The following is a 44,755-nucleotide window of genomic DNA, read 5'->3' as shown; positions in this document are numbered from 1 at the left end:
AGTAGCTTGCAAAGATGCGGCAAATCGGAACCGTATACTCTGCTCCAGTGCGTGGGAACGAAGCTCCCCTTATACAGCTCGAACATTTCTTCGAGCTTCGGACGAGTGATGGGCGGGTCGGTTGGAGCGCACCAAAGCGACCTTGCCGGCGGACAACAAAGCAGGACAGCGACCTCGTGTGTCCGCGTAAGGCCGCTCTCTTCAGAAGTGTCGGCGCTTGGAGCTGGACCTGCGACCCCGCGTCAGATGGGAAAACTCTGCTGAAACATACCACACGCGTCTAGAGTTTAGCATGCAAATTACCTAAGCGCTCCAGCCCCTGCTCAATGAGAGATATTGGAAGATAGCTGAAACACAGGCGCACGTGACGGCCACTTCGTGGGCCATAGTTCCGACCATTTATAAGGTGCACGTCGTGCTCGCGGCTTGCAGCTTCAATAAACCTCTCCGGATCCGTACCCGCGGCAAGCTGTACCCAGAACGAGAAGCCCCCGCTTGGTACACTATATTCCGGCTCGCAAATCCGGCTGCGCTGCAATAACCTATGTACGCCGTCCCGCTTCGCTCGGTAGTGCTCGCGCAAGCGTGTTATGTGCGAGTCAAGAGCGCTCGATTGCAATAATCCCAAAACGACATTGCTTAGAACCGGACTTACGCCGCCGTCGCGTTTGAGGTGCGCAAGCCTGTTGATAATGTCCGACTCCGCAAGCACCCAGCCTACCCGTAGTCCCGGTCCGGCAACTTTTGAGATGCTATGGACATTGATCACGTTGTCGCCCGGCGCCAACCAATGCACTGGACCGTTATAGGGCAACTCAGCATAGACAAGATCCTGCACCAAGAGAGCGCCACTGCGGGCTAGCAGTGCCGCCAATTTGGCCACGTGGTCGCACGACATCTGGTGCCCGGTTGGATTATGAAATGCTGGCATCGTGTAGAAGAGCTTCACCCGGGCACTGGTCTGCAGCACTGCCTCCACTTCGTTCAGATCCACTCCCTCTGCAGCCAGACCTAGCTGGACCACGGTTGCACCCGCGATCGAAAACGTACGCAGTGCACCCAAGTAGGAGGGGTCCTCCGTCAGGACCACGTCACCGGGGTCAATCCAGCCATCGGCAAGCAACTGTAAGGCCTGTGAAGCTCCACTCGTAAGCATAATTTGGTCATGCCGCACACCGTACCTCAGTGCAAGCTTGGTACGAAGTTCGGGCAAACCCGCGGCATCCGTATACTGCGGCAGATCGGCGGGAGCCACACCTGTACGTCCGTCAAACGCGTCTGGCCACGGCAGTTCTGCAAACATCACCGGGTCGGCCAGCCCATAGCCGAAATTGATCCCATGCGTCGCACTTGAGGAGTTGAACGGCGCGAAACCCTGAGCGACAGCGCTGCGTTTTGAGATGCGCGTATTCATAGCTTCGTCATTCGGATCTTCATGATTGCCAAATCTGTTCTCTGCGAAAGCGCTTATTGTACTCCGAGGCAAAGCTTGCAGGTATTGGCGCGCTGAAACGGGGAAAGTCCAGTGACGCCTTTGGCTGGGCTGCTACGGCTGATGTCTCGAGGGACGGCCGCCACGCACCGCCAAAGTAGTGCTGGCCGTAGCCCATCGCTAGCTCAGGTACTACGGGATAGAGTAGGCTCAGGAACAGCGAGATCTGCGCAGCATTCCATGTCCAATCGTCTGCATGTGCAAAGCCAGCTAGCTCGAAGTACCTGTCGATGATATCAAGCGCATCCCAGAAACGCAGTGCGGTGACCGCATCGGCGTAATCTTCAGCGAAGCGGCGGAAATTCGGGGAGAGTTCGGTGCTCTCTACCGTGAGTGCGCTTTCTGCACACCGCCGTAACGCATCTTCCCAGACCCGAATGCGTGAGGCTGCCGAGATGAGCCCGTCGAGATCAAAATCGTTTGCGTCGGTTCCAAACGGCTTGGCCACTCGCGCCAGTGCATAACGGAGTACGTTTGGCCCCACCTCGCGCGCCACTTCATCAGCCCAAAGAGCATGATCACGACTGGTGGAAAACTTCTCGCCTTCCAGCTTGTAGAAATCCTGGACGGAGTGATTTTTTGGAATTGGGTAGCCGCGCGCGAGCAGAGCGCCGGCGACACCTAGCGTGTAGTAGAAGCGATTATCTTGCCCCATGAAGAAGAGAAGCTCGCTGTTCTGGTCGTGCAACGTCGTGTTTGCGTCCAGACCTAAGCGGGCGCATTGCTCGCGAATTCCGGTGTCGAAGCACCAGAGGCCCTCAAACCATGTAAGCAGCGTTTGGCCGATCAGAGAGTCAGGCTGTTGTACCTCAACTCCGTGCCTAAAATGGCGGGTCATCGGCAAGCCGCGCACCTCTCGGTGTAGCCAAGCGCGCGCCCTGGCGCGTATCGGCTCGGGCCACGCGCTTTCACCAATGGCTTCGTGCAGTTGGCGAGCGAGACGCGGCATGTCGAACACGGCCTGCTTGATGGCTCTTAGCACAAGATTGCGGCCGCAGGTGACGTGTCGTGCGTCACGGATTGTGTCGTGCTGAACAGCCAGCCCGCAGTTCTCACACAGATTGCTGTCGCAGGGCGATGAGCAGGCCGGGCAACGGCCAGTTGCGAGCGAGTCCGCAACGAGCTCATCGCAATGTTCGCAATACAGTTGCACGCCCTGCCTTACGTGGACGTAGCCGGCCACTTGCAGCTCGCGGAATATCGCTAGCGCATTTTCCTTGTGAATCTCGCTAGATGTGCGCACGAACACATCAGGCGTAATTTGCACGGCACGCAAACACTCTAAGATCTGGTGAACGTATTGTTCTGCGACCTCGCTAAAGGATCGGCCGAGCTTTCGTGCCGTTTCGAGCGTATGTGTGCCGTGCTCGTCTGAGCCGGTGATGTAGTAGGCCCGATGGCCGGTCATGCGCTGGAAGCGGACGAAGATATCAGCAAGTAAATACACGCCGCCGATGTGGCCCAGATGTAGTTTGCCGTTAGGGCAAGGCGGCGCAGGACAGACAAAATAAGTGCGCACGTCAATCCCACCAGATCGAGATAAACTTGAGAGTGCTGTCTTGGCTGATATTGCGGATAGTGTGCGTCTGATGTGGCGACATGTAACACAAGGTCGCTTCGCTAACATTACGGACCTGGCCGTCGACTTCGAACTCTCCGCGACCAGAGATCAGCAGCCACAGCTCGTGCTCCTGATGATCGTGCGGGTCGACCGCATCGCCTGGAGCGAGCTCCACGACTGAAGCGCCAAATGCTGGGCTGAGACCCTCCGGGAGATGCTCCAAAAGGCGCCAGACCAGAACTCCGTATTCGGATCTCATCAGAGAATGATCAAGCTGCGCCGTGTACACGATGGTCTTCCTCAGACGTTGGCTATCAGTCGCGATAGAATATGCCATTGGGAAGCTTTAGGTTTTCAAGATCGGCCACCGCTTCCTCTGGAGGGTTGTAGGCGCGCTTCATGCAGTTGTATTCGGTGCGTGTCGGACCCCCAGTGGATGCGCGCTGGAATACCAGGTGAATCGCACGACGCGACCGATCGCTCTTGTTTGGCAAGGAGTAATGGGGCGCATAATCGTCGAAAATGAAAACATCACCAGCTTTCAATTGCACCGGCTCCCATGTGAAGGTCTCGGCGATCTCCGGGTGAATCACGCCGCCGGCATCCATCGGAAACATTCCTTCCTTATGGCGAGCTGGCGTGAAGAAGAGCCCACCGTTACCCGGGTCGGAGTCGTCCACGGCGATGGATGCAATTGCGTGCACCATGCGGTCGGGTATCTTGTGCGGCACATGGTAGATGTCCTGATGAGGGCGGTATCCGCCGCTGTCCGGATACTTGAAGATCAGAAGTTCCTTCAACATCCGTGTCTTCTCATTCAAGAGTGTCTCGACCGCTATACGAATGCGGCCATCGGCCAGGAGCCCCTCCCGTAGAGGGGCATGGTAGTCTAGGAAGTTCTCGGCCTTCGAGATAATCTTCCGGCTGTCACTCGTCTTCTCGAACCACAACATCCACTTATCGGAGCTTACATCCCAACGTGCAACTTCCTCAACGTAACGAGAAATCTTGTCGCGCGTGGCTGGATCGAAGAACCTTTCCAATCGAAGGTATCCATCCTTATGCCATTTCGATTGTTGTGCCTCAGTCAGCATGTGTGAGCTCCTTCCTAAGATGAGGCGGATCAGTTGTGCTTTGCCCGAGGCGGGTTGCTAGCACCGCATTCAGAGCGGTCGCGCTCAATAGGCTCAGCAACATCACGTCAAGGCCGAATCCACGGACCAACTGCCCTCCGACCATGGGAAAGCCGAAGATCCCGAAGAAGTATGCGAGGGTAAAGATCTGCGAGGTAGTGGGCACGGAGACGCCGTGCTCGCCGGCGAGATTGACGGCTATCGTGTTTAAGGTTGAATAATTTAACCCATAGCCGGCGGCAAAGAGCACTGTGGCCGCAATATAGAGTGAGGTGCTGCCACCGTTGAGAAGGAACAGCACCAGAGACGCAGCGATCAGTAGGATGAGCGTGAGCGCCAGTCGGCGTAACGGCAGGCTGCCCATGAAGTGAGCGACTGAGAAGCGTAGTGCCACGCTCGTAGCAGTAAAAACGAGAAAGAACAGATCGGAATTCAAGTGACGTGATGCGGAATACGCGCTCTGATATGTGGACAGCCCCGCGAACGTGCAGCCTGAAATCGCAATCATGGCGATCGGGAGCGCTGTGCACTTCTGAAGCAGTGTCATAGTCGCGGCAAGTGTAATCGCGATATCCGGCATAGCCAGTGCCGATAGCCTCGACATCGCGCGTCTTGTAAGGTCCACGCAGGCGGCGGCGGTCACGCACGCAATCGCAAGCACCGCATAAATCGTGGCCAGCGAACCAGTGTATTTTGCGAGCAAGTGACCAAGTGGAGCCGCTAGGCCGAGCCCAGCCATTTGTGATCCGGATAAGACCGTCAAATACTGAATACGTGCTGAGGGCCGTAGATGTCGAATGATCTGCAGCGGTGCCAGAATGTAGAACACTGACCAAGCAGCGCCCACCATTAGTCCTCCAACGTACGCCGCTCGCGTATCGAGGGCAGCGCCGGCAAAGGTCAGCATGGCTACCGCCATAAACAGCGATGCGGCAGTCAACGTGGGTAATAGGCCTATCCGCTTTGCCAGCCACCCAGCCAAGCAACAGGAAACGAGAGTAGTAGCCATGCCGCCGGAAATAATAAGACCCGCGGCTCGACTATCCGTTTCGAGCGCATGCATGTAGTCCGGCAATAGAAAGCTAGTGCCGTAAGCTGCGGCAATGACGATGGAGGCAATCAAAAATGGTACAAAGGCGCGGTAGTCGAGCGTGCCTGAAAGCTGGTCGGCAGCGTTGGCCGTTCCATGCGCAATCCGGCCCCGCAGCGGTGAGGTCGAGCCGCCGTTCATGTGCTACCCAATACTTGTCGGGTCGATCGCATCGCAACCACACCGTCGTCTCGTTCAGACGTGTCTGAACAAACCTCAATCATCTGCCTGTCGGATGTATTCAAATAGAACGGTCGGCCGAGAAGGCTGTTAATAATTTGGCTGTTGCGGTACGCCACCAAAGATAGATTGGCACTCTGCAATCCGTGCTGCACGCGGCTTTGATTTTGTAGATAAATTGGTCCTGGCATGTGCCGACCGAAGCGGACTGCGTAGTCCGGGCCGAGTACGGGCAGGCCATCTTCCATACACGCACCCTCGAGGAGGGCCTCCAAGAAGGGCGGCGTACGTGGCTGGAAACCTGTAGCAAGCACTATACGATCGACGAGGATGCAGCTATTTCGCTGCGTTGCGATCTCATCTAGATCGACTCGCCAGCGCTTTTTGTGGGACGCGATGTCTTTCACGACTACGCTGGACAACACACGAAAACGGTCGGCCAGCGTGCCATCCACGCTGCGTTCGTACAGCATTTCATATAGGCGATTGCACAAATCGACAGAAATACCATCGCTCGTAAGCACCTCACCCTCGACTATGTCCCGGCGCTGCTGAAGCGGTAGAGCGTGAAAGCGACGGCTATAGGAGGGTGTGTAAGCCTCATTCACAAAGCTGTTGTCGTCGATGGAAAACAAGTTTGAACGCGACGTTGCCCACGTGATTTGGGTGGGCACAGAACGAGTAAGCATGTCCTCAATAATCTCAGCCCCGCTCTGACCACCTCCCACAACGAGCACATGCTCGGCTGCATGCGGAAGCTGCCGCTCGAGATAGTCGGCTGCATGGTAGACAGTGTCACATAGCAAAGATCTGGCGCAGGGAGGAATCTTGGGCTCTACGCCAACGCCCACAACAACAGCGCGCGCCAAGTATGTGGTTGTATTCGTGCTGATGCGGTAGCCGTCCCTAAACGGAACAACATCCGTGACGTCCTCCGAGAAGCGGAGCGTATTGAGTCGCCCTGCGACCCACCGGTAATACTCAATGAACTCCTGCCGGGACGTTGAAGCATTTCGCTTGTTGACAAAGCTGTAGAGCCGACCATGCAGTGCCAAATAGTTGAGGAATGAGTATGGGCTAGTAGGATCGACTAGGGTCACGCAATCCTTGAGCGGCGACACCTGAAGGCGACTGTTCGGCAGTGCAAGGCCTGGATGCCAGAAAAGTGCGTCTCGCTTCTCCAGGAAAAGTGCGCGGAGCGGAGTAGGTTCAATAAGCGCTGCAAGACTGAGGTTAAATGGGCCGATCCCAATTCCGATGACATCCAGCATTTCCACAGAAGTCTCTTTGAGCTCGTGTAGGTTCTTGTCCTTGGCGCTCGTGTAAGTTCTGTCCGGGTCCTTCGCTTCATTACCGAAGCACGTTTGTGTGACTTGGGATGGGGCAGCGGCTTGGCCTGTAGCCGCGGGAGGCGTGGTGAATGACGCATCCGCAATAGCCGCGTCTTGCAAGACGTCTGTTGAAACCGGCAACAGTCTCATCCGTGTGAACCCTAAAATCCGCCTGCGACCATCTTCACCCACCTCATCCGGTGATCTCTCTGCTCATTAGCAACCGCCGTGCCACCCACAAAATCTCGACCGCGCCTTGTTGGACGAGAAGAACATGCCCACGTACAGCGTTTCGTGCGGAGTTGCTCCGGCAGCCCCTGTCGGATTTACGACATTAAGGCGGCAATCTGACATACCCATATGGAATATGAAGCGTGCGGATCCATGGCTGAGAAACCAACACACCGTGAATGCTCATCTATGCCGACAATGCTCAAATCACCACGATCTTCCTCACATCGTCAGCGTTACAAGAAGGGTCGGACGATCTACATCGAGAGTGAACCCGCGGAATGCGTCTATCATGTCATGAAAGGAGCGGTACCGGCCTACAAACTGCTGTCCGATGGGCGACGCCAGATTGGCGCGTTTCACTTACCAGGTGACATTTTCGGATTCGAGAACAGTGGGGCACACCGATTTTGCTACGGAAGCCGTTACGCAGAGCACTGTTCGGCTGATCAAGAGGCACACTCTTGATGCAATCGCCCACACTGACGCAGTTGTCTGACGCACCTTGCTCAGCATGACCATGGCTAAATTGCAGCACGCGGAAAACCAAATGCTGCTGCTTGGACGCAATACTGCTCTGGAGCGCGTTGCCGCTTTCCTTGCATGAGATGGATGCGCGGCTGACGACTGCTGATGTTATGTCACTGCCAATGTCTCGCCGAGACATCGCGGATCACCTAGGCTTGACCATCGAGACCGTCTCACGCAGTGTCGAAATTACATAATGATGGCGTTTTTGCTTTCGTCGGCAATACTCAACGCGAGCACATGATTCTAGACCGGCAGCGGCTCGCTAGTTTCGACCTGCAAAGTTGAGCGCCGGCCGAGCGCTTGCAATCCGTAACTCGGGACGAGCATAAGGGGACGCGGCAACGGGCTTGTCAGGCAGCCGTTCGGCGAGCGCGCCGATATCAGAATGAACGAGCTCGTGGTTGCGTTCGACTCCCTTCAATTGATGGATGATCCGTATCCTAGGCCCCTTCAGAACGTGTTCGCAATCCTTGGCTCCCACACCCAAAGCCGTTGCCAATCGCTCGATGACAGCGTTCTCCAATCCCTCCTTTTGCGCTCGCGTGCGAATGTCCGCCACCAGGTCATGGATCTGCCCGGCCATGGAGATCAGCGTAGCGATGAGCACGTCAGCATCAACACGCAGCTCGCGTGAAAATTTTTGCCACTGACGCAAGCCAATTTGGTCGAGCTTGTATTCACCCCCGACTTTCATGGCGAGTTTGATCTTGCGCTGATCGACGTTGTCGTAAGGAAGAATGCTGGCGATGTCGTAAAGGGGGACGAGACGCACGAGAGGACCGCTGGCCAGAAGCAATGAATAGTTCTTGGCGTGAGCATCAGAGCCTCCAATGAGCCAGTTGAAGACCAAAGCGCTGACGAACGTCTCAGGTCAGCCTCGCGGTCTGTCGAGTAGGTACGCAAGAGCTCGACCACATCGGCAGGCGTTGGTCCGCCCTCGTTCTGGTATTTCTTGGTCGGCGGGATGCCCATGGCCTGACAGATATCTTCCTGATGAACGCGGATAATGTCGTTCCCGCTGACCTGCCGATCGTAGCGTTCAAACCACGATCGCTATTTCCTGTTCGAAGCGCATCACCTTGGTTTCAGCGGGTGGCAGCCCGAGTTCGCGTGCGAGCTGCAGGCAGATATGCTCATTCTCGGCGTGACCATCGAAATGGCCCGTCGGTGGTTTCAAAATGTAGGTGGTTGGTATGCGCCCGGATGGAATGCCCCATTTGTTGTCTTTGAGGACAAGCGCGGTTTTCGGCTGGGCGCCTAAAGACTGAATTGACCCGTGTCGCGGGGCAGACGCCAGGCAGCGTGATCCTCGCGCAAGACTCGAGGCCGATTTGCTATTTCCGGCTTATCCAGCCATTCGATCTCGTCATCTTTGCCTGTTTTCAGAGCCTCCAATCGATCAGGCGTGACGAACTGGATGGCCCCGGCGCAATCCTCACCGATGTTAGAGATGAGGGCAAACACGTTGCGCGCCTATACCTGAAATTTCTTGGCCCAGCGCTCGAGCACCTGCTCGTTGTCAGGAAGCAGCCCCCACAAGAAGGACTGAACAGTGGCTGGACCGTGCTCCTCGGCGGCGAAAGCGACAGGGGATAGGCCCCTTCCGCGTTGCGCCATGCATTGTCATAAACGAAGGTCAGCCGGCCGCGCGAGTCGCTGCGGACGCGACCGACTTCGGTGCCACCCAAGAGTGCAATGAGCTCGGCCATTATGTCTTGCCTTTCTTGGCTTTGTTGACGATGGCGTTGATATCAACTGCGGAGGTAGACCCGCGGCTGGTCGGCCCTCCACTGTTGGCGTCCACCGGGATGCCGAGAACGTCGAGAGCACGGAGTACAAGAGCCAGCTCTGCGCGGGGATGACCATGCTCGACGTTAATCACCCATTGACGGCTGACGCCGACCGGTTGCGGTCTACGTCGGTTGGAAAGGACTTGAAGTCATCGGGCTCGGCCTCGAGCCATTCGCACACAAGCCGGACTCGCAACCCATGGTGGGGGGTACGAGCGTCGCGCAGCATCTACGGACTTCGTGGTATGCAAGGCGTGAGCAGGGTCGTTGAGCTCGCACGGTCGGTACGGTCGCCGCGATTGAGACCGGACCTCGCGCTTCAAACCCATGCATCCTCAATCAAAATGCTTGCAGCCGCAGCGAATTATCTATCTGAACCCGTGCGAAAAATCCGCTCCGCTGTAAGTAGGATGACGCCCAGTCAACAACTTCGTCCAGAGTCCGTTGGAGACCCAAGCTATTTGGAGCAAAAATGACGAGGTCCAGATTGATGATTGCCGCCGCGGCTCAGGCCGCGGCGGAATTTTTGGCCTGAAACCCATGTAGGAAGTCCGCCGTCCGTTGGGCATTGGACGAGGTCGAGAAGATCGCGCGTCCGTTCTTCAGCACCTTTATTCAAGAGGCGATATAGGAGGCGTGATCCTCCCTCACCTCCGGTGTTAGGCCGAGATCGGCGGACAGGAAGGCCGCGCCAAGCTCCGCGACCAACTCTTCCATGGCATAGCCTTCAACGCCGAAGCGCCAGCGGCCGAACTCGCGGTTCCAGGCGGCTCTCGCGGCGGCATGTAGTGTCCAACGCCACTCATTGCGCGGGCTGCGGCAGAAATGGAAGTACGTGGCCCTCACCTTTTCAGGTGGTGTACCGACCTTCGCCAGAGTACCTGCGAAGCTTGTCGAGATAGCTAGCGGGATTGGTCGGGGCAAGATGTAAAACAGTGCGGGCGCGGCTCGGTGCTAACCGACCCGGGGGCTGAAACCAGGCCAACTAGTCCCTACCACATCCGCACTGCCGTTGAGACTAGCGGAAGAGTGACTCGGCGCTGATCGGTCTGGAGCGATAACGCTGTCCCTGTCACATCCCGTTAATCCCAAGGGCTCTGTATCTGTGATAGCTTACCGCAAGCTGACAGGCCTTTGCGCAGTCGGTCAATAATGTGTGGGCTATCAACACTCGCTCAATCCGCCACGAAAACTCCTGCAACCACTCAGACATGCTCTCTGTGCTGTCAGTCGTCACGACTTCAGGATCACCCGGACGGCTCAGGCGCTGATCAGTGAGACATTGTCGGTTGCGGACCATACCATCGTAGATACTTCGCCCCGCTAGAGGGCAGGTCTCCTGTGGCGTCAAATTGCGAATTCGGTGCTGTGCGCCCCGCCCATCCCTCTGCCGTGCATATTGTACTGCCATGTTCGTCGCACTGCGCGTATCGGTCGGGGTGCATTTGTGGCATTCCAGTAAGCCTTCAACCGGGGAATCCTGCGGATTATAGCGCGACAATCTGGCTGGGAAGCGCATTTCCTCGCCCTAATTGTTACCGGATGCTGAGCCGTTGCCTCACGTAAATTGCTCCCTTGGATCGGGAACGAGCGGGGGCGAAGATGGGGTGGGGAACATCATCCGCCGATCAATTTCAGCTTGTGATGTTAAGCGCGAGCGCAAGTTCGCTCTTCGCGGAATGCTGGTCGCGTTTGCGGGCACCTTAGTACCGCCCCCCGCTCAGGTCGCCGGGACTCGATGTGATTGCGGCGTTGTTGGCTGGGGCAGACTTGAGGCGATTGGCGTTGGGCCACGCTTTTGTGCAAACGAGTAACCTGCGGCAGATTGCTGGCCGAGCCCGGTATGCGCTCGACGCCACGATTCCTAAATTCCGCAGCGGGATCTCTCCTGGGCAACCGTGACCGCGGCGAGCCCCAACATCACGTCGCCGGTGAATCCGAAATGGAGACGATAGAGCCACCAGATTGCGCAGCACCGGTCGAGATCGTACATGGCGAGCGCGCGCCTTGTTGCTGCGACCATCCGCGACATCGGCTTCATTCCGCGTGTCATCTGGAAACCTCGACGTCTCGGGGCCAGCGCTCTCCATTTGATGACTTTTAGGGCGATGATGGCTCGCTGTCCGGCACGTGCACCTGCAATGGATCGGGAGCTGAGATTGATGTTCGACATGCCGTTCTTTTCCGCGTTTCGAAGCTGTTTGCGCACACCTATATGCATGCGGTCTTTGCCGTAATCCTACGGCGAAGGTACTGCTTGCAAAACGCCCAGATCTGGTAGTGCCAATTGATAGGATTCCCATCCGATCAATACGCTCACGCGATCGCACTGCTATGCAAAGCCATTTGCGACCCTCGTGGCGGCTACGCGACCTTTGCTGCCAGCTCCTTGAGAATACCTCGTGCGTCCGCCAAGACTATCTAGGCTCGCATCGGCAGGTCCTACGCCGTTTCCGAGTAACCCCTCCAGGTCACCGGTTTCGCTACCCAAATTTGCGCGGACCCAGCCGACATCGAGCGCTGGCCTGCGGCCGAGCCCCGTCTGACCGCGCATGCAATTCTCGGTCGCCTCGCTAAGCAACGCCCCGAACAGTTCGGCCCGCACCACACCATCGTGCAGAGCTACTCAGAGGCAAAGCAGCCGAGACGATCATCCCACACGGCTAAAGCTGCGGCGCTGGCCGCGTGTCATGGGCATTCCGCGACGTCTCCAGTTCCTTCCGATCCTGCGCGCTATGGTGCAATCTCGGACTGGCCGATCGCCGGAGCTACATCGATCAAGCGAAAGTAACATCCTCAGATGAGGCAATACGGGGGCAATATGGCATGCCGGATGACAGGCCGGCGCCACGCAGACGAAATGGCCAGGATGATCGTGCTTCTCGTGGGCTGCCAGTGGGTCCGAGGATGCGTACCCACTGCGGCGCGAACAATCCACTGTTAGGTGGCGAATGTCTCTCCAGGTAAGGCCACCCGAAGTGATCGCAGGCCTCCAGCCCGGTGCGATCGGTTCACAGCCGGGTTGGCTCCCGTGTAAGCCTAACGAACCCTCCTTCGGCTAATTCGGCTTTGTAGGCCCGTCCGTTAAGTAGGATTGTGGTGGAGTTATCTGCGGTCGGCATGAAACCTTCTTCGCGCAGCTTGTCCATTAGGGCAAATGTAGCCCATTGCTGTGCTAGCGGCGTTCCGAAGCGCCGGTTCTCCGAGAAGAACGCTCCGAAGTCCGGTACCCCCGCCCGGCCGGCCCCAACCACTTGGTCCTCCGCAGGGTTATGAACAAGACGAACGCGATTGAACGGATCCAAACCGGCCGTGTAGCGGTGACCTAGGATTTCATAAGTCATCGTCGGCTGGTCCGAGTCCGGCAAGAGACCGCGGTGGAACAGCCTCTCAACCATCTCGTCAGGGGCGCTTTGCGAACCGTGGGAAAATCTTTGGGGAACGGCAAATGAGACATCTATCGCTTCCTCAGGTGCGGCAGGTGATGATGGTCCAGCTTCATTCATGATCTGACTGAACAAATCATGATCTTCCTGTGTCCAGACGTGCGCCGTTGGCGATTCTGGTGAACGGGCATTGTCAATCGGGTTCGGATCCATAAAGCTCTCCTTTGTGTTATGAGAACAAAGGCCTCTTGAAGATCTCCCGCAGGGAATGAGCTGAAGTTCGTCACGAATTCAGACATGGGCGGCTTCGTCATCGAGAGGCCAAGTTCGAGTGTTAAAGAGGCTGGCTTTCGAGAAGCTGACAAAGGTCGAAAAAGAAGACAAACCGCGGCCGCATCTGCCACGTCTGATCCGATCATCTTCGAGCCAAGTTTCATTCCGCCTGACCTCGCGCAGGCCTGCGTCGTGGATTGCGTTCACCTGGCGGTAAAGCTGGTTTGGAGGTCCAGGCGGACCGCGGTCAGACCCAGTCTTGCACCGAACATGTGCATTTCGATCTCTGCCCGCGATCAGTCGTCAGGCTTACGCTTCGAGCTTACGCTCGGGGCCGCTAACCAGAATGGCCGCCATAGCCGCGCCCCTGCACGCGGCGCGCGGCCGGGGATCAGGATGCTTACTCGCTGTCGTAAAATTTGCTCTGCAATATCTTGAGTTGCGTCGGATGTAACGCCTCTTCAATGCAGCCGAAAAACATCTGGCTTCTTGCATTGACACGCTGCCTATCGGTTGGGCCATGCTCCATGTCGGTTTGCAACGCGCGTACGGCGATCCAGTCCTTCGAGGATCCTTGAGCAACTCAAACAGGGTTCGGTTCTGATAGGGATGAAGCCGAAAGTGAGCGAAAGCGACCTTGGCTGAGATCTTCGCATCGCGCAGTGCGTCGGGAAGCGTGAGGAGATCCAGCCCCGCCAGTTCTCCGATCTCTTGCATTTGATTCTGCACTTCCTGATATTGCTCGCGCGCCGAGGTGTAAGGCCGAGGTAGGCACCGACTGTCAACGCCGATCGGAAGCGCAATGGGTCATCGATCGTATGGCGGAAGGTCAAGGCGATCACTACGCCGACACCGGGAACGGTCATCAGGCGGCGCGTCGTCTCATCCGCCCTCGCCAACTGGCGAACTTCGTCGTCGAACTTGTTCTGCTGCTGACAAATATGCTCATGGATCAACAGGAGCGGCGATATCACGCAAAGGAGTGGATGACTATCGTCCAATAGCTCGCTGACCTGGTTGCGGAACTGCTGGCCGATCGCGCGTGGGAACAGCAAGCCGTATTCTTTGATCAAACTCCGGACCTGATTCTCGATGTCTCGGCGCATGGACACGAGCCGGGATCTCGCGACGAGTATCGCGCGGATCTTCTGACTTTCCTCGCTCTTGACCTTGACTTCTCGATACCAACCAACCCGCACCAGTTCGGCCAGACCTCGAGCATCATTCTGATCGCTCTTGTTCATGCGTACGGACAAAGCCGCGTGGGCATGCCGCGCGTCGATGCAAACCACTGGGAGATCGACCCTACGAAGTTCATGCCATAGCCAGCTCGCCATCGCCCCAGTCTCAAATCCGATGCGCTCCGCTTGTGGCGCCCGCTTGCGAAGCAATGCCGCGAGTGCCCCGGGGTCGGACTTTGCCTTTCCTTCGAACAAGATCTGACCCACTTCGTCGACCACACATACTGACGTTTCTTTTTGCGAGACATCCAGCCCAACATATTGCTTCATGGCCCCCTCCGATTCGTAAGATTGCGGGAAGGCTTGAAGATAGCGGACCTTTTTGAGCCGCGGGCGCCGACCGCAATTACGTGATCGTCTGCAAGATATTGCCCCCGTATTGCCTTATCTGAGGTAAGGCCGTTCCGCTCCCACCTTCTCGCGGCACATGGGGTATGCGAGTTTCACGATCTCTTTAAAGGGATCGGCTTGTGTCTATGCTTGACCATATGCTTAAGGCGGACGTGACGGCGCGCCGGCTGGAAGTGATCACGGAGACGGGACGCCGTAGTTGGTTCTCGAAAGACGACAAGGCCCGGATCGTCGAGGAGACGCTGGTATCAGGCGCGGTCGTTTCCGAGATTGCCCGGCGACACGGGCTGACCCCACAACAAGTGTTCACCTGCCGCCGGCAAGCACGCCGATTGCCGACGCCGATAGCAGACGATCCGCCGTTTGTACCGGCGGATCGTCGAATTTTCGACGGGCGGTGGTGAACCGGTCGCCAGCCACGCGTCTATGCCGTTTACCACCATTTGGCCGATTTCCGCGAATTGCAGGATGTCATCACCGACAAGCGGCACGGTCTCGCCAAGGCGAGCATCAGCGGCGTGCTCAGCGAAAGCTGCATCCGCGACGCGAAGATTATGCCCGATGACGTGGCGCATCTGGATATTCGGCGTCAAAACCGCAAGCGCTTCCGGTGAAAGCGCCACATGCCCTACGGAGGCCGCCCGCGCCACGTTGACACGCAGGTTCCATGACACACTTCCAACGCTGTCATTCCGCGCCGCCGCCCCGCCGCTGCCGCGCATGCTCCGCACTGGCACTGCTCTTGCTGATGAAACGGTAAACCGACCATTAGCATTGAAAGGTGTGCCGCAATGAGATCCATGGTGTTTCAAAAAAGTGCGGCCGGCATCGCTGTCAGGTACGCACCTCCGTTCTTACTGGGCCGTCTGCTGACACGGCGAAAAACCCTACGGCTGCGCCGAAAGCTGCCGTCCTGGACGGGCCTTGCGCTACTGGTGCTTGTCGTGGACATCCTGATGGCGGTGTTCGCTTGGGTCGCCGTCGGCTTCGTCCTGAACTGAGATGTCTCCCTTATGCAGGCAGAACGCTGCCAGCAGGTAGCCGATCTGGCCGACGAAGAGGCATCCGATGACGACGGACACGCCAGCGAAGAAGCCAAAGCCGGAGGCCTGAAATACGATCGCGGCGAGGACCGCGATTGCCGGAGACACTAGCACGATGGCCCAGACCCGAAAGAACAGGCCCGTCCCCAGTCCGATGATTGCGCTCCCTAGCAGGGCCAGGATAATCGTCACATTTCACTTCCAGTTTGAGTGCGAGCCGCACTGCAATCCATCATCTGGATCGCTCTAACAAGAATGGCGTTGTCCGCCGCGCCGACAATGCGGAGTTAGTGTTAACCTCGACGATGTCCTTAAAGTTGATCCCAACGCGGGCCAGACCTCTGAGGGCCTGGTCTCGAAACACCGTGATCGGCCTTACCGCGGCGGACGGCAATCGGCGTTCAGTGTCCGTGCTGCTGGGCTTGCTATCCGCCAAGCACTTAGCTTGGTCAAGGTGCGAAACGCAGCGAGCGCGTTCGCTTTAAGTGAACGCAAAGGCGAGCAGGCTCGAGCAGAGCACCACCAGACCGACCGCGGTCAGTGCCAGGAAGCTGTCGGAGCCAAGGTCACGATTGCGCATGAAACACCCACGATTGCTACGTAGGAGCGAGGGCAGCAGTCCCGCCTTGGCTCGACGAGAGAACAACCGGCCACCGCCTCAAGCGCCTTCTGCCGCCAGGGCTCGTACTAGGTCTCGGGAAGGGGACACCGGCTGGAGGGATGCGGAGATCGTCGTGCCCACACATCACCTCTATTGGCCTGGGCGACATTAGACCTGGCCTTGCGTTCGCATCGCGCGTTTCTTGAGGTGAGCCCGCAGCATTGCTTCGTTCTATCGGATATGGCGCAGGAAAGCGGCGAGATGTCGGGCGTCCACGATCGGCACAAGCTACGTCATCCTACCGATCTCATCGATAGAGAAAGTCGTCGGCGCAGGCGGCCGTAGCTTACGATGCGTTCGCGTGTCTCATCTTCTGTCGATCTCATACCGCCCCACCGTTTAATTCAGGTTAGCGCACAAGCTGTCATCATGGCAGGTTAGCCGAATTCGGCGATCGATTACAGGCATAGGTCAGTACGCAATGTACAGAACTGTGCCCCGCGTTTGCGGTAAGGACACGGGAGGTCAGCCCAGCGCCCGGCCCTGCCTTAGCCACCGCTAAACAATGAGCTCGGTCACCCCATGCCGCGCCGGACGTGGCGAACTTCAAGAATTTATCTTTTCTCAAATGTTTGCCGCGACCTTCCAGCACTGGCCGCAACGTTAGAGCCAGTCCTGCGGGGGTCCCAGATGAGGACATATCTGAGCTCGTATGTCTCGAAGCTATTCGCGGGGGACCTGGCGGCTTTCGGCGGCCCTGCGACAGATGAAGCGGTCGCAGGGCACATTCGCGCGGAGCAGATCTCCCTCGTGCTCGGTTACTCCCTGGGCATAATGCTGGCCAACGCCTGCAATGCGACGGTGCTTGCAATTGCCCTCTGGCACTCGCCCAACAGAAACTATGCCCTGATCTGGGCAGCTGCCGTGGTTTGCGGCGCGTTATCGATAGGCTTGAAGGCGCGTTTATCACGACGGATTACGAAGCCGCAGTTCGTCTCCCGACAGGCCATGCATCGGCTGGTGCGAAATGCGCTCGTTCTTGGAACCGCCTGGGCGGTCGTTCCGGTAGCTTTCTTCGCCGACGCCTCGAATGGCGGCCAACTCGTGATCACATGTCTTTGCTCCGGGATGCTCGCGGGCGGAGCATTCGCCTTCGCTACGATTCCGGTGGCGGCGGTTGCATTCACGGCTCCGATTTTTGTGGGTACGGCAATCTGCCTCGGCAGAAATGGCGATTTCGTCTATCTGCTCGTCGCTATCCTTGTTGTGGCGTATGGCTTCGTACTTCTGCGCGGCGTTTTCGCCCATTCTTTCGAATTCACGAAACGCACCATTGCTCAATTGGAAGCCGAACGGAGGGTCCGGCGGGATCCCCTGACCCACTTGCCGAACCGTTTCGCCTTCAACGAAAGCCTCGAAGCTGCCATCAACCGGTCGGCTCGCTCGGGCGAGGAATTCGCGGTTTTTCTCCTTGATCTCGATCGCTTTAAGGAAGTGAACGACAAATTCGGCCACCCCGCAGGAGATGAGTTCCTCGTTCAGGCCGCGGCGAGACTGCAACGATGCGCGCGTGAGACCGATACCGTCGCGCGGATCGGCGGGGACGAATTTGCGCTGATCGTGACCAATCTGGCCAAAGTAGAAGACGCGTTGGAAATCGCCGAGCGCTTCGTTGGCGCTTTCGGCGAACCATTCCTGATCGAAAGACGCGAGATCGCGGGCGCGACGAGCGTCGGAATCGTGTTGGCCCCGCGCGACGGCAATACGCCTAATGAGCTCCTAAAAAATGTCGACCTTGCGCTCTATCGCGCCAAAAAAGCGGGGCCCGGAACGGTTCGCTTCTTTGAGGCCAGCGACGACAAATCAGCGCGCGATCGCAGGGCGCTGCAACGGGATCTGGAGGAGGCGATCGGGAAAGACGAGCTTTTTCTCGTCTACCAACCGTTCTTTGATATTCGCGAGAACCGAGTAACCGGATTTGAGGCCTTGCTGCGCTGGCAACATCCTGTCCGTGGAGTCATTTCGCCGGCTGAGTTCATTCCAATTGCCGAAGAAACCGGCTTGATCCACCCGATCGGTGAGTGGGTGGTCCGACGCGCCTGCTCGACGCTGTCGAACTGGCCCTCTGATCTCAGGGTCGCCGTGAATTTCTCTGCAGCTCAATTCCATAACACCAGCATCCTGCAAACAATCGTGCAGGCCCTGGCGGAGGCCGGAGTTGCCCCTAGCCGCCTTGAAATCGAAATAACGGAGTCGATGCTGATTTCAAAGTACGGGCCGGCATCATCGATCTTGAATTCACTCCTGCAACTGGGGGTGACGGTGGCGCTCGACGATTTCGGAACAGGATTTTCGTCGCTGACCTATTTGCTAAAATTGCCTTACACCCGCATCAAAATCGATCAGTCCTTTATACGCGACATGCTGACACGGCCGGATAGCGCGGCGATCGTAAAATCAATAATCACGCTGGCGCAGGATCTGCACATTGGCGTGGTCGCGGAAGGCGTCGAGACCACCGAGCAGCTCGGGTGTTTGCGCCAAACCAGCTGTGATGAAGTCCAAGGATATCTCATCGGTCGGCCGGTATCAGCCGACCGCATCTTCGCCCTGCTCGAAAATAAGCAATGGTCGACGCCTGCCGCTTGAAACGCCTTGTGCAAACCGACCGACCATCATGCCGCGCGACGCCGCGTGAGGCGCTGGCATCGCTAGCGGAATCAATGACAAGATAGGTATGTGACCGACTTGCGATATCACCCTACGGCATCCAAGTCCGCGCCGTGGCGCTTGCGCTATGGAAAGGGGCGCGCTACTGATCGGATTGGATATTCACCAGTATCTCGCCGGCGACGATTTCGGGGTCTCCAAGATGGAGATCATGCAGACTCGCTTGAACGAACTCCATGACCTTGTTGTTCGCTTCATTGGCGCTTTCGCGATCCTCGAATATCATCACTGCAACACCGACGCCTTCACCTCCGTCCAGGACATAGTACGACTTGAATCCATGCGATTCCCTTAGGATTTGACCGACGCCGCTTTTCGCGCGGCGGGCGGCATCCGCAACCGAACGAACATTGGTGTACTTGCGAATGACCACGTACATTGAAGCACCACGCGTCTCATTTCCATCCTACGTATCAAAGCATATTAGGTCGGCGCCGGACTAGGTCCTAGTTCCAAGGCCGGGCATGTTGCGACTTGGCTATATCAAAACCGAGCATGAAGGATCCCGCATCCAAACCAGATAGACGTCGCTGCGGCTGGCGCGACGCGCGATCGCTTCGGAGGCAACAGACGTAGATGGTGCTTTTTGAGTATCACGTGATACCAAATCTGGGACTAGACACGACACAGCGCCAAATGGATGACCGAGGAGGACTATAAGTATCTTCTGCGAGGCGATATCCTGGGTCTTCATTAGGACGGACCGTCGAATCTTCGTTCACCTTTCGCGAAAGACTTTTTGTTTCGCGGAAGACCTTTTGCCCGATAGATAGAAATGCCTGCCTACCGCTCAACGAACAGTAATTCATCGCGAAACGAGACCGCATCGCAGAATTTTAGCCTGCCTCGCAAGACCGACCCGTTACCATCGACGGTTGGCGGCGGATGATCCGCGCCGACGTTCAACTACGGACGCCGCGAAGGTCTCATTTTATTCAAGAACCTTATGCTAACTGGTACCTGATCGTCGCGGCCGGATGTACGCCGTGGCATCACGAGCGGCGGCTTTCGTGCCGGGGTTTTTCGAGTGGAGAGGCTCCACAATCAGCCGCGTCATCATTGCTTGGGTGAGGCATCTGAACAGTGGGCTCGTCTCAGACGCTATTCATGGAGAAACCGCTCGTTAGAGTGAATTTCTTGAATGCTGAGACAGTCTTCTACGATCAAAAACTTTCATTTGGTCACATCTGAACGACGGCATCCTCTCCGACAGGATCGCGCTCGAGCCAAAATCGAGGTCCCTCAAACCAGACTTTTTCTGCATCGCCAGAACTGGGATCACCGACGTGCAGCGCACGAATCGGAGCTTTGCCGGGCGGCAGGCCTTCGAGCCGCCACGTCTTCTCCAGCAGGAAACACGGATGTGCTTGACTGTGCATGTCAGGAGACTTGTCCCCGGACCCCGGCTTGCTGCAACAGCGGTAGCACAGCTTCGCCGAAAAATTCGAGATCTTCGCGAAATCATAGAACGAAATCTGCATCCCGTCGCAACCCGCCTTGTTCAGGGCGATGAACCAGTCCGCAACCTGCTCTGGGCTGCCAATCAGGTGCACGTTTCCGCCGAGTATGCGCTCGAGCGGCACATGATTGTTCCAAGCCTTGCTGTCGCCACTCTTGAAGTGGTTGGCGTACCCGGCGGCGGCTTCCGTGTCCGCCACGCGGATGATCTCGTCGTAGTAAGCCCTCGCCTCTGCTTCCGTCTCCCGGCAAACGATCATCGGATTGATAATGGTGCGAATGTTGCGGCCCAAACTTAGCGCCTCAGCCTTGAGTTTGGCCGTATGAGCTGGCAGCGCCTCGACTGCACGCTCGACGTTGGCGCCGGCAGGACTGGTGATGAAAGCGAGATCCGAGTGCCGCGCTGCATAGGAAAATCCTGCTGGTGATCCGGTTGCGCTCACAAGAATGGGCCGCCCGTAGCGGGGCTTGGGACGCACGAACGCGTCCTCAAGACGCCAGAATTGACCTTCATATGTGAAGTTATGCTCCGATTGCCAAAGCCGCTTCGCAATGGACATGAACTCATCCGCCATCTCGTAGCGAAGGTCATGCTCCTGGCGGCGCATGCCGAACATGAGCGGCTCTGCTGGAGAGAACCCGGTCACGACATTTATGCCGAAGCGTCCCTTCGAGATGTGATCGGCGGTGGCCGCGAAACGTGCCAGATGCATCGGGTGCCACGGGCCGTAGAGGATGTGGATGGTCGAGAGCAACAGCAATCGTTTGGTGAGGGCCGCGAGCGCCGTGACGGTCATGAACGGGTCGATCGAATCTTCTCGAAACCGGATCTTGCCGCCATAGCCGCCTGCACGAACCCATTCCGACAAGCCGAATACCAGATCGAAGCCCAGTTCCTCGGCTCGAAGCGCGAGCGCTGCGTTGTAGTCGAACTCCCACGATGTCGAGCATGCCTTCAAATGGCAGAGCGCCCACGAAGGACGTTTCGATGGCGGCCTTTCGGTCGGTCGAATAAGCGAAGGCTTGGCGGACAAGCACGTCATCGAATGGCGGGCGCGCCGTATACAACGCCAGGCGCAAGGGGGTGCCGCCGGTAATGTGGCGCAACACATCGAATCGGGAATTGGCGTCCCTCCAGGCGACAGCCGGAATGTCGTAAGCGGCATCTGTCTCACCCGTGAGCAGCGAGCCATATCGGACCGTCTGATCGGGAAGAAACTTCCAGTCGATCCCATCAACGTAAGCCGGACCCTGATGCTTCGCCGTGGCCGGCGCCGAATTGTAGTTGGGGTTGCGGCGGAGTATGACCTCTCGCCCGTGATACCACTTCTCAACGATGAACGGTCCCGATCCGACCGGGTTTTCGCAATTCGCAGCAAGGCCACGCTTGAGTGCTGTTGGCGACAAGGTGCCTTGCGAGGATTGGGCGAGGACATTGAGCAGCGGCTGAAACGGAGTCTTCAGCGTTATGCGCAGCGTCCGCGGGGCTATAGCTGCTGCTACTCAAAGCTACCGCTGAGGTAAGGAGCGGCAGTGGGATTACGAAGATCTGGGTTATTGCTGAGCCACCCGTTGATCTTATCGGCGATGGCCAGCGCATCAAGGGTTGTGCAGTCGGTAAATTTCACATTTGGTTTGATCTCGAAGGTGTAGACTTTCTTGTCGTCCGAGATTGTCCATGATGTGGCGAGCCAGGGGAGGATTTTTCCGTCACTGCTGCGTGCAACCAGATTATCGCTGAATTGCCGCTGAAGGTACCATTGCTGCAGCCACCCGCCGTACAGGCAGGGGGGTCCTGGAAATGTCCGTATCGAATGATGCCTCCCCGCTTCACATTGTCAGGCGAAGCGTCTTGTGCAGAAGCGCCAGTCGACCCAGCGATCAGCGACAGGCTTGAAGCCGCGAGCAGGACGGCGATCGCCTTTTGCATACTGTGACTTTTCAGCCGAGTGGTGGGAAGTTCCAACGAGTGTGCGTTCGAAAGAGTCATATCCAAGCTCCAGATGCTGAATTTGACAATCAAGGCATCAAACCGATCAGGCGGTCGCGATTCTTTTCTGCTGGCTCGTTCGTGATCGGGATCCCAAGATGCTCGCGCAGCGTCTCGCCGCGATATTCGGTGCGGAACAGCCCCCGCCGCTGCAGGATCGGAACGACATGTTCGACAAAGGCAGGGACGCCATCTTCCAGCACGTCTGGCATGATGTTGAAGCCATCGACCGCGCCTGTGCGGAACCATTCTTCGATCGAATCGGCGATCTGTTCCGGTGCGCCTGCGAGCACGCGATGACCAACGCCTTGAACGCTAGCGATGATCTCGCGAACCGTGCGGCCTTCACGCGCCAGAGTTTCGATGGTGCGGTGATGACCGACCGAAAACGGCACGGTCTGAGGATCCGGTAGCAGCTCCTCGGGAATGGACTTGTCGAGGTCGAGCTTTTCGACCGGCGCGTTCATCCGCTGCGCCAAGGTGACCATCGCGGTTTTCAAATCGACCAGCGCATCGATCTGTTTCTTGCGGCGCTGAGCCGCCTCTTCCGTACCCCCGATGAAGGTAACAAGCCCAGGCAGTACGAGCGGAGCCGCGCGTCGGCCGAATTGATGCGAGAGGGCTCGCAGGCGCTCCGTTTCGCGCCGTGCCGTCGCGAGGTCGCCGGCGGCGGCAAAGACCACGTCGGCGCTACGGGCAGCAAGGCGCAAACCGGGGTCCGAGCCTCCGGCCTGAAAGATAACCGGATGGCCCTGCGGAGAGCCCGGGTGCGTGAGTGGACCACGAATTGCGAAGGCATTTTTGCTGGGATCAAGCAACCTGAAATGGGCGGGATTCGCGTAGATGCCAGATGCCTGATCGGCGACGACGGTCCCGTCTCCCCAGCTGAGCCACAGCGCCCGAACGGCTTCAACGAAATCCTCGGCACGCCTGTAGCGTTCCTCGCGCCCGAGCTGCGGGCCGCCAAAGTTAGCAACCGTCGCCGGGCTCGATGTCGTGACCGCATTCCAACCAGCCCGGCCGCCGCTGATGACATCGAGCGATTGAAAACGGCGCGCCAGATTGTACGGCTCATTGTAGGTTGTCGAGGCGCTTCCGATCACGCCGATATGCCTTGTTTCGCGCGCGATCACGGTCAGGATCAGCGTAGGCTCCAGCCCATGGACTGGCGGCTGGCGCGCAATATCTAGCGAAATCGCGGGCACGTCCGCGAGAAATACGGCGTCCAGCAGGCCGCGCTCAGCAACTTTTGCGGCGCGAACGTAATGCTCTATATCGAAGAAGGCGCTCGGATTGGTGCCCGGCCAACGCCATGAAGCGGCGTGACCGCCCGCGCCGAGAAGATTGAGGCCAAGATGGAGCGTGCGGGTTGTGGGAGACATGAAATTTCCCAATGCGGCGAGGAACGCGGAGCGAAGGCGTCCTCGCTTCAGTATCGAAGTGAGTTACGAGGGAGCGAATACAAAGCTAGCTGTGAGCAGCACACAATCGCAAGAGTTGCGTATTTCAAAGTCATCGCGCGACTTGGTATTGCCTTCTACGAAGATCGCTTCACGCTCTCGTTCACGCAGCGATTGCGCAAGGCTCGATGCCCTTGCGCAGGATTCCGTTAGTCGATTTGGCAATCGCCTGTGAGTTCAACGTTCGCTTTTGGATCGGCCGCTGCCCTTAAAGGGAAGGGGACATGAAGACCCTTTCGCTGGACGATCAACACTCTTAGAGTGGTCGACTGTCGCGCTCGTGCTTCCAGCGCAAGCACGTACGCATCAAGAAGCCCAACGACTGATAGGCTGAAGCGGTCGCTCGGCTAGATCAACGTAAAGAACGTCTGCTCTTTACACATCGTCCCTCTCGCAATGAAGGCGCCCTATTCGTTGTCAGGTGCATTCACGAAAAACACTACGGGCCGGAGCGCCGCAGGTCCCTATCGAGAGCCCCGTGTCCTACTTGGTCTCTCGGATCGCTTCGAGCGTCTTCTCGCCGAACTGCTGCGAAAACTTGACATAAGCGGGCTTGAGCACCTCGAGGAATCTCGGCTTATCGACGTCGTTGACGACCATGCCTGCTTTCGTCAGCTCTTTCACGCCATCGCTCTCCAATTCCTCGACCTTCTGCCTTTGGGCAACGATGGCCTTGGCGGCTGCGTCCTTTATGATCTTCTTGTCGGGGGCGCTCAGCTTGCTCCAGGTCGACGGAGCGATCGTAATCACCGTCGGGGCATAGACGTGGCCGGTTAAGCTGAGATATTTCTGCACCTGAAACAGCTTCGCGGTGAGAATATTCGATAGCGGGTTTTCTTCTCCGTCCACAACGCCGCCTTGAAGTGCGGTGTAGAGCTCTGCCCATGGAATCGGCGTGGGGCGTGCACCGAGCTGGCTGAATGCGGCGAGATGGATGGGATTTTCCATCGTCCTGATGGTGAGGCCTGCGATTTGAGACGGCTCTCTGACTTCACGCTTGTTATTCGTCAAATGGCGGAAGCCGTTCTCACCATAGCCGAGTCCCAGGAGACCTCTTGCCGGGAACTTTGCGAGGATTTGTTGTCCGATTGGACCGTCGACCACGTGCCTCGCGTGAGAGGCGTCCCGAAACAGGAAGGGGACGTCAAACACCAAGAGCTCTGGAACGAAATTGCCTACAACCGAGGTGCTCGTCATGGCGAGGTCGACCGTGCCGAGCTGAAGGCTTTCGACAATTTCGCGCTCGCCACCGAGTGTTCCGCCGGGAAAAATATCAATCTTGATCCGGCGCTGGGAGTCAGCTTCGACGCTTTCCTTGAAGGCCGTCGCAGCCGCGCCGAAATGGCTGTTCATCGGATTGACGAAAGCATATTTCAGCGTCGTCTGCGCTAAGGCAGGTCCCGCCAACGAGAAGACCTGCACGCTAACCAGCAGATATTTCGTCAACCACGACTTCATCATGCACTCCCGATCGTACGCTCATTCCTTAGGTGAAACTGCTTGTCAGCCGACACGATAGCGATCGATCACATCGGGGTCGGGTTCAAAACCAAGACCAGGCGTGCGCGGGACGGCAAGCTTGCCGGCGACCGGTGATGTGGCTCCGCGATAGAGGTCCGCGTCAAACTGACAGTAAAGCCGTTCGAGTAGTGGTACGGGTTGCCGGGACGCATTGATGTGAATGGTGGCAAGCAGCCCAGGCCCGAACAAGGCGCAGTGGGGCACAAATTGGATCGCGCTCGCCTCGCAGAAGGCCGCAATTTTCAACAGCTCGGTGACGCCACCGGTCTTGGCGACGTCGGGCTGCGCGATGTCAATGGCACCCGCGTCTACCATGGCGACAAAACCGTGTAGCGAGCCTGCGTTCTCACCTGCCGCGATCCGATGGCGCTTCTCGGCTCGTATGCGAGCAAGGCCGCGAAAGTTTTCGGGCGGCCAGACGGGCTCCTCGAACCAGAACAGATTGAGTGGGGCAAGCCGTGCATCCATTTCCAGCGCCTCCGTGACCGACCAGGGACAGTTCACGTCAAGCATGACGGCGGCTTGGCCTGCCGCCGCCGCGCACGCGGCCGCAATCTCCGGATAGGTCGTCTCGTGCAGCTTGATATAGCGATAGCCTTCGGCAACGGCGGCCCGGACGGCGGCGGCGACGCCCTCCTCGCTGTCGTAGCGCAGGAGGCTGGCATAGACCTCGACTTCACCCGCCACAGGGCCCCCAAGCAGATCGACCAAAGGCAGGCCGGCGGCTTTTGCAGCAATGTCCCACAAGGCGATATCGACCGCCGAGATCCCATACATCGTGGGCCCGACGCGCCCAAAATTGTGCAGACCAAATTCAAGCTTATGCTTGATGGCTGCGATCTGACGGGCATCCTCCCCGATCACCAGCGGAAGGATCCGCGTCTCGATCAGGCTTTTGAGCGAGAGATCCTCCGTGCGCGAGAAGGCCTCGCCCCAGCCGACAAGCCCGGTATCCGTCTCGAGCCTCACGAACAAGGTATCGAAAGTGTTCTTGGGCGCGCTGCTGAACGCCCATACTGGCTTGGCGTCGGCCTGAAGCGGCAGTGCAACCAATATGCACTCCGCCTTTACAATTCGACCCGCTCGAGATGTCGGTTCAGCGTTGATTTCAGGCTTTTGAATAACGGTCAAGGAACCCGCTCCATTCATGATTGCCCTCACCTCGTCCCGAGTGCGTCGGGCAAAGAGAGGCTGATTGCTGGAATGAGAGTGATTACAGCGAGAACGGCGAGTTGAAGAACGATGATCGGGTAGATCTCGCGATTGATCTGCGACGTCGGCACTTTCGCCACCAGACTGGTCACGCCGAGAAGGCTGGCAACTGGCGGCGTAATCGTGCCGAGGTTCAGATTCACGATCATCACCATGGCAAAATGGGTGGGATCGATGCCGAGCGAGGCTGCCATAGGTGCGAGAATTGGGGCCAGAACCAGAATGCCTGGCAAGGGCTCGATGAAGATGCCAAAGGCGACAAGAAATACGTTGATGGCAAGCAAGAAGCCGAGTGGCGAAAGATTCAGAGAGCCGATCCAGTGGATCAGGGTTTGCGGTGCCTGAGCGAAAGTCAGGAGCCAGGAGACCGCTATTGAAGCCGAAATGATGAGAAGCGCCGCAGCGGTCATGAAAGATGAGCGCGCGAGAATGCCGGGAAGCATGGACCAGGTGAGCGTGCGATAGACGAACATTCCACAGACGAGTCCATAGAACACTGCAATGATCGAGGCCTCCGTGGGCGTGAACGCGCCTGAATTGATTCCGACCACGATGAGGGCTGGCATGAGCAGCGCGGGGATCGCGCGCACGATGATATGCAGCGTCTGCCTCAAAGAGGGCCTCGCGTCCTCAGCACGAAAGTTGCGCTCTCGGCTCACATAGGCATTGTATCCGATGAGGGCGCCTGCAATGAGCAAGCCCGGAAGCACGCCCGCAGCGAACAACCTTGAGACCGACACGGTATCGACCTGCAGCGCATAGATGATCATCAAGATCGAAGGAGGAATGATCGGGCCCAACAGAGAAGCCGAAGCAGTTATTGCCGCAGCATAGGGGCTTGGGTAACCGGAGCGCACCATCATGCGAATGAGCAATGCCCCTGGACCGGCGGCATCGGCCACTGCTGAACCGCTTATGCCCGAGAACAGACCGAGCGTGATGATCGTCGTGTGCGCCAGACCGCCCCGCTTGTGCCCGACCAACAGTGAAGCAAATCGGAAAAGAACGTCTGCAAGCGAACCCGCCGTCATGAGTTCCGCCGCCAGCAGAAAGAACGGGATCGCCATGAGCGGAAACGAATCGAGGCCGGCCACCATCTTCTGCACAACGATGATCGGTGTCAGATGCGCCGAGGTGGCGGCGGTCAAGGCCGCAGCCGCAAGGGCTATGCCGATCGGAACCCCAAGCACAATGAACGCGATCAAGGACGCAAAGAGTATGACTGTGATCATGAGGTCGGTGTGTCTTGCGCCGAGAGATCACTCCTCTCCTCAAACGTTCCGTGCGCGATAAAACGCGCAGCGAGCATCGAAAGGTGCCAGAGGGTCAGCGTGAACGACACGGGAGCCGCGAGCGCAACATAGGCGAAGGGAACGCCTAGCACCGGCGTGACCTGAAGCCAGGAGCGCCCGACATAGTCCCATCCCGCAAGGGTAAGCCAGACCGAGGACACGAAGGTCACAAGGACAACGACGAGCCGGAGCACACGCTGGATTGACGGCGCAGCATCGGCCATGAGCGTATCCGTTGCCACATGCCCACCGACACGCAGCAGCGGGCCGATGCCCAGGAAGGCCAGCCACACCATCAGATAGCGACTAAGCTCATCAGCCCAGACCAACGTGCCGCTGGTCAAATATCGCAGCAGGACCCCGACGAAGACGAGAACCGCCATGCTCGCGAGAGCAAGGATCATCAACCAACGATTGATGGACCAGATTGCCGCATCGATCGCCAGAAGCGCCCGCCTGACACCAAAGGCGTCCCATTTGGTCAAGATCCACTCCTCAAGCCGTTTGCGGCCAGGATCCGGCTCTCAAGCTGGCTCTCGGGGCGAGAATGGCCGGAAAGGCCGCCGGACCCTTGCAACGTCCGCAATGATGAAGAGCGGTCATACGACCGTCGCGACCGTCGACTTCCAGATAACCGGCTGAAAATACGAACAAAATAGACCGACCAGCTCAATCGCAGCATTCCAGTTGATTGTTGACAATTTATCATTGATCATTGTCTATAAACAGTGGAGCTTGTCTATTTCAAAGAATCCAGCGGTAGGGGATGAAAATGCTGCCCGGCATCGCCGAGCTAGAGCCCGCCAAAAAGCAAAGTCTCGACCGGATAGCGGCAGACAGCCTGCGCGAAGCCGTGATTTCCGGCCGGATCCCGGCAGGCGCACGTCTCACCGAAGTTCAGCTCGCCGAGCAGTTCGCTCTCTCCCGCGGCACGGTGCGAACAGCCCTGCAACGACTTGTCGCTGAGGGGCTGGTGGTGCAGCAGCCCTACGCGCGTTGGGAGGTCACCACGTTGACCGCCCACGATGTGTGGGAGCTTGCAACGCTGCGGTCCAGCCTCGAAGGCCTGGCCGGGCGCCTTGCCGCCGAACGAATTGACGATGCTGGACGCGAAATCCTGCTAGCCGCTTTTCACGCTCTTGAAGATGCGGCGCGCCAAGAGCAGAAAGATTTGGCGTCCGTCGACCTCGAACTGCATCGGACGGTCGTGAGTCTGTCTGGCAATCGGCGTCTCATCCACCACTACAGCCTGATCACCAACCAGTTGAGGCTCTATATCGCATCGTCGAATCAGATTGTTGGAGCGGAAGGAGGCCTGCTCGACCGGCACTTGCGATTGGTGGAGCCGATCCTGGCCGGAGACGGTGACGCGGCCGAGCAAGCCTTCAAGGATCTATTCTCCCGCAGTGCCAGGGAGCTTGTCGACTTTCTCAAATCTGCACGGCAGGAAGAGGCAGGCCATCAACAGCCGCGAGATCATTGACGCGGGCGCGCGGCGACTGCCCTCATTCGGCTTATGTCAGGTGGCGAGAGCGCGGATTGTGCCGGAGCGAGTCGCTCGGCCACGAGCGCTGCAACATGGAGTTCTTGCCTCGTTCAGCTCGCTTTAGATGGACCACAGACGATAAAAAACAGGAACAAGATTCTGGGAGCCTGCCCAAAGAAAAAACATTTACGCCGGGCAAACCGGAGTCTCGCTGCATTGGGCTCAGCAAAGTGGCCCCTTGCTTCGAAATGATCATTATGTCGGTGATCGACCCAACAGGGCTGGACGCTACGCAAGCGCTTCGGGAGTGAGCCGCCGATATCCTACCACCTTTTGCTGTGCCCGACCTCCGTGTGCGCCGTGCTTGATGATCCGGCGAGAAGTGCTGGTCCGTGAAATAGCCACAACGCGCACCTAAATTCGCTTGGCGAATTGCCACGATATCGATGGAGTCCCGGGTTGAGCGTAGCTTTTACGAAGGAAGAGAGTGCGGAGACCGCATCCGAGACGCTCCTTCCGGATCGTCCCATTTCATCTCACCCCAACTTCGTGACTGAAGTGGGACTGAAAGCCCTGGAGCGTCAGCTTCGCGAGGCACGTGAGGCATATGAGCTGGCGTAGCAGATCGAAGACGTCAACGAACGACGACGGCAGACGGCGGTCCCTTTGCGAGATGCTCGCTATTTTGCCGAAAGGATCCGGACGGCCCAGCTTGTTCCCGATCCTGCTTCAACCTATGCAGTCGCATTTGGAAGCACAGTGACTTTTCGTCGCGGCGACGGCCGTGTGCAGCAATATCGTATCGTTGGAGAGGACGAGGCAGATCCTAAGACCGGTTCTATTTCGTTTGTATCGCCTGTAGCTCAGTCCTGAGGGGGAAGGCCGTGGGAGATGTCGTAGGTTCGGGTAGTCAAGAGCTTTCTCACAATAGCCTAAACACCACCTGTCGTATCCTGCATCACCGCTTCCATCCCTTCGGCCACGGGACGCATCATCGTTCGCTTTCCGCGAGCCCAACGACGGGTTTCGCCGGCTGGCGGCCGGAGGCGGTAGCGGCCGCGAGGAGCTGTCGGCGTCGCCTCAAGGAATGTGCGGACAGCCGGCGAACGAGATAGCGCTACAGGCCCTGTCCGCCGATTACCCCGAGACGCACGATCTACGAGCTCGAGTGTCACTCGTCTTCGTTCCGAAGCGGGTCGATCAGGTCCCGGGAAAATTGGCCCCAGCATTCGTTGGCCGGTCGCAAGTGCTCAAAGCTGCGGCGACCAACATGGCAGAGTTCATGTCGAGAACGCACCTATCTTCCATTGCCAGCTCTCGGGCGCGAATTCGGATCGAAGCGTGACGCCAAGTCCTGTCGCATCGGGCACGCGGATCGTCATACCGTCCTCATCCCAGTCTTCTCGTATCAGATCAGAAGAATGTTTGTGGCCTCCGACAAAGATATCCGTCGCATAGGTCGCGTTCTGCAACACAGCGGCGACGTGACATGAGGCGGCGATGCCGGGTCCCAATTCAAGGTTTCCGCTCATGACGATGGGCAGCCCGGCGGCGTCCGCGATCGCCGCGATGCGGCGGGCCTTGCAGATGCCGCCTACCTTGCCAACTTTGATGTTGATGATATCCGCCGCACGCTCCGCCACAATCCGCATCGCATCCTCGGGGGACATGACCGATTCGTCGGCCAGGATCGGCGTTCGCAATGCCTGGCGGAGCTTCGCCATGCCACCGATATCGGTCTGCCGGCACGGCTGTTCGATCAGCTCGAGACCAAATTGCTCCATTCTGCCGAGAACTCTCAATCCACGGTCGAAAGTATAGGCACAATTGGCGTCCGCCCGAATGATCACCTCGTCGCCGAGCTCGTGGCGAATCAGGCGGATTTTCTCGCGATCATCGGCATCGTCGTGCCCGATCTTGATCTTAAGAACCTTGAATCCCATCCGGTACCTTGCAACGGCTTCCTCGACGGTCTCACTGACACCCTTTAATCCAATGATCCAGGCAACAGGAACGCGCGTACGATAGGCCCCCCCCAGAAGCCGGTGCAGCGGCAGGCCCGCGATCTTCCCCATGGCATCATGGCAGGCGAGATCGATCGCAGCCTTGGCGGAGTTGTTGCCGGGCAGCTCCTTGTCGAGATGCTGAATGAGTTTGTCGACTTCAAAGGGACTCGCGCCGACCACCATCGGAAGCAAATGGTCGAGGGCGGCCGCGATCGTGGCGCCCGTCTCGCCCATGAACGCTGGGATAGTCGCAACCGAGCCGATGCCGTTCACGCCGACATCCGTCTCAACGCAGCACAGCACGTGCTCGCAATTGACGATGGCTTGCGAGGCAATGACGAACGGCTCTTTAAGGGGCATTTGCGTTCGATGGGCATACGCTCGCGTGATCTTCGCTCCGGGAGATGTCATGCGCTGGCAATCCTTGCGAAATGGCCGTCAAAATAGATGAGCGGTGTTGCCTGCCGCACCGCAGTATTCACCACCCGGCCGACGAAGATGGTGTGGCTGCCGCAGTCAAAGGCAGATTCGACGATGCATTCTATCGAAGCCGCACAGCTCTTCAGCACGGGGCATCCTGTGACGCCGGAAACATGCCAAAGATCGTCGAAGGTCTTATCGCCCTGGCGCGCGAAGTAGTCGGCGATATCGGCCTGGTCGTCGCGTAAGATGTTCAGCGCAAAGCTACCGCCGCCACGAATGAGCGGATAGGAATGGTTCGCCCTGTTGGCAACCGCCAGCACCAATGGTGGTTCGGCGCTGACGCTGCTCACGGCCGTTGCAGTCATTCCATTCAGAGTCCCGGCATGCCGGCTGGTCACAATGGTGACGCTGGAAGCAAGTCGTCTCATGACGGCTTTGAATGTCGCTGCGTCAACGCTTTCCTGCTGCAGTGACGTCCCGGCCATTATTGTATGCCCTCGTTCGATCGGTGACACTCGCGCCTAAGCGGCCGCAATACCAAGATGCTGGCGCAGCGTGGCGCCCTCGTAATCACGCCGAAACACACCCTTCTGCTGCAGAATCGGTACGACCTCCTTGACGAAATCCTCAAACGTGTCCGGCAGGAATGCAGGAGAGACGACAAATCCGTCTGCCGCGCCAGACGCCACGATATCGGCCATCTGCTCGGCGACATCCGTGGCCGTCCCGACAAACCGCGGGCACATCACGCCTCGCCCGTAGATCCGACCCGCATCCGCGATGGTGATGGATTGCCCCGCCGCAATGCTCTTAAGAGCTGCAAGATTGCCCTGGCTGCCAGACGATGATCGGACCTTATCAACGCTCGCATCCAGCGGCAGCTCAGAGAAATCGCTGTTGGCATGCGCGGCGAGCGTCGAGAGGCCGACCAGCGGATCAATCAGCGCGTCATGACTGTCGCGCTTCTCTTCCGCCTCAAGGCGGCTTTCGCCGATAAACGGCATCATCGCCATGAGAACTTTGCTGGAGTCGGCTGGCCGGCTTGCGGACGCGAGCGCCTCCGTCACGTCCTTCTTGAATGCTCGCATGCGCTCAAGCGTCGGCTGCAAGGCGAAGATCACGTCCGACCAGCGCGCAGCGAAGGCCTTGCCGCGCCCCGACGATCCGGCCTGAATGATGACCGGCCGCCCTTGCGGACTGCGCGGAATGTTCAGTGGGCCACGGGACTGAAACCAGCGGCCGTGGTAGTTGAGATAGTGAACCTTATCCGGATCGGCATAGATTCCATTCTCTCGATCGAGCACAAGCGCATCCGCATCCCAGCTATCCCAAAGGCCTAAGGCGACCTCCATGAATTCATCGGCTCGATCATAGCGCTCGTCGTGACCGAGATGAAGAACGTTGCCGAAATTCAGGGCTTCGCCATCATTCATCGAGGTCACAACATTCCAGGCAACTCGGCCCGCCGAGATATGGTCGAGCGTCGAGAACTCGCGCGCAATGTTGTAGGGCGCGTCATAGGTGGTCGAGCGCGTTGCGCCGAGACCGAGGTGCGTGGTGACGGCCGAGAGCGCACCCAGGAGCGGGATCGGATCCATCCGAGTCGCATCCTGATCGCCGTGGCGGATGCCGGTACGGTGGCTCGCTCCATAACGATCCGCGATCGCGAGCCGGTCGGCAAAGAACAGGAAGTCGAACTTGCCTCGTTCCAGCAGCTTCGCAATCTCGGCATAGTGGGCGAGATTGAGGAAATTGGTCAGATGCTTCGGATTTCTCCAGACCGCGTGGCTGTGAACGACCGGGCCTGCGATCAGGATGCCGCAAAGGTGCATGGTGCGCATTTTTGACATACGAGTTCCTCCGTCGAAGCGCGATCTTCGCTCCGATTTGGTTTAAGTCTGGCCGACTGGTTCAGCTTACGATGTCAACGATCTGGTTCCTGCCGTTGCGAATAACTTGATGGACAAAGGATCGATTGAGCTGATCGCCACGTTCATTGAAGTCCACGGTTGCGCCAGCGCCGACAAAGTTGATCTTCTTGCCTGCACGCACCATCTCCAGCGCGCGGACGATGTCATCGACTTCCTCGCCTGGCGGGTTGCAGACTTCAGGAATCGATTTGGCCCAGACCTCGGCGCGCGACGATTTGGCATGCTCCATCGCGAGGGCTGTGACGCAGACCTGGTCATGCGTATTGCCCGCGAACAGGAACACGGTTCCGTCGGGGGCGCCCATCTCCTTCACGAACTTCTTGTAGGCCACGGAATCTAGCGGCGGTCCTGGCTGGAGATGGTGGATGCCTTCTGCCACTTCCGGAGGAACGCTTCTGAGAAAAGCGCCATCAGCGTCTGCACCCGTGCCGAGACCAACGATCTTTGCCTGATATCCTCCGCGATAGACTTCCTTTGCGATCGCGACGAAATCCGTAAGTAACGAGGCGCAAAACACGCCATCGGGCTCGGAGCCGAAGGCCTTCTCGACTTCGGCGCGATATGAGGCCTGGTTGGGGTTGTACATGATGACGTCGGTGACGGTGCCGCCACGCCGCGCCATTTCGCCCTTGAAGGAATCGATCATCGCGACGACGAACGGATTCTGCTGCGCCATGATGGTGACCTTCTTGAGGTTGAGGCCTGTCATCACTTTCGCGCCGGCCGGTCCCCATTGCGAGCTCTTGGCCTGGAAGCGGTAGACGAGGCCCTTGTTGTCGCCGTCGGTGATGGCATCCGCCGCTGACGACACCATCTCGACCTTGTTGGCGGCGAGAATCAGCGGTTTTGCCGCCAGCGCTTCCGGACTTCCCCAGAGCCCACCTACGAGCTCAACCTTGTTGACATCGAGCAGCTTGTGGGTGGCGGTGACGCTCGCCGTAGCGCTGCTCTCGGAGTCCTCGATATAGAGGTGAAACTTGCGGCCGCCGAGAACTCCGCCGGCATCATTGATCGTCTTGACGATGAGATCGGCCGCCTTCTTCATGTCCGGTCCATAGGGCCCAGTCGCGCCCGTGAACGGCAGGACCATTCCGATCGGGATCTCTGCGGCTCCCTCTGCGAACAAAGGCCGGATGCCCAGACCCGCTAGTGAAAGACCCAGTAAGCCCGTCACCTGACGGCGGGTGAACGGCGTTGCCGAAATTGTCATCATCATTGCTCCCCACTCGAAATTTCGGATTCATGCGTTTTGCGTCTTGGGATCGCGCGAGCGCTGATGGGCGGCGGCTTGAGCGGTTGCAGCGATCGTGCAGAAATGGCGAGGTGAGATTCATCAGCAGACGCATCGCGGTCCGGAAATAGATCCCTGACGCGCCGGCGCGGTTCAGCGAACAGCCCTTGCGGCCTCAAGATCAAGAGCAGAATGATTCCGAGGCCGACCAGACCGAGACGCAGTGCCGCGAGCTGAGCGCCATCAATGACCGCGAAGAGATCCTTCAAAAAACGTGTCGCCTCAAGCAGCGTCATGATGGTTCCCGCTCCCACCACGAGCCCGATATTCGAGCCGCGTCCGCCGAGGATCACCGCCATAAAAGCATAGGCGGTGATGATCGAGGTGAACTGGCTGGGGTCGATGTAGGTCAGGTAAAACGCGTGCAGCGCGCCTGCCATACCCATGATCGCGCCGCCGATCGCAAAAGCCTTGATCCGCAATAGCAATACCGGTTTGCCGAGCGCGCTGGCAACGACCGGATCGTCGCGGACGGCCCGCAGCGCACGGCCGAACGGCGAGCGGACGAGAATTTCGAGACCTATGAAGATCAGGGCGACCAGCGCGAGCGCAAAACACAGCAGGACGCCATCATATTGGGCGGCCGGCACCAGCGAGGAGAGTGGCCGGGGAATATTTGCGATCCCGAGCGCTCCGCCGGTCAGCCAATCCTCGTTGAGCAAGAGAATTCCAACGACCTCGCCAAATCCGAGGGTGACGACGGCAAGATAATCGTCGGCCAAGCGGACCGACAAGAAGGCCAGGACCGTGCTCGCTGTGGCGCTCAGAAGCCCGCCGCAGATCATCGCCCCCAGCCATCCGATGTGCGGGGCGAGCAAGGCTGTGGCGTAGGCGCCGAGCGCAACGAAACCGACCACCCCGAAATTGACGAGGCCCGACACACCCCACTGAAAGTTGAGCGCTAGCCCTACGAGCACGCCGATGGAAACGAGTACGACGAGTGTGGAGAGATAAGCGATCATTTCGCAGCTGCCCGCCTGCCGAACAGGCCTTGCGTGCGGATCAACAGCAGCACGAGAATGATGGCGAAGCTCACCACCTGCCGGTCGTTCACAGGCAGCACAAGTGTGGAAAGTTCTTCGGCAAGCCCAATCAACAGCGCCCCGACCACGGCGCCTAGCGGACTTCCGAGCCCACCCAGGATCGCCGCGGCAAACACCGGAATCTGGTAATTCCAGCCAAGCAGCGGATCTACTGTGCTATCAAGGCCTGCAAGAACGCCCGAAACGGCAAGCAGCGCGCCAGACAAGGCCCAGGTGATGCGGATGATCGTTTCGCGCTCAATGCCGCGGACCGCCGCAAGCGTAGGGTTGTCGGCCGTAGCGCGCATGGCGCGGCCAAGCGGGGAGGCATAGAGCAGAAGTTGTGTAAGCGCGACGCAGACGAGCACGGTTGCTGCGGTGACGAGCTGCTCGTGATTGATGCGCAGGCCGTGCCATCGGATGGGCCGGGCAATCTCGACGGCAAAGTTATGGGGTGTATTTCCGAAGGTGAACCTGCAGATGTTTTCGAGCACGAGCGAAATCCCCATCGAAGCGACCAGGAGAGCGATCGCGCCGCGGTCGCGCAGATGCTTGAAGACGAGCACGTCGCACAGCACCGAGACACCGGCTACGATCAGAGCAGCGGCAGCGCCCGCGGCAACCAGAGGCAGATGGAAAAGAGTGTTGCCAACCCATGCAGCATAGGCGCCCAGCGTCAATGTCGCGCCAACCGCAAAATTTGGACACTTCAGGATGCCGAACACGAGCGTAAGGGCAAGCGAAGGCAATGCCAGCAACAGGCCCGTGGCCAAACCGTTGACGACCAACTGGCCGATCATGAGTCTACCTGCTCTTTCCGAAGAAAAGATCGGCAAGATCAGCGCCGGATACGACGGAGGACGACGCCTTGTAGCTGTTGCGACCGGCGACAAGCACCATGACCTCGTCCGCGATGCGCAGTGCCGCCGCAACGTTCTGCTCGACAAGCAGAATGGTCACGCCAGCTTCGCGCACACGCGCGACCGCCTGCATCGTCTCGGCAACGAATTTGGGCGAAAGGCCGGCCGTCGGCTCATCGAGCAGCAGAACTTCGGGATTGGACAGAAGCGCGCAAGCAAATGCGAGCATCTGCCGTTGACCGCCGGACAGGTTTCCCGCCAAAAGCTTCGGCCTTTGTGCGATCTCCGGAAACAATGACAGAACTTGCTCTTCCTGTGCCGGCCCCACACCGTTGCGGCCGCGCAGGAATTCCGTGGCGAGCTTCAGGTTTTCGCGGATCGTCAGGTTTCGGAATACATTTCCCTCCTGCGGCACATAGGCAAGGCCGGCCTTCACGCGCTTGGCCGGCGAGAGGTCGGTCACTGCGCGTCCCCTCACCTCGATCGAACCATCGCGCGAGCGGAGCAGGCCGGCGAGCGTCTTCACGAACGACGACTTGCCGGAGCCGTTCGGACCGATCACGGCAACGATGGTCTGCGGGTAAAGATCCAAGCTGATGCCTCGGACGATGTCGCCGCCACCCTCATAGCCCGAGTGAAGCGAACGGACCGACAGAGCAGCGATGGGAAGCTGTCCATTCACAGCGGCACCCCCAAATAGGCGTCAATCACGCGCTTGTCCAACGTGACCTCAGCAAACGATCCGGACAACAGTGTTGCGCCTTCGGCCAGCACGTGAACGTCGTGGCAGAGCTCGCCTATGAGGTGCATGTCGTGCTCAACGATGCCGAATGAGATGCCATCCTCGTTCAGGTCGCGGATGACGCCGATGATTACCTTGAGCAGAGGCGGCGCGACGCCTGCGGCCGGCTCGTCAAGCAGGATGAGCTTCGGGTCGAGCAGAAGCACCCGCGCGAGCTCCAGGAGCTTCTTTTGGCCCCCTGATAAGGCCGAGGCCGATTGATCGGCAAGATGCCACAGGCTGAGGCGCTCAAGGATCCTGCGCGCCTTGGCCGCGACGTCCCGCTCCTGCCGCTTGACGGCACCTGGCATGAACAGCGCCGCGGTGGCGCCTTCGCCTTTTTGATGCGGGGCTGACAGCAATAGATTCTCAAGCACGGTCAGGCCGTCGAGCTCTCGGGCGATCTGGAAAGTTCTGACCAGTCCGATCGCGGCGATCTGGTGCATGGCGAGTGACGAGATGTCGCGTCCGTCGAAATCGATCGAGCCGCGATCGGACCTCACTAGTCCGCTGACGATATTCAGCAGCGTCGTCTTGCCCGCACCGTTCGGCCCGATGATGCCCGTCACTCGTCCTGCCGCAAACGAGAGCGAGCAGTCATTGAGCGCCGCGACGCCGCCGAAGTGCTTGCTGACGTGGCTGATGCTGAGCAGGTCCTGCATCGGCCTAACAGCTTCCACAAAACCGGCCTTTGGCGGCCAGGTTAGTAGGTTCGATGCGCTGCTCAAAACTTAAGCACATTTGCTTTTGCCGGGTGAGGCCATAAATTTCGCTCTTCTGGGAAACGCTATTTTGGTCCATCCCGCCAAGCAAATTTATTGTGCTTTGCGAGAAGCAAAGTTTTATTTATCCTTCGCCCATGACTGGGGTGCTCGAGATCAACCTGCTGCGGACGTTCGTCATGCTGCTCGAAGAGCAGAGCGTGACGCGCGTCGCGCGGCGACTCAACAGGACCCAACCGGCGATCAGTCTCCAACTCAACCGGTTGAGCGATGCCGTCGGCCATCCCTTGTTCGAGAGCGGTCTGCGCCATCTGCGTCTGACGCGTCATGGCGAGATGTTGCTGCCGTACGCGCGGCAGATGTTGAAGATGCATGACGACGCACGTTCGCGGCTGGCGAGCGAAGAAATCGCGGGCCGCGTTACGCTCGGATGTCCGGACCTGTATGCAGCCTCCCTGCTTCCGCAGACCCTCGCAAGCTTCAAGGGCGCCTATCCTGGAATCGAGGTTACGGTCCGCTGCGCGCTCAGTGCGCAATTGGCCGAGGAGATTTCGGCCGGACGAATCGACATCGCGCTCGCAACGCGCATGCCTAACGTGCATCCCAGCGTCGCGTCCATCACGCTCTTGCGAACTGAACCGCTGGTCTGGCTCGGGTCGAGTTCGGGAACCGCCTTTAGGGAGAAAACCGTGCCGCTGGCGCTCCTGCCCGAAGGAAACCTCTACAGGGACTACGCACTCGATGCGCTCAACAATGCCGGCCGCGCCTGGCGCATTGCATGCGTATCTGAAAGCATCGCGGGCATGGAAGCCATGGCGCTCGCAGACGCGGCGGTCACCGTGTTCGCGGAATCGGTCAAGGTAACTGGGCTGCGTCGATTGAGCGAGCGCGACGGCATGCCGCCCCTTCCATCGGTCGATCTCGTTCTCTGGCGGCGCCAGGTCGGCGCGTTTCCGGCTGCGGACCATCTGGCCACGCACATCGAGCGATATGTCGGGGGCTTGGCTCCGACGTCGCAAGACGTCGTGAGGATCGCGCCGGCCGAAGCTTAGGTTGCGAGCGCATGAGCTGCTTTTCGCCGCAGCGCCCTCCGCGAGCTCGCGATGCCGCTTGGCAGTCTCTTCGCTCGACCGAGCCCTGATGGGTCGCAAATATCCTCTGGAATTGTAGTCTCTGAGCCGATACGCCGACGATAGCTTCACGATCAAGTTGCCTTGCGGGCACTGAACGGTTCGCAGGTCATACGACCGCTCAGGTCCAGAGAGTTGGTTCCGATGCAGCAGCTACATCCTCAAGTGCAAAGAATGAATGCGATCGCGCCCGTAACGGGATCAGCTCACGACGCGCGTTTTCCACGCTTCTGCCTATGGACGAAAGAAATGTCCCGCCGCTCCTGAGGCTATTGGGACGATTTGTTTTACACGCTGCGGGAGAGATGAGATCGACCTGAATTGAGGCACCGAAGTTCAAGGCAAAGGCATCCGGTCTCCTTGTCAGGAGAAGAAGCAATGCACAGACGAATATGAACCCGGCAATTACAGATAGAGTGTTTGAAATGCTGAAAACTGATCTCGCGAGCCGGATCAGGCGAGTAGAGGGGAGAGCTACAGAGCGAATGGTTATAGATCGTCTCTTTTTTGCCCTACGCTGTGAAACGCATCTCTGATAGGAGGTGCTCGCTCAGAATGATGCTCCACACCTCCTCCTGCAGTCCAGCAACCACTTCGAGAAGCTGCGCGGCAAGCTGCAGAGATTTCACTCGATCCGCATCAACAGCCAATGGCGGCTCATCTCTCGATGGGATGGCAGCCGCGGTGACGCATCGGAAGTCAATCTCGATAATCACAACTATCGCTGAGGTTTTCCATGTTGATGACGAAGCGCAAGTCGGCAACCGTCGGAGAACTTCTGATTCAGGAATTCATGGAGCCGATGGGCCTTACGCAGACGGCGTTGGCAAAGGCCATGGGCGTGCAGCGCGCAAGCAGATCAACGAATTGGACAACGACCGCAGGGGCAGTCACGGCCCCGACCGCTTATCCTTGCCCGCATGTTTGGCAACAGTCCAGTTTTCCGGCTTAAGTTCAACGTCGAAGCGATATCTGGGACGCAATATACTCCGTTCGTAACCGCGAACGTATCTGGCGCGTCAGCCCTATTGGTTCGGCTGCGTGACGTAGCCGCACTGCAGTCAGTTCAATGGCGCGAGAAAAGGCACCAAAGGCCCCCATCGCGTGAGCTGGCGTAGTATGGCGTACCCAATACGATTCGAACGTGTGGCCTCCACGTTCGAAGGATAAGCGCAGGCGAGATTGAAGGTGGTATGAATGTAGCTGGGCGGCTTGTCGAGCAGTCAACCTGTCTCAGACGTTTGGTTCGGGCGGCACACCGCTATTGCCCCGACTTTCTTGAAGAATGTCCAGCGTGAAAGACTCACGCACGTTCAAAACCTTTCGCGATCATTTCAGAGCGACGGCATCCGCTTCGACGGGTTCGCGTTCCAGCCAAACTTCTGGCACCTGAAACCAGACTTTTCCGCGTCGTCACCACGGCATCAACCGATTGCCGGAGGTCGAAGGCGACAAACCTTCGAAAAAGACGTTCAAGGTCTATCCGATCGGCTATTTCCACATCATCGACATCGCTGAGCTCCACACCGCTGAAGGCAAGCTCTACCTCTACGTCGCAATCAATCGCACCAGCAAGTTTGCCTTCGTGCAACTGGTCAAGAAGGCCGGAAGGACCTCAGCCTCGGCCTTCCTCGAAGCTCTGGTGGCGGTTGTCCCTTACACGCTCCACACGGTGCTCACTGATAATGGGATCCAGTTCACCTTCCCGCCGCGCTATGCGGACGGCCCGACGGCAAGGTACGTGACGCATATGTTCGATATGCGATGCCAAGAGAACGGGATCGAACATTGGCTGACCACGATCAAGCATCCCTGGATCAATGGACAGGTCGTGCGCATTGAACCGCACGATCACGGAAGCGACCCTCGAACGCTACCATCGCAATTGCGCCCGAGCGCTTGACGTTAGCCTTTGCCAGCAAGACGACGCGCGCGGCGGGATTCTTCCGCTTGGCCTTGTACGCCGCCATCGGCCCGGCCGTCCCCCGCCGATCACCAGGACGTCGCAAGCAACTTCCATCAGGTCGCGATTGATTCCGTCCATCTCGCGACCTCAGGCTGGCTGCTGTTCTGCGAGTTCACGCAGATAGGACCAGGGATAGATGCCGCGGTCGTGCCCGTCGGAGAATAACAGCCTCAATGCGTAATTCCCGATCGGCTCGAAGCCCGCGACATGAAAGCCCGGCGCAATCATCAACTCGATGCCGTCGACCTGCCGGCGGATTTCGCTGGCCGCACGGCTCGCGCGGCGCAGCGTCTCCGCGCCGAGCACCAGGGTTCCGCAGTCCGACCAGGTCAAGGCCAGCGCCGTTGAATTGTCGCCCAGTTCGACCTGGATTGGTTGCACGTTCACCTCCCATTCTCGTTGCTCGAGCTCTTACGCCGGCCTGGGCGGCTGCCGCCCGCAATGAATTGCTTTCGCCTTGCGTCAGTGCGCGATCGACCGGCCCTGCTCGACTGATTCGCCCTTCCGCTCGGCCCTCTCGGCGCCGTACCAGGGCAGCAGCCGACGTACGCTGCGTTCGAACAGGAGGTCGGCCGTGAACCCCATCGCGCCGAGCACGATCAAGCCGACGAACATCTGATCGACCCGAAACACCTGTTGCGCCATCTGGATGAGATAGTCGACCCCGAACGCCGCGCCGGCGAGTTCCGCCGCCACAAGCCGGCGATGATGAGCGGCAGCGCGCGCGTAAGCGGCGTAACGGGTGGATTGGAGCCCTCCCGACGGCGTCGATTGTGCCAAATTCCAGGTCCCGGCGGTGGGCAGAATGGGACGACTGTTCTGCCATGACGCTCGCAAGGCCAAGTTGTGTGGTCGCGAAAACCGTAACCGGCATGAGGCCCCCACCTAGCCACCCCTCGGCTTGCGCGCGATACAGCCTGGCATGAGCTGATCGGTGGAGGTGGAACGATGGCAAATGCCATGCTTGATGCCAGGCAGGAAGTTGACTCCTATCGTCGCGTCGAGGTGATCACTGGGGAGCGCCGACGGCGTCGGTGGACGGGCGAGGAGAAGGCCCGGATCGTGGCGGAGAGCTTTGGGGAGAGTGCGAACATCTCCGAGGTTGCGCGGCGCAATGGCGTTTCGCGGGGGCTGCTTACGGTGTGGCGACGCCAAGTTGCGGCGGCGGTGGCGGGCAAGGCGCCGAGCTTCGTGCCAATCCAAACTGGTGCCGAGAGCGGTAGCGGGACAGCCGGCGAGCCCGAGCGTATTTCGCGGCTACAGACGAAGCCTTTGGAGATCGCCGCGCCGCCGGCCAAGGTTTGCGGGGTTGTCGAGATCGAGGTGAACGGGGCGCGCATCCGGGTCGAGCCGGGCGTGGAGCTGGCGACGCTGTCGACCGTGCTGGCGGCGCTTCGGGGCATCCGGTGATTGCGCTACGCTCTGACCTCAAGGTGGTGCTGGCGACACAGCCGGTCGATTTCCGCAAGTCGGTGCATACGCTGTCGGCATTGGTGAGCGAAGCGCTGCGGGCGAACCCGTATTGTGGCGACGTCTTCGTGTTCCGCAGCAAACGCATGGACAGGGTGAAGCTTCTGGCGTGGGACGGCAGCGGCATGGTGCTGGTGACGAAGTGGTTGCACCAGGGGCACTTCACCTGGCCGCCGATCCGCGACGGCGTGGTGCATCTCAGTGCGACGCAGCTCGCGATGCTGCTCGACGGACTCGAGTGGACGCGCGTCTCACCCAAGCCTGTGAAGCAGCCGGCCGTTGTCGGCTGAGAGGAGAGGATTTCGCTGGAGCCTGTGGCGCGCGGATGTATGGTCCGTTCATGGCGATTCGCCCGGACGTTCTCCCGACTGATCCAGCCGCTCTAACCGAGATGGTGCTCGCGCTTGACGCCGAGAACGAGAAGCTGCGTGTTGCGATGCAGACGCTCAAGGAGATGATCTTCGGGAAGCGCTCGGAACGGCTTGCCACGCTCGTGGCCGAGCAACTTGCGCTTGAGCTTGACGATCTTGAGACCGGTGTCACGCCGCCTGCAGCTGCCAACGACGATGTGTCTGCGGCGAAGCCGGCCGATAAGCCGCGCAAGAAGGCGCGCCGCAACATCGGCGCGTTGCCCAAGCATCTGCCGCGCTGTGAGCAGGTCCTGGAGCCGGAGGTGACGGCCTGCCCGTGCTGCCAAGGCCAGCTTCACAAGATCGGCGAGGACGTCAGCGAGGTGTTGGACGTGATCCCGGCGATCCTGCGCGTGCTGCGCACGATCCGTCCCAAATACGGCTGCCGCGGCTGCACTGATGGCGTGGTCCAGGCGAAAGTGCTGCCGCGCCTGATTGAAGGCGGCATGGCGTCGACGGCCCTCGTGACCCACGTGGTGGTCTCGAAGTTGCCGCTGTACCGGCAGGTTCAGATCCTGGCCGGCCAGGGCATCCATCTTGACCGCGCGACACTCGCCGGTTGGGTCAAACGTGCCGCCTGGTGGCTCAGGAGCCTTTATGAGCTGCAGCTGCGGATGATTCAGGCCGCGCCGCGCGTGTTCTGCGATGAGACGCCGATGCCGGTGCTCGATCCCGGACGACATCGCCCCCGCATCTGCCAGTTCTGGGCGCATGCTATGGATGACCAGCCATGGGGTGGCCCCTCGCCGCCGGCGGTTGCCTACGTATTCGCCGACGGCCGTGGCACCAAGGAGATCGCCCGACAGTTGACGGGCTTTTCCGGCATTCTGCAGGTGGACGGTTATGCCGCCTACAAGGCGCTGGCCCGCGGTCATGGCGGCGCGATCCAGCTCGCCTTTTGTCTCGCCCATGCCCGACGCAAATTCGTCGAGGTGTACAAGACCACCCAGTCGCCATTCGCGCGCGAGGTGATTGAACGGCTGCAGGCGGTCTATGCGATCGAGGCAGTGATCCGCGGCAGTAGTGCGGAGCAGTGGCTGGCCGCCCGCCGCACCAGGAGCGCACCCTTGATGGCGGCGCTCAATGCGCGACTGACCGAGATCGTCGGCCAGCTGTTCTCCCAATCGAAGCTGACAGAGGCGATCAACTATGCGCTCAATCACTGGGACGGACTGACGCTGTTTCTCCGCGACGGCCGCGTCGAGGTCGACTCCAACACAGTCGAGCGTTCCATGCGCCCGATTGCCATGGGAAGACGCAACTCCTTGTTCAGCGGCAGCGAAGGCGGCGCCGAGAGCTGGGCCATCCTGGCGTCGATCGTGAACACCGCAAAGCTCCATGAGCTCGATCCGCAGGCCTA

40 protein-coding genes and 8 pseudogenes are annotated in these 44,755 nt (G+C 58.8%); 13 read left to right on the top strand and 35 right to left on the bottom strand.

The genetic code is table 11. The features are described from left to right. Positions 1–280: 280 nt before the first annotated feature. Genes WN73_RS15635 through WN73_RS15610 form a run of 6 tightly spaced genes read right to left on the bottom strand, consistent with a single transcriptional unit; the run spans position 281 to position 6,727 of the window. Positions 281–1,414 carry an aminotransferase-like domain-containing protein gene (locus WN73_RS15635; protein ID WP_097669489.1) on the bottom strand — a complete coding sequence of 378 codons (1,134 nt, stop codon included), beginning with the start codon at positions 1,412–1,414 and terminating at the stop codon, positions 281–283. Positions 1,415–1,433: 19 nt separating this feature from the next. Next, positions 1,434–3,011: a class I tRNA ligase family protein gene (locus WN73_RS15630; protein WP_271553617.1), complete on the bottom strand. Its 1,578-nt coding sequence runs from the start codon at positions 3,009–3,011 to the stop codon at positions 1,434–1,436. Position 3,012: 1 nt separating this feature from the next. Next, positions 3,013–3,342 (bottom strand): cupin domain-containing protein, encoded by a 330-nt coding sequence (locus WN73_RS15625; RefSeq protein ID WP_097669493.1) that lies wholly within the window; start codon positions 3,340–3,342, stop codon positions 3,013–3,015. Between the two features lie 25 nt (positions 3,343–3,367). Then, on the bottom strand, positions 3,368–4,147 hold the full coding sequence (locus tag WN73_RS15620; RefSeq protein WP_271553616.1) for a phytanoyl-CoA dioxygenase family protein: 780 nt from the start codon (positions 4,145–4,147) through the stop codon (positions 3,368–3,370). Then, a complete protein-coding gene (locus WN73_RS15615; protein ID WP_271553614.1) occupies positions 4,137–5,417 on the bottom strand; it encodes an MFS transporter in 1,281 nt (426 codons plus the stop codon). Before WN73_RS15615 ends, WN73_RS15620 begins: the two co-directional genes overlap by 11 nt. Continuing rightward, positions 5,414–6,727 carry a lysine N(6)-hydroxylase/L-ornithine N(5)-oxygenase family protein gene (locus WN73_RS15610; protein WP_271553624.1) on the bottom strand — a complete coding sequence of 438 codons (1,314 nt, stop codon included), beginning with the start codon at positions 6,725–6,727 and terminating at the stop codon, positions 5,414–5,416. The genes WN73_RS15615 and WN73_RS15610 overlap by 4 nt, the downstream gene beginning before the upstream one ends. 480 nt (positions 6,728–7,207) lie before the next feature. Here WN73_RS15610 and WN73_RS15605 point away from each other — a divergent pair. Continuing rightward, a pseudogene (locus tag WN73_RS15605) lies at positions 7,208–7,834 on the top strand (helix-turn-helix domain-containing protein). Here the strand turns inward: WN73_RS15605 and WN73_RS15600 are convergent. The 8 genes and pseudogenes from WN73_RS15600 to WN73_RS15565 form a co-directional block, all read right to left on the bottom strand. Further along, a pseudogene (locus WN73_RS15600) lies at positions 7,812–8,533 on the bottom strand (HipA domain-containing protein). The pseudogenes WN73_RS15605 and WN73_RS15600 sit on opposite strands and share 23 nt — an antisense overlap. 55 nt (positions 8,534–8,588) lie before the next feature. Next, complete coding sequence (locus tag WN73_RS15595; RefSeq protein WP_271553622.1) at positions 8,589–8,759, bottom strand: HipA domain-containing protein; 171 nt, start codon at positions 8,757–8,759, stop codon at positions 8,589–8,591. A gap of 47 nt (positions 8,760–8,806) precedes the next feature. Next, positions 8,807–9,013: a hypothetical protein gene (locus WN73_RS15590; RefSeq protein WP_271553625.1), complete on the bottom strand. Its 207-nt coding sequence runs from the start codon at positions 9,011–9,013 to the stop codon at positions 8,807–8,809. Further along, complete coding sequence (locus WN73_RS15585; RefSeq protein ID WP_271553613.1) at positions 8,932–9,258, bottom strand: HipA N-terminal domain-containing protein; 327 nt, start codon at positions 9,256–9,258, stop codon at positions 8,932–8,934. The genes WN73_RS15590 and WN73_RS15585 overlap by 82 nt, the downstream gene beginning before the upstream one ends. Positions 9,259–9,954: 696 nt before the next feature. After that, a complete protein-coding gene (locus WN73_RS15580; RefSeq protein ID WP_442870104.1) occupies positions 9,955–10,185 on the bottom strand; it encodes a zincin-like metallopeptidase domain-containing protein in 231 nt (76 codons plus the stop codon). A gap of 1,018 nt (positions 10,186–11,203) precedes the next feature. Further along, positions 11,204–11,512: a hypothetical protein gene (locus tag WN73_RS15575; RefSeq protein WP_246740496.1), complete on the bottom strand. Its 309-nt coding sequence runs from the start codon at positions 11,510–11,512 to the stop codon at positions 11,204–11,206. 838 nt (positions 11,513–12,350) lie between these two features. Continuing rightward, positions 12,351–12,938: a hypothetical protein gene (locus WN73_RS15570; protein ID WP_097669482.1), complete on the bottom strand. Its 588-nt coding sequence runs from the start codon at positions 12,936–12,938 to the stop codon at positions 12,351–12,353. A 566-nt stretch (positions 12,939–13,504) separates the two neighbouring features. Further along, positions 13,505–14,509, bottom strand: a complete 1,005-nt coding sequence (locus WN73_RS15565) for an IS110 family transposase (RefSeq protein WP_271553612.1) — start codon at positions 14,507–14,509, stop codon at positions 13,505–13,507. A gap of 206 nt (positions 14,510–14,715) precedes the next feature. On the opposite strand from WN73_RS15565, the gene WN73_RS15560 reads away from it, so the two are divergent. Beyond that, on the top strand, positions 14,716–14,994 hold the full coding sequence (locus WN73_RS15560) for a transposase (protein ID WP_271553611.1): 279 nt from the start codon (positions 14,716–14,718) through the stop codon (positions 14,992–14,994). A gap of 39 nt (positions 14,995–15,033) precedes the next feature. After that, positions 15,034–15,204, top strand: coding sequence for a hypothetical protein (locus tag WN73_RS15555; protein ID WP_179880042.1), 171 nt, complete (start codon positions 15,034–15,036; stop codon positions 15,202–15,204). 315 nt (positions 15,205–15,519) lie between these two features. Here the strand turns inward: WN73_RS15555 and WN73_RS15550 are convergent, their stop codons facing one another. After that, complete coding sequence (locus tag WN73_RS15550; protein ID WP_097669479.1) at positions 15,520–15,825, bottom strand: hypothetical protein; 306 nt, start codon at positions 15,823–15,825, stop codon at positions 15,520–15,522. A 1,099-nt stretch (positions 15,826–16,924) separates the two neighbouring features. Here WN73_RS15550 and WN73_RS15545 point away from each other — a divergent pair. Continuing rightward, a complete protein-coding gene (locus WN73_RS15545; RefSeq protein WP_097669478.1) occupies positions 16,925–18,883 on the top strand; it encodes a putative bifunctional diguanylate cyclase/phosphodiesterase in 1,959 nt (652 codons plus the stop codon). Positions 18,884–19,046: 163 nt separating this feature from the next. On the opposite strand, the gene WN73_RS15540 is transcribed toward WN73_RS15545, so the two are convergent. The 9 genes and pseudogenes from WN73_RS15540 to WN73_RS15500 all read right to left on the bottom strand — a co-directional run bounded on the left by WN73_RS15540 (position 19,047) and on the right by WN73_RS15500 (position 28,382). Further along, the gene (locus WN73_RS15540) at positions 19,047–19,343 is read right to left on the bottom strand and encodes a hypothetical protein (RefSeq protein ID WP_097669477.1); all 297 of its coding nucleotides are present in this window, start codon (positions 19,341–19,343) and stop codon (positions 19,047–19,049) included. Between the two features lie 802 nt (positions 19,344–20,145). Next, positions 20,146–21,465: an LLM class flavin-dependent oxidoreductase gene (locus tag WN73_RS15535; protein WP_271553609.1), complete on the bottom strand. Its 1,320-nt coding sequence runs from the start codon at positions 21,463–21,465 to the stop codon at positions 20,146–20,148. Then, a pseudogene (locus WN73_RS15530) lies at positions 21,452–21,865 on the bottom strand (ABC transporter substrate-binding protein); the annotation flags it as partial. The gene WN73_RS15535 and the pseudogene WN73_RS15530, both read right to left, overlap by 14 nt. 56 nt (positions 21,866–21,921) lie before the next feature. Further along, the gene (locus WN73_RS15525) at positions 21,922–22,095 is read right to left on the bottom strand and encodes a hypothetical protein (protein ID WP_271553620.1); all 174 of its coding nucleotides are present in this window, start codon (positions 22,093–22,095) and stop codon (positions 21,922–21,924) included. Positions 22,096–22,441: 346 nt separating this feature from the next. Then, on the bottom strand, positions 22,442–23,794 hold the full coding sequence (locus WN73_RS15520; protein ID WP_097669475.1) for an NtaA/DmoA family FMN-dependent monooxygenase: 1,353 nt from the start codon (positions 23,792–23,794) through the stop codon (positions 22,442–22,444). Positions 23,795–24,355: 561 nt separating this feature from the next. Further along, a complete protein-coding gene (locus WN73_RS15515; protein WP_271553608.1) occupies positions 24,356–25,318 on the bottom strand; it encodes a TRAP transporter substrate-binding protein in 963 nt (320 codons plus the stop codon). Between the two features lie 57 nt (positions 25,319–25,375). Further along, complete coding sequence (locus WN73_RS15510; protein WP_271553606.1) at positions 25,376–26,524, bottom strand: mandelate racemase/muconate lactonizing enzyme family protein; 1,149 nt, start codon at positions 26,522–26,524, stop codon at positions 25,376–25,378. Positions 26,525–26,550: 26 nt separating this feature from the next. Continuing rightward, complete coding sequence (locus WN73_RS15505) at positions 26,551–27,837, bottom strand: TRAP transporter large permease (RefSeq protein WP_271553604.1); 1,287 nt, start codon at positions 27,835–27,837, stop codon at positions 26,551–26,553. After that, positions 27,834–28,382, bottom strand: a complete 549-nt coding sequence (locus WN73_RS15500) for a TRAP transporter small permease (RefSeq protein WP_097669471.1) — start codon at positions 28,380–28,382, stop codon at positions 27,834–27,836. Before WN73_RS15500 ends, WN73_RS15505 begins: the two co-directional genes overlap by 4 nt. Before the next feature lie 287 nt (positions 28,383–28,669). Between WN73_RS15500 and WN73_RS15495 the strand changes: the two genes are divergently transcribed. Both WN73_RS15495 and greA read left to right on the top strand, forming a co-directional pair. Next, positions 28,670–29,380 carry a GntR family transcriptional regulator gene (locus WN73_RS15495; RefSeq protein ID WP_179880039.1) on the top strand — a complete coding sequence of 237 codons (711 nt, stop codon included), beginning with the start codon at positions 28,670–28,672 and terminating at the stop codon, positions 29,378–29,380. Between the two features lie 462 nt (positions 29,381–29,842). Further along, positions 29,843–30,303: pseudogene (greA, locus tag WN73_RS15490) on the top strand (transcription elongation factor GreA); the annotation flags it as partial. A 360-nt stretch (positions 30,304–30,663) separates the two neighbouring features. On the opposite strand, the gene WN73_RS15485 reads toward greA, so the two are convergent. From WN73_RS15485 to WN73_RS15450, 8 genes are all read right to left on the bottom strand, one after another. Beyond that, positions 30,664–31,749 carry a mandelate racemase/muconate lactonizing enzyme family protein gene (locus tag WN73_RS15485; RefSeq protein ID WP_271553602.1) on the bottom strand — a complete coding sequence of 362 codons (1,086 nt, stop codon included), beginning with the start codon at positions 31,747–31,749 and terminating at the stop codon, positions 30,664–30,666. A gap of 47 nt (positions 31,750–31,796) precedes the next feature. Next, a complete protein-coding gene (locus WN73_RS15480) occupies positions 31,797–32,297 on the bottom strand; it encodes a flavin reductase family protein (protein ID WP_097669468.1) in 501 nt (166 codons plus the stop codon). A gap of 36 nt (positions 32,298–32,333) precedes the next feature. Then, positions 32,334–33,644, bottom strand: coding sequence for an LLM class flavin-dependent oxidoreductase (locus WN73_RS15475; protein WP_245570190.1), 1,311 nt, complete (start codon positions 33,642–33,644; stop codon positions 32,334–32,336). 79 nt (positions 33,645–33,723) lie between these two features. Next, positions 33,724–34,959, bottom strand: a complete 1,236-nt coding sequence (locus tag WN73_RS15470) for an ABC transporter substrate-binding protein (protein ID WP_097669466.1) — start codon at positions 34,957–34,959, stop codon at positions 33,724–33,726. Next, positions 34,956–35,996: a branched-chain amino acid ABC transporter permease gene (locus WN73_RS15465; protein WP_097669465.1), complete on the bottom strand. Its 1,041-nt coding sequence runs from the start codon at positions 35,994–35,996 to the stop codon at positions 34,956–34,958. Before WN73_RS15465 ends, WN73_RS15470 begins: the two co-directional genes overlap by 4 nt. Further along, positions 35,993–36,856, bottom strand: a complete 864-nt coding sequence (locus WN73_RS15460) for a branched-chain amino acid ABC transporter permease (protein ID WP_210202962.1) — start codon at positions 36,854–36,856, stop codon at positions 35,993–35,995. The genes WN73_RS15465 and WN73_RS15460 overlap by 4 nt, the downstream gene beginning before the upstream one ends. Before the next feature lie 4 nt (positions 36,857–36,860). Next, a complete protein-coding gene (locus tag WN73_RS15455) occupies positions 36,861–37,508 on the bottom strand; it encodes a branched-chain amino acid ABC transporter ATP-binding protein (RefSeq protein WP_179880037.1) in 648 nt (215 codons plus the stop codon). A gap of 86 nt (positions 37,509–37,594) precedes the next feature. After that, positions 37,595–38,359 (bottom strand): ABC transporter ATP-binding protein, encoded by a 765-nt coding sequence (locus WN73_RS15450; protein WP_097669463.1) that lies wholly within the window; start codon positions 38,357–38,359, stop codon positions 37,595–37,597. A 197-nt stretch (positions 38,360–38,556) separates the two neighbouring features. Here WN73_RS15450 and WN73_RS15445 point away from each other — a divergent pair, with 197 nt between their 5' ends. The 4 genes and pseudogenes from WN73_RS15445 to WN73_RS15430 all read left to right on the top strand — a co-directional run. Then, positions 38,557–39,471, top strand: a complete 915-nt coding sequence (locus WN73_RS15445) for a LysR substrate-binding domain-containing protein (protein WP_097669462.1) — start codon at positions 38,557–38,559, stop codon at positions 39,469–39,471. Positions 39,472–40,118: 647 nt separating this feature from the next. Continuing rightward, a pseudogene (locus tag WN73_RS15440) lies at positions 40,119–40,277 on the top strand (type II toxin-antitoxin system RelE/ParE family toxin); the annotation flags it as partial. An 8-nt stretch (positions 40,278–40,285) separates the two neighbouring features. Next, positions 40,286–40,594: pseudogene (locus WN73_RS15435) on the top strand (HigA family addiction module antitoxin). 366 nt (positions 40,595–40,960) lie between these two features. Next, a pseudogene (locus WN73_RS15430) lies at positions 40,961–41,429 on the top strand (IS481 family transposase); the annotation flags it as partial. On the opposite strand, the pseudogene WN73_RS15425 reads toward WN73_RS15430, so the two are convergent. The 3 genes and pseudogenes from WN73_RS15425 to WN73_RS15415 form a co-directional block, all read right to left on the bottom strand. Continuing rightward, a pseudogene (locus tag WN73_RS15425) lies at positions 41,427–41,593 on the bottom strand (FAD-binding protein); the annotation flags it as partial. The pseudogenes WN73_RS15430 and WN73_RS15425 sit on opposite strands and share 3 nt — an antisense overlap. Positions 41,594–41,602: 9 nt before the next feature. Then, positions 41,603–41,902, bottom strand: a complete 300-nt coding sequence (locus tag WN73_RS15420; RefSeq protein WP_245570248.1) for a gamma-butyrobetaine hydroxylase-like domain-containing protein — start codon at positions 41,900–41,902, stop codon at positions 41,603–41,605. 75 nt (positions 41,903–41,977) lie between these two features. Next, positions 41,978–42,295, bottom strand: coding sequence for a hypothetical protein (locus tag WN73_RS15415; protein WP_245570249.1), 318 nt, complete (start codon positions 42,293–42,295; stop codon positions 41,978–41,980). A 168-nt stretch (positions 42,296–42,463) separates the two neighbouring features. On the opposite strand from WN73_RS15415, the gene tnpA reads away from it, so the two are divergent. The 3 genes from tnpA to tnpC all read left to right on the top strand — a co-directional run. After that, entirely contained in the window at positions 42,464–42,925 is a 462-nt protein-coding gene (tnpA, locus tag WN73_RS15410; RefSeq protein ID WP_271553592.1) for an IS66-like element accessory protein TnpA, read from the top strand. After that, the gene (gene tnpB / locus WN73_RS15405) at positions 42,922–43,275 is read left to right on the top strand and encodes an IS66 family insertion sequence element accessory protein TnpB (protein ID WP_208089702.1); all 354 of its coding nucleotides are present in this window, start codon (positions 42,922–42,924) and stop codon (positions 43,273–43,275) included. The genes tnpA and tnpB overlap by 4 nt, the downstream gene beginning before the upstream one ends. Beyond that, positions 43,224–44,755, top strand: a 1,532-nt coding sequence (tnpC, locus tag WN73_RS15400) for an IS66 family transposase (protein ID WP_271553587.1), incomplete at its 3' end; no start/stop codon positions are given. The genes tnpB and tnpC, both read left to right, overlap by 52 nt.

The organism is Bradyrhizobium sp. CCBAU 45394 (assembly GCF_028128655.1).
Classification (GTDB): domain Bacteria; phylum Pseudomonadota; class Alphaproteobacteria; order Rhizobiales; family Xanthobacteraceae; genus Bradyrhizobium; species Bradyrhizobium diazoefficiens.
The sequence above is the reverse complement of the archived record's forward strand: the minus strand, read 5'-3'. Positions and strand labels throughout refer to the sequence as shown.

Bases quoted from the DNA above. Each gene is read 5' to 3' on its own strand.
- WN73_RS15520 (WP_097669475.1), bottom strand. From the start codon at position 23,794: ATGTCTCCCACAACCCGCACGCTCCATCTTGGCCTCAATCTTCTCGGC.
- WN73_RS15570 (WP_097669482.1), bottom strand. From the start codon at position 12,938: ATGGATCCGAACCCGATTGACAATGCCCGTTCACCAGAATCGCCAACG.
- WN73_RS15560 (WP_271553611.1), top strand. From the start codon at position 14,716: ATGCTTGACCATATGCTTAAGGCGGACGTGACGGCGCGCCGGCTGGAA.
- tnpA (WP_271553592.1), top strand. From the start codon at position 42,464: ATGGCAAATGCCATGCTTGATGCCAGGCAGGAAGTTGACTCCTATCGT.
- WN73_RS15620 (WP_271553616.1), bottom strand. From the start codon at position 4,147: ATGCTGACTGAGGCACAACAATCGAAATGGCATAAGGATGGATACCTT.
- WN73_RS15460 (WP_210202962.1), bottom strand. From the start codon at position 36,856: ATGATCGGCCAGTTGGTCGTCAACGGTTTGGCCACGGGCCTGTTGCTG.
- WN73_RS15495 (WP_179880039.1), top strand. From the start codon at position 28,670: ATGCTGCCCGGCATCGCCGAGCTAGAGCCCGCCAAAAAGCAAAGTCTC.
- WN73_RS15505 (WP_271553604.1), bottom strand. From the start codon at position 27,837: ATGATCACAGTCATACTCTTTGCGTCCTTGATCGCGTTCATTGTGCTT.
- WN73_RS15635 (WP_097669489.1), bottom strand. From the start codon at position 1,414: ATGAATACGCGCATCTCAAAACGCAGCGCTGTCGCTCAGGGTTTCGCG.
- WN73_RS15475 (WP_245570190.1), bottom strand. From the start codon at position 33,644: ATGCACCTTTGCGGCATCCTGATCGCAGGCCCGGTCGTTCACAGCCAC.
- WN73_RS15610 (WP_271553624.1), bottom strand. From the start codon at position 6,727: ATGCTGGATGTCATCGGAATTGGGATCGGCCCATTTAACCTCAGTCTT.
- WN73_RS15480 (WP_097669468.1), bottom strand. From the start codon at position 32,297: ATGGCCGGGACGTCACTGCAGCAGGAAAGCGTTGACGCAGCGACATTC.
- WN73_RS15540 (WP_097669477.1), bottom strand. From the start codon at position 19,343: ATGTACGTGGTCATTCGCAAGTACACCAATGTTCGTTCGGTTGCGGAT.
- WN73_RS15470 (WP_097669466.1), bottom strand. From the start codon at position 34,959: ATGATGATGACAATTTCGGCAACGCCGTTCACCCGCCGTCAGGTGACG.
- WN73_RS15575 (WP_246740496.1), bottom strand. From the start codon at position 11,512: ATGTCGAACATCAATCTCAGCTCCCGATCCATTGCAGGTGCACGTGCC.
- WN73_RS15445 (WP_097669462.1), top strand. From the start codon at position 38,557: ATGACTGGGGTGCTCGAGATCAACCTGCTGCGGACGTTCGTCATGCTG.
- WN73_RS15615 (WP_271553614.1), bottom strand. From the start codon at position 5,417: ATGAACGGCGGCTCGACCTCACCGCTGCGGGGCCGGATTGCGCATGGA.
- WN73_RS15485 (WP_271553602.1), bottom strand. From the start codon at position 31,749: ATGCCCCTTAAAGAGCCGTTCGTCATTGCCTCGCAAGCCATCGTCAAT.
- WN73_RS15565 (WP_271553612.1), bottom strand. From the start codon at position 14,509: ATGAAGCAATATGTTGGGCTGGATGTCTCGCAAAAAGAAACGTCAGTA.
- WN73_RS15450 (WP_097669463.1), bottom strand. From the start codon at position 38,359: ATGCAGGACCTGCTCAGCATCAGCCACGTCAGCAAGCACTTCGGCGGC.
- WN73_RS15465 (WP_097669465.1), bottom strand. From the start codon at position 35,996: ATGATCGCTTATCTCTCCACACTCGTCGTACTCGTTTCCATCGGCGTG.
- WN73_RS15585 (WP_271553613.1), bottom strand. From the start codon at position 9,258: ATGGCCGAGCTCATTGCACTCTTGGGTGGCACCGAAGTCGGTCGCGTC.
- WN73_RS15535 (WP_271553609.1), bottom strand. From the start codon at position 21,465: ATGACGTGCTTGTCCGCCAAGCCTTCGCTTATTCGACCGACCGAAAGG.
- WN73_RS15545 (WP_097669478.1), top strand. From the start codon at position 16,925: ATGAGGACATATCTGAGCTCGTATGTCTCGAAGCTATTCGCGGGGGAC.